Annotated in this window: 50 protein-coding genes, 2 tRNA genes and 1 other RNA gene (2 of these 53 cut by a window edge); 29 read left to right on the top strand and 24 right to left on the bottom strand. The window is 43.1% G+C overall.

The genetic code is table 11. The features are described 5' to 3' along the window. The 4 genes from HY064_14890 to HY064_14875 form a co-directional block, all read right to left on the bottom strand. Nucleotides 1-912, bottom strand: partial view of a PD40 domain-containing protein gene (locus tag HY064_14890; GenBank protein ID MBI3511943.1) — the 5' portion only. It extends 1,116 nt beyond the left edge of the window; the window shows 912 of its 2,028 coding nt (coding positions 1-912); it begins with the start codon at nt 910-912; its stop codon lies beyond the left edge, outside the window. 184 nt (nt 913-1,096) lie between these two features. Then, the gene (locus HY064_14885) at nt 1,097-3,283 is read right to left on the bottom strand and encodes an OmpA family protein (GenBank protein ID MBI3511942.1); all 2,187 of its coding nucleotides are present in this window, start codon (nt 3,281-3,283) and stop codon (nt 1,097-1,099) included. 72 nt (nt 3,284-3,355) lie between these two features. Then, nucleotides 3,356-5,398 (bottom strand): OmpA family protein, encoded by a 2,043-nt coding sequence (locus tag HY064_14880; GenBank protein MBI3511941.1) that lies wholly within the window; start codon nt 5,396-5,398, stop codon nt 3,356-3,358. Between the two features lie 33 nt (nt 5,399-5,431). After that, the gene (locus HY064_14875; protein MBI3511940.1) at nt 5,432-6,787 is read right to left on the bottom strand and encodes a 2-oxo acid dehydrogenase subunit E2; all 1,356 of its coding nucleotides are present in this window, start codon (nt 6,785-6,787) and stop codon (nt 5,432-5,434) included. 68 nt (nt 6,788-6,855) lie between these two features. Here HY064_14875 and HY064_14870 point away from each other — a divergent pair, with 68 nt between their 5' ends. Further along, nucleotides 6,856-7,854, top strand: a complete 999-nt coding sequence (locus tag HY064_14870; protein ID MBI3511939.1) for a phytanoyl-CoA dioxygenase family protein — start codon at nt 6,856-6,858, stop codon at nt 7,852-7,854. Between the two features lie 44 nt (nt 7,855-7,898). Here HY064_14870 and HY064_14865 read toward each other — a convergent pair whose 3' ends face one another. From HY064_14865 to HY064_14835, 7 genes are all read right to left on the bottom strand, one after another. Beyond that, nucleotides 7,899-8,963 carry an endonuclease/exonuclease/phosphatase family protein gene (locus tag HY064_14865; GenBank protein ID MBI3511938.1) on the bottom strand — a complete coding sequence of 355 codons (1,065 nt, stop codon included), beginning with the start codon at nt 8,961-8,963 and terminating at the stop codon, nt 7,899-7,901. Between the two features lie 89 nt (nt 8,964-9,052). Beyond that, nucleotides 9,053-9,922, bottom strand: a complete 870-nt coding sequence (locus HY064_14860) for a rhomboid family intramembrane serine protease (GenBank protein ID MBI3511937.1) — start codon at nt 9,920-9,922, stop codon at nt 9,053-9,055. A 2-nt stretch (nt 9,923-9,924) separates the two neighbouring features. Further along, complete coding sequence (locus tag HY064_14855; GenBank protein ID MBI3511936.1) at nt 9,925-10,617, bottom strand: rhomboid family intramembrane serine protease; 693 nt, start codon at nt 10,615-10,617, stop codon at nt 9,925-9,927. A 3-nt stretch (nt 10,618-10,620) separates the two neighbouring features. Continuing rightward, nucleotides 10,621-11,040 (bottom strand): PIN domain-containing protein, encoded by a 420-nt coding sequence (locus HY064_14850; protein MBI3511935.1) that lies wholly within the window; start codon nt 11,038-11,040, stop codon nt 10,621-10,623. Further along, the gene (locus tag HY064_14845; GenBank protein ID MBI3511934.1) at nt 11,040-11,300 is read right to left on the bottom strand and encodes a hypothetical protein; all 261 of its coding nucleotides are present in this window, start codon (nt 11,298-11,300) and stop codon (nt 11,040-11,042) included. Before HY064_14845 ends, HY064_14850 begins: the two co-directional genes overlap by 1 nt. A 233-nt stretch (nt 11,301-11,533) precedes the next feature. After that, nucleotides 11,534-13,372, bottom strand: coding sequence for a DNA mismatch repair endonuclease MutL (gene mutL, locus HY064_14840; protein MBI3511933.1), 1,839 nt, complete (start codon nt 13,370-13,372; stop codon nt 11,534-11,536). 109 nt (nt 13,373-13,481) lie between these two features. Further along, nucleotides 13,482-14,882, bottom strand: a complete 1,401-nt coding sequence (locus tag HY064_14835; protein ID MBI3511932.1) for a tetratricopeptide repeat protein — start codon at nt 14,880-14,882, stop codon at nt 13,482-13,484. Between the two features lie 199 nt (nt 14,883-15,081). On the opposite strand from HY064_14835, the gene HY064_14830 reads away from it, so the two are divergent. Together HY064_14830 and HY064_14825 are read left to right on the top strand one after the other, a co-directional pair. Next, complete coding sequence (locus HY064_14830; GenBank protein MBI3511931.1) at nt 15,082-18,081, top strand: serine hydrolase; 3,000 nt, start codon at nt 15,082-15,084, stop codon at nt 18,079-18,081. Then, nucleotides 18,078-19,019 (top strand): hypothetical protein, encoded by a 942-nt coding sequence (locus HY064_14825; protein ID MBI3511930.1) that lies wholly within the window; start codon nt 18,078-18,080, stop codon nt 19,017-19,019. Before HY064_14830 ends, HY064_14825 begins: the two co-directional genes overlap by 4 nt. A gap of 241 nt (nt 19,020-19,260) precedes the next feature. Here HY064_14825 and HY064_14820 read toward each other — a convergent pair whose 3' ends face one another. Beyond that, entirely contained in the window at nt 19,261-19,644 is a 384-nt protein-coding gene (locus HY064_14820; GenBank protein MBI3511929.1) for a VOC family protein, read from the bottom strand. A 234-nt stretch (nt 19,645-19,878) separates the two neighbouring features. On the opposite strand from HY064_14820, the gene HY064_14815 reads away from it, so the two are divergent. From HY064_14815 to rnpB, 6 genes are all read left to right on the top strand, one after another. Then, complete coding sequence (locus tag HY064_14815) at nt 19,879-20,892, top strand: lipid A deacylase LpxR family protein (GenBank protein MBI3511928.1); 1,014 nt, start codon at nt 19,879-19,881, stop codon at nt 20,890-20,892. 132 nt (nt 20,893-21,024) lie between these two features. Beyond that, a complete protein-coding gene (gene bshA / locus HY064_14810; GenBank protein MBI3511927.1) occupies nt 21,025-22,161 on the top strand; it encodes an N-acetyl-alpha-D-glucosaminyl L-malate synthase BshA in 1,137 nt (378 codons plus the stop codon). Nucleotides 22,162-22,170: 9 nt separating this feature from the next. After that, nucleotides 22,171-22,731, top strand: coding sequence for a GNAT family N-acetyltransferase (locus HY064_14805; protein ID MBI3511926.1), 561 nt, complete (start codon nt 22,171-22,173; stop codon nt 22,729-22,731). Between the two features lie 146 nt (nt 22,732-22,877). Continuing rightward, the gene (locus tag HY064_14800; protein MBI3511925.1) at nt 22,878-23,345 is read left to right on the top strand and encodes a DUF1801 domain-containing protein; all 468 of its coding nucleotides are present in this window, start codon (nt 22,878-22,880) and stop codon (nt 23,343-23,345) included. 119 nt (nt 23,346-23,464) lie between these two features. Then, a complete protein-coding gene (locus HY064_14795; protein ID MBI3511924.1) occupies nt 23,465-24,508 on the top strand; it encodes a DUF2027 domain-containing protein in 1,044 nt (347 codons plus the stop codon). A 113-nt stretch (nt 24,509-24,621) separates the two neighbouring features. Beyond that, nucleotides 24,622-25,028: RNase P RNA component class A (gene rnpB, locus HY064_14790), an RNA gene on the top strand. 109 nt (nt 25,029-25,137) lie between these two features. Here rnpB and HY064_14785 read toward each other — a convergent pair. The 3 genes from HY064_14785 to HY064_14775 form a co-directional block, all read right to left on the bottom strand. Continuing rightward, nucleotides 25,138-25,491, bottom strand: a complete 354-nt coding sequence (locus HY064_14785; protein MBI3511923.1) for a hypothetical protein — start codon at nt 25,489-25,491, stop codon at nt 25,138-25,140. A gap of 31 nt (nt 25,492-25,522) precedes the next feature. After that, complete coding sequence (locus HY064_14780; protein ID MBI3511922.1) at nt 25,523-26,179, bottom strand: ABC transporter ATP-binding protein; 657 nt, start codon at nt 26,177-26,179, stop codon at nt 25,523-25,525. A 100-nt stretch (nt 26,180-26,279) separates the two neighbouring features. Next, nucleotides 26,280-26,480 carry a hypothetical protein gene (locus tag HY064_14775; GenBank protein ID MBI3511921.1) on the bottom strand — a complete coding sequence of 67 codons (201 nt, stop codon included), beginning with the start codon at nt 26,478-26,480 and terminating at the stop codon, nt 26,280-26,282. Nucleotides 26,481-26,564: 84 nt separating this feature from the next. Between HY064_14775 and HY064_14770 the strand changes: the two genes are divergently transcribed. The 3 genes from HY064_14770 to HY064_14760 all read left to right on the top strand — a co-directional run bounded on the left by HY064_14770 (nt 26,565) and on the right by HY064_14760 (nt 30,105). After that, the gene (locus HY064_14770) at nt 26,565-27,635 is read left to right on the top strand and encodes a branched-chain amino acid aminotransferase (protein ID MBI3511920.1); all 1,071 of its coding nucleotides are present in this window, start codon (nt 26,565-26,567) and stop codon (nt 27,633-27,635) included. 30 nt (nt 27,636-27,665) lie between these two features. Next, nucleotides 27,666-29,387, top strand: a complete 1,722-nt coding sequence (locus tag HY064_14765) for a PDZ domain-containing protein (protein ID MBI3511919.1) — start codon at nt 27,666-27,668, stop codon at nt 29,385-29,387. Between the two features lie 325 nt (nt 29,388-29,712). Next, nucleotides 29,713-30,105, top strand: coding sequence for a hypothetical protein (locus HY064_14760; protein MBI3511918.1), 393 nt, complete (start codon nt 29,713-29,715; stop codon nt 30,103-30,105). A gap of 119 nt (nt 30,106-30,224) precedes the next feature. Here HY064_14760 and HY064_14755 read toward each other — a convergent pair whose 3' ends face one another. The 4 genes from HY064_14755 to HY064_14740 form a co-directional block, all read right to left on the bottom strand. After that, on the bottom strand, nt 30,225-31,124 hold the full coding sequence (locus HY064_14755) for a 3-hydroxybutyryl-CoA dehydrogenase (protein MBI3511917.1): 900 nt from the start codon (nt 31,122-31,124) through the stop codon (nt 30,225-30,227). A gap of 112 nt (nt 31,125-31,236) precedes the next feature. Then, nucleotides 31,237-32,661, bottom strand: a complete 1,425-nt coding sequence (locus tag HY064_14750; protein MBI3511916.1) for a sugar transferase — start codon at nt 32,659-32,661, stop codon at nt 31,237-31,239. Between the two features lie 2 nt (nt 32,662-32,663). Then, complete coding sequence (locus HY064_14745) at nt 32,664-33,515, bottom strand: hypothetical protein (protein ID MBI3511915.1); 852 nt, start codon at nt 33,513-33,515, stop codon at nt 32,664-32,666. A 26-nt stretch (nt 33,516-33,541) separates the two neighbouring features. Next, nucleotides 33,542-34,528 (bottom strand): gfo/Idh/MocA family oxidoreductase, encoded by a 987-nt coding sequence (locus HY064_14740; GenBank protein ID MBI3511914.1) that lies wholly within the window; start codon nt 34,526-34,528, stop codon nt 33,542-33,544. 97 nt (nt 34,529-34,625) lie between these two features. Here HY064_14740 and HY064_14735 point away from each other — a divergent pair, with 97 nt between their 5' ends. Together HY064_14735 and HY064_14730 are read left to right on the top strand one after the other, a co-directional pair. Beyond that, the gene (locus HY064_14735) at nt 34,626-35,288 is read left to right on the top strand and encodes a protein-L-isoaspartate(D-aspartate) O-methyltransferase (protein MBI3511913.1); all 663 of its coding nucleotides are present in this window, start codon (nt 34,626-34,628) and stop codon (nt 35,286-35,288) included. 118 nt (nt 35,289-35,406) lie between these two features. Then, entirely contained in the window at nt 35,407-36,306 is a 900-nt protein-coding gene (locus HY064_14730) for a hypothetical protein (GenBank protein MBI3511912.1), read from the top strand. Between the two features lie 49 nt (nt 36,307-36,355). On the opposite strand, the gene smpB is transcribed toward HY064_14730, so the two are convergent. The 3 genes from smpB to HY064_14715 all read right to left on the bottom strand — a co-directional run bounded on the left by smpB (nt 36,356) and on the right by HY064_14715 (nt 37,147). Beyond that, on the bottom strand, nt 36,356-36,805 hold the full coding sequence (gene smpB, locus HY064_14725; GenBank protein ID MBI3511911.1) for an SsrA-binding protein SmpB: 450 nt from the start codon (nt 36,803-36,805) through the stop codon (nt 36,356-36,358). 103 nt (nt 36,806-36,908) lie between these two features. Then, nucleotides 36,909-36,992: transfer RNA gene (locus tag HY064_14720), tRNA-Leu, on the bottom strand. 75 nt (nt 36,993-37,067) lie between these two features. Next, nucleotides 37,068-37,147: transfer RNA gene (locus HY064_14715), tRNA-Leu, on the bottom strand. Nucleotides 37,148-37,344: 197 nt separating this feature from the next. On the opposite strand from HY064_14715, the gene HY064_14710 reads away from it, so the two are divergent. Genes HY064_14710 through HY064_14700 form a run of 3 tightly spaced genes read left to right on the top strand, consistent with a single transcriptional unit; the run spans nt 37,345 to nt 41,014 of the window. Next, nucleotides 37,345-38,238, top strand: coding sequence for an endo alpha-1,4 polygalactosaminidase (locus HY064_14710; protein ID MBI3511910.1), 894 nt, complete (start codon nt 37,345-37,347; stop codon nt 38,236-38,238). Further along, complete coding sequence (locus tag HY064_14705; GenBank protein MBI3511909.1) at nt 38,235-38,714, top strand: C40 family peptidase; 480 nt, start codon at nt 38,235-38,237, stop codon at nt 38,712-38,714. The genes HY064_14710 and HY064_14705 overlap by 4 nt, the downstream gene beginning before the upstream one ends. Nucleotides 38,715-38,752: 38 nt before the next feature. Then, entirely contained in the window at nt 38,753-41,014 is a 2,262-nt protein-coding gene (locus tag HY064_14700) for a WG repeat-containing protein (protein MBI3511908.1), read from the top strand. Nucleotides 41,015-41,016: 2 nt separating this feature from the next. On the opposite strand, the gene HY064_14695 is transcribed toward HY064_14700, so the two are convergent. Further along, a complete protein-coding gene (locus HY064_14695; protein MBI3511907.1) occupies nt 41,017-41,913 on the bottom strand; it encodes a diacylglycerol kinase family lipid kinase in 897 nt (298 codons plus the stop codon). Between the two features lie 145 nt (nt 41,914-42,058). Between HY064_14695 and surE the strand changes: the two genes are divergently transcribed. The 8 genes from surE (at nt 42,059) to HY064_14655 (ending at nt 47,902) form a co-directional block, all read left to right on the top strand. Then, nucleotides 42,059-42,829 (top strand): 5'/3'-nucleotidase SurE, encoded by a 771-nt coding sequence (gene surE / locus HY064_14690; protein ID MBI3511906.1) that lies wholly within the window; start codon nt 42,059-42,061, stop codon nt 42,827-42,829. A gap of 1 nt (nt 42,830) precedes the next feature. Beyond that, nucleotides 42,831-43,127, top strand: a complete 297-nt coding sequence (locus HY064_14685) for a hypothetical protein (protein ID MBI3511905.1) — start codon at nt 42,831-42,833, stop codon at nt 43,125-43,127. Nucleotide 43,128: 1 nt separating this feature from the next. Beyond that, entirely contained in the window at nt 43,129-44,235 is a 1,107-nt protein-coding gene (lpxB, locus tag HY064_14680; GenBank protein ID MBI3511904.1) for a lipid-A-disaccharide synthase, read from the top strand. Beyond that, on the top strand, nt 44,232-45,386 hold the full coding sequence (locus HY064_14675; protein MBI3511903.1) for a SpoIID/LytB domain-containing protein: 1,155 nt from the start codon (nt 44,232-44,234) through the stop codon (nt 45,384-45,386). Before lpxB ends, HY064_14675 begins: the two co-directional genes overlap by 4 nt. A 52-nt stretch (nt 45,387-45,438) precedes the next feature. Then, nucleotides 45,439-46,320, top strand: coding sequence for a hypothetical protein (locus HY064_14670; GenBank protein ID MBI3511902.1), 882 nt, complete (start codon nt 45,439-45,441; stop codon nt 46,318-46,320). Nucleotides 46,321-46,620: 300 nt separating this feature from the next. Beyond that, nucleotides 46,621-47,151 carry a hypothetical protein gene (locus tag HY064_14665; GenBank protein MBI3511901.1) on the top strand — a complete coding sequence of 177 codons (531 nt, stop codon included), beginning with the start codon at nt 46,621-46,623 and terminating at the stop codon, nt 47,149-47,151. Beyond that, nucleotides 47,141-47,554 carry a hypothetical protein gene (locus tag HY064_14660; protein MBI3511900.1) on the top strand — a complete coding sequence of 138 codons (414 nt, stop codon included), beginning with the start codon at nt 47,141-47,143 and terminating at the stop codon, nt 47,552-47,554. The genes HY064_14665 and HY064_14660 overlap by 11 nt, the downstream gene beginning before the upstream one ends. Nucleotides 47,555-47,623: 69 nt before the next feature. Continuing rightward, nucleotides 47,624-47,902, top strand: a complete 279-nt coding sequence (locus HY064_14655) for a hypothetical protein (protein MBI3511899.1) — start codon at nt 47,624-47,626, stop codon at nt 47,900-47,902. Nucleotides 47,903-48,120: 218 nt separating this feature from the next. On the opposite strand, the gene HY064_14650 is transcribed toward HY064_14655, so the two are convergent. Beyond that, the gene (locus HY064_14650; GenBank protein ID MBI3511898.1) at nt 48,121-51,267 is read right to left on the bottom strand and encodes a UvrD-helicase domain-containing protein; all 3,147 of its coding nucleotides are present in this window, start codon (nt 51,265-51,267) and stop codon (nt 48,121-48,123) included. Nucleotides 51,268-51,403: 136 nt separating this feature from the next. Between HY064_14650 and HY064_14645 the strand changes: the two genes are divergently transcribed. The 4 genes from HY064_14645 to HY064_14630 form a co-directional block, all read left to right on the top strand. Continuing rightward, nucleotides 51,404-53,113, top strand: a complete 1,710-nt coding sequence (locus HY064_14645) for a S8 family peptidase (GenBank protein ID MBI3511897.1) — start codon at nt 51,404-51,406, stop codon at nt 53,111-53,113. A gap of 22 nt (nt 53,114-53,135) precedes the next feature. Continuing rightward, a complete protein-coding gene (locus HY064_14640; protein MBI3511896.1) occupies nt 53,136-53,663 on the top strand; it encodes a hypothetical protein in 528 nt (175 codons plus the stop codon). Nucleotides 53,664-53,707: 44 nt separating this feature from the next. Further along, nucleotides 53,708-54,172: a hypothetical protein gene (locus tag HY064_14635; protein ID MBI3511895.1), complete on the top strand. Its 465-nt coding sequence runs from the start codon at nt 53,708-53,710 to the stop codon at nt 54,170-54,172. A gap of 111 nt (nt 54,173-54,283) precedes the next feature. Next, nucleotides 54,284-57,671, top strand: partial view of a T9SS type A sorting domain-containing protein gene (locus HY064_14630; protein ID MBI3511894.1) — the 5' portion only. 5 nt of this gene lie beyond the right edge of the window; only the first 3,388 of its 3,393 coding nucleotides appear in the window; it begins with the start codon at nt 54,284-54,286; its stop codon lies off the right edge, out of view.

Below are 57,671 nucleotides of genomic sequence, written 5' to 3'. Positions count from 1 at the left end.
GCCAAATCCACCCGGGCGATCGCTCACAAAATAAAGTGTGTTTCCATCTGCCGAAAGACAAGCGTGCGTTTCCCAGTACTTCGTATTTATGTTATTGTCGAGTGGAATAGGAGCCATCCAGTCGCCATTCATAAATGTGGTTTGATAAATATCTCCGCCATTATCATCACGATAAATGAAAAGCGTATTTCCATCCGAAGAAAGAGAAACAGAAGCATCGTTGGTTGGTGTGTTAATGTATTGCGAGATTGGACGAGCTTCGGTCCAAGTACCATCCGGTTTTTTTTCCGAAATAAAAATATCTTCATAGAATTCCCCGTCAATTCCCCTTTCGCCATAACGCCGTGAGGTGAAAATGAGTGTGTTTTCGTCAATGGAAACTACCGGGCTGTAATCGGCGTTCGGGCCATTGATGCTGTCTCCCATATTTGTAATCGTAACGGGGTTGGGATTGGCCATGAATTCTTTTGCATTCTGCGCCCAACTGATACGTTGATTAATATCTTTCAATGCTTCGGGATCGCGATCACCCAGAATTGCTTTCCACGATTCGAAATACATGATAGCAGAATCGAACTGGTAATTGTAGTGATAGGCGATAGCAAGATAATACATCGCATTCTCCGGCGCTTTTTTCACTTTTGGTTCATACGGATCGTAATTCCGGGAAACATCTTTAACCGCTTCACGCAGGTAGGGAAGTGCTTTCTTTTTTTCAGAATAAGAATAGAGATAACAAACACCCATTTTGTATTTGATGTTTGCGTTTGTTGAATCCACTTTGTAGGCTTCCGAGAAAAACTGGAGCGCCACCGGGTAATTTTTTTCTTCGATGAGTTGATTTCCCTGGAGAAAATTGTCGCGGTAATTCCCGGGGATCGGATTTATCTGAGCAGCAATTTTTTCACCCATTATCAGAAAGCACAAGAGCAGGCATAACCCTCGAAAGGCGCCTGTTATTCTCTTCTGGTTTATGGGGGAAAAGGAATTTTTGGCCTGCTTCACAAGCATAAAATTGAATTGGTCCGGGTAAGCGATAGGTTAGTCCGGCAAAATTAATCGTTTATACCGATTTTCCTTCCAAAAATTGTAATTATTAACGTGTTTTCCGAATGTCAACACGCCTGTTCAACGCTCTTCCGGATGGATTATCGTTTCCGTCTTTATTTTCATTAGGGGCAACCGGATCTTTTTCTCCATTTGCAACAACCGTTACTCGTTTTCTGTCGATCCCTTTCGATACAAGAAAATCCCTTACTGCGGAAGCGCGCTCGCGTGAAAGATCTATGTTGTAATTATCCGCTCCTTTGTCATCGGTATTTCCGGCAAGCAGGATGGAACTCTCCGGATTTTTTTTCATCCAGTCGAAAATGGCTTCCGCGCGCGAATGCATATCCAAGCGCAGATCTGCATGATCGAAATCGAAATAAACGGAAGCGAGTACGGAAGTGTCAGCTTGCTGTTTCGTGTAAGAATGAACATCGCTGAGAATAGAAGTGGTATAGGATTGTAATTCCTGTGCAGACTTAACAGAAGAAATGAATTTTTCCCGCGAGGCGGGAAGTGCAGAATATTCCATCGCCGAATCTGTCATGGCATTTTTGTCAATATCAGTATAATTCGTCGCGAGCACCAGCAATTCTTTTGTTCCCGTATCGGAAATATATTTGGTGAGCGTCAGTTCCTGGAAAATGAAATTGTAAGGCGAATCACTTTCCAGTTTCAACGTATCAGTGAACTTGCCAAAACCATTTGCACTAACGGTAATGAGGTAAATGGAATTATTAACGAATGGGAATATTGCATCGGCATTATTGCTGAAAGTAAGCGATGTGTCTTTTTGCCCATTAATTCCCCTAAGCGAAATGCTCACATCTTCCATAGCTGTAGTTGTTTCTTTCAGATGTATTTTGGCCAGCGGTGCAAATTCCGGTAAATAATCGATCTCATAAATATCAAGACTGCCTTCTCCATTGCGGTTGAGCGTTGCATACCACGCGCGATTCCCGTTCTGGTCGGGATAATAAAAAATATCATCATCGCCATTATTCACCGGCGCGCCAAGATTTTCCGGCGTCGACCATTTTCCATTGGCATCTTTCACACTTTTGAAAACGTCATAGCCACCCATGCCCGAATGTCCCTGCGAAGAAAAATAAAGTGTATTGCCGTCATCCGTCACAAAAGGAGAATCTTCATCTACATCGCTGTTTATTTCTGCACCGAGATTCACCGGTTCGCCCCAATCTCCATTTGAATTTTTTGTGCATTGCCAGATATCTTTTCCACCCACTCCGCCTTTACGGTCACTGATGAAATAAAGCATGTTGCCGTCGTGCGTAATAAAAACGCTCGGCTCGTATGACCGAGATGCATCTATGGAACGACTGATGCGCACCGGCGATTGCCACTGATCATCTTTAAGATCGGCTTTCCAGATATCATCGGAACGGAAAATGTAAAGTGAAGTTTCATCCGGAGAAAGTGCAATGGAAGCATCATGCCGCGAAGTGTTGATCTGTGAAATATTTTCCGCTTTTCCGAAAAAAAGTTTCATGTCGTAGAATTTCGGCTGGTGAAATGAAGTGTCGATGCGTTGCGCTCCATTCCAGTTAGCACCCGAGCGCGCCATATACACATCTTCATAATAAAAACCATCGTCATCTTTTTTTCCGCCGGTAGTTCCTTCCCGTTTGGAAGTGAAAAGAAGTTTAGAATGATCGCGCGTGAGCACCGGCGCATAATCGGGATAAATGGAATTCACATTCGGGCCGAGAGAATTGATCTGCACATTTCCCGGAGCAGCCCAGTATTTTTTTCCCGTTTCACATTGTGCAATGAATTCATCGAGATAAGATCGAGTGAGATCATTTCCTGTTTCATGTCTGAAAATGATGTAGAATTTTTCAGCATCAGTAAAATCATTCACACACTGGTAAGCTCTGGCCATGTGAAAGACCAGATCGAGCGAAGTGTCTTTTACAGAAAGCCCGATTGCTTTTTCGAGATACTTCACACTCATCGGTCGGGAAGTGGTGGAATAGAAATAAGAGATCCCTGCTTCGTAATTCAACTCCAGATCATCGCTATGCGAACTGAGCAGTACCATATAGAGAGGGATCGCATCATCATATTCAGAATACAGAAAATGCGTTTCTGCTTTGCGGAAGATCTTTTTTTCTTTCAATGAAAACGAATTGCTGCTCTTGCCATTTACGGGAAGCGCGAACAAAATGCAAAAGGAGAAAAGAAAAAAGAGCGGCAGAAACCGTTTCTTTTTCATGACTAGGGGGAATGGGTCTATTCAAAAATAACAAAATACGGTGAGGAAACCGCTTTTACACGGAACGATTCATCACTGGCCTTTGTTCTTCAGTTTATCAGGCACATTTATTGGCTCCACTACATCCTGGTATTTTCCATCAACACTGAGAATCGTGAATTCGAATCTGCGGTTGAGCGCCATTCCGTTTTTATTTGCAGAACCGTCTTTGTTGTAATTGATCGCAATCGGTTTTGATTCGCCATAACCTTTTGTACGCAATCTTGACTTGTCAACTCCTTTTGCAGCGAGGTAATCGGCCACAGACTGAGCGCGCTGTTCAGAAAGTTTCTGATTCAACTCATCACTTCCGCTTGCGTCCGTGTGACCGGAAATTTCCACAATGATCATCGGATGTTTAAGCATAAGATCAACAAGTTTATCCAATTCAGATTTCGAATCAGCTTTTAATTGCGATTTCCCGGAGTCGAAGAAAATATTCCGCACAACAAGTTTTTGTCCCACTTTCAATGGCTCGAGTTCTACCGGGCGATCGATAACTTCAAATGAAGAACTGTCGCCGATGTTCATGTTGTCTGACTGGTAGAGATAATCTGTTGCTTCGTAAGTGATGCTGTAATTTTTGCCTGAAGGAAGAATGATCACGTAGCGTCCCGTCAGTGAATTCGGCGTGTAAATTCCCATGATGTCGCCGGTCTCTACATCGGTAACCGTGATCTGTGTATTTTCAGGAACACCTCCATAAATACTCGTGATCATTCCCTGCAACACGGTGAGTTTTGATTCCTGTTTTTCCGGGAAGGTGAGAAAATAAATATCTTTTTCTCCCATTCCATTCGCATTGTTTGCTGAAGAATAGAAAGCATGTTTATCATCAGGTGTCGGGAAAAAAAACAAATCGTCGTCAGTGGTATTCACGGGATAACCGATGTTCACCGGTTTTCTCCAACCGCTATCCTGCACCATCACGGATGAGAAAATATCGAATCCTCCCATAGAAGCAGGGCCATTAGAAGCGAAATAAAGTGTTTGTCCGTCAGCAAGAATTTCCGGCGCATCTTCATCGTACCTTGAATTGATAGTGGGTCCGCAATTGATGGGCTTGCCCCATTCTCCATTGGGAAGCCGCAGCGATTTCCAGATGTCCCTTCCACCGAATCCGCCTGCGCGATCAGAAGTGAAGTACAATACAGTTCCATCAGGCGTAACACTTGCACTTGGTTCCCACGATTTGCTGTTCACATTATCATTCAGTTTCTGCGGCTGCATCCAGTTTGAACCGACGAGATTACTCGTGTAAATATTTCCATCACCAGCATCATCTTTGTAAATGAAGATCTGTTGTCCGTCAGCGCTTATTCCTACCGATGCATCGTGTCCCGGAGTATTGATATTATTACCAACAGGAATTGCTTTTCCCCAGGTACCGTCATCATTTTTTGTGCTGATGTAAATATCTTCGAAATACATTCCATCGCGATCGTCTTTCAATCCTCCTGTATTTTCGGGCCTGCGCGTGGTGAAAATAAGTGTGCGCTCATCAGCGGAGATCACAGGCGAATAATCGGGGTAAGGAGAATTAATATTTGCACCGAGATTTTCCACTTTGAAATTCACAGGAGAAGCTTCGAGTGTTTTTCCGTTACGGCACCATGCTTCACGCAGATCAAGATCCCGTACTGCATTTGAATCGGCGGTATTCATGTATCCCCGGCATTTTTCAAAATTGGCTAATGCATCGTCGAACTTCCCGTTGAGGTGCAGCGCTTCTGCAAAATAATAATACGTGGTAACCGGCGCTCTTCTTTCCTTGATGCTTCCTTCTTTGTATTGTTCAGAAACATTCGATGCCGCAGCGAAAAGATAATTCTCGGCTTTTGATTTTTCAGAAGGAATATTCAGGCAGCACACGCCGATCTTGAAAGAGAGATTGGAGTTGGTTGGATCTATCTTGTATGCTTCGAGGTAAAGCGGAAGTGCTTTATCATAATCATCATTCACAAAATATTCATCGCCGCGAACGATCTTCTCGCGGGCAGCTTTTGGAATTCCTGCAGAAATAAAAATGAGCAGTAAAGAAAAAACTAACAGTGTGTAGAGGGAAATTTTTTTCATAGGTAATTATTTCGGGTCATTTTTTTTTTGGATTCAGATCTCCCTGTTCACATCCCAGTTTTCGAGATAATCGGCAACTCGCCTTACAAACATTCCGCCCAGCGCACCATCCACCACGCGATGATCATAAGAATGGGAAAGGAACATCATGTGGCGGATACCGATCGTATCGCCGGAAGGAGTTTCTATAACAGCAGGTTTTTTCACAATGGAACCAAGAGCGAGAATGGCCACCTGCGGTTGATTGATGATGGGAGTTCCCATTAAATTGCCGAATGTTCCCACATTGGAGATTGTGTACGTTCCTCCGGCAATGTCATCGGGATTCAGTTTTCCTGCGCGTGCACGCGATGCAAGATCATTCACCGAAGCACAGAGGCCGAAAAGATTCATGCGGTCGGCATTTTTTATCACGGGCACAATGAGATTTCCCGATGGCAAAGCAGCCGCCATTCCGATATTGATATTTTTTCTCACGATGATCTTTGTTCCGTCGAGTGAAACGTTGATCATCGGAAAATCTTTTATCGCTTTTACAACCGCTTCCACGAAGATCGGCGTGTAGGTGAGTTTTTCTTTCTCCCGTTTTTCAAAATCATTTTTCACACGATCACGCCACCGCACGAGATTCGTTACATCTGCCTCCACGAAAGAAGTGACATGCGGCGAAACATGTTTACTCATCACCATGTGTTCGGCAATGAGTTTTCGCATCCGGTCCATTTCCACGATCTCGTCGCCGTTCATCATCGTTACATTCGGTGGAGTGATCTTCTGCGTGATCGTTTCGAATTTCGAATGATGGCCGTTTCCATTGGAAAGAACAGGCGTTTCAGTTTTTGTATTGTCAGCGACCGAATATGTTTTTCCTTTATTGGGAACGTAATTGAGAATGTCGTTCTTGGTCACTCGCCCGTGTGCGCCGGTGCCTGCAATGGATTCAAGTTCGGCGATAGAAATTCCTTCGTGCTTCGCAATATTTTTTACCAGCGGAGAATAGAAACGGGAAGATGCTCCTGTTTTGACAGCAACAACTTCTGAAATTTCAGTGACTGGTGTTTCTTTTGTGAGGGTTGTAACAGGAATTTCTTCTTTCTTCAGAGCAGTAACTTCTTTACTGATCACCACATTGCTTTTTTCTGCGGCAACATCAGAAGAGATCATCGCTACCGGTTTTCCGACCTGCACCACATCACCTTCTTTGCACATTTTTTTCGAAAGCACACCTTCGAATGGTGAAGGAATTTCCGAATCGACTTTGTCAGTTGCAATTTCCAGGATCGGTTCATCCAGCGCAACTTTATCGCCTTCATTCTTGAGCCATTTGATGATGGTGGCTTCGGCAACACTTTCGCCCATTTTCGGCATGACGACTTCAAGCTGTGACATAGGAATGGTGGTAAAATCTTTAAGACCTCAAAAATAGGGCTTTTTCACGGGAAAATTATTCAATCTTTGTGCGAAAGAAATTCATTTTTTCATTGATGTCCATTCTGAAAAAATACTGGAGTTCATTGCGTCGTATGCGTTTTCTGCATGTGTTGTACAATCTCACCAAATATCGCCGGCTTAAAAATAACAAAGAACTCTACGAGAAGTTTGGTATTGATAAAAGCGTCGTGAGTTCTATTGCACATAAAGACATTTCCAATCCCGGAAAAGAAATTCCTTGGCTGGATCGTGAAAATGCGCTGGAGGAATTGAAAAAAAAGCCGGAACTAAAATTTTTTCCGCTGCAATGGCAGGAACAATTATTGGCCTGGCCCGGGCGGGGTGTAATGATCCTCGAACATTTTGCAACTGAGAAAACGTGTGATACTATCAACGCCGGCCTGGAAAAGATCATTGTAAATAAAGAACTCGATTTCGATTATACCAATTCACGCGTAATGAATGCATGGAAAAAGTCGGATGCAATTAAGTCGCTGGCGAAAGATAAACTGCTCCACGATTTTCTTTCGTTCACGTTGGGAAAAGAAGTGGTTCCGTTTCAGACGATCTCATTTTTAAAAGGAAGCCGGCAAAAAACGCATTCCGATTTCATTCACATGACAACGGAACCGGTTGGTTATCTCATCGCAACGTGGGTGGCATTGGAAAATATTTCTGCCGATTCGGGCCCGCTGCATTATTATCCCGGAAGCCACAAATTGCCTTATATACTGGGCGAAGATTTCGATCACGACTCCAATTCGATTTCTGTTGGCGACGATCTTTACGGAAATTACGAGAAGGAAATTGCAAACCTTATTGCGGAGAAAAAACTGCAGAAAGAAATTTTTCTTCCGAAGAAAGGCGACCTTCTCGTCTGGCATGCCAATCTTCTTCATGGCGGCGAACCGGTGACGAATGAAAATTCAACGAGAAAAAGTTTAGTCACACATTATTTCTGCAAGGGGGAAGTGGTGTGTTATCATGAGATCACGCAGCGGCCGGCGGTGATGGAAGAAATGTGATTACAGCCCACCAATTAATCGGTGGACGATGATCCTGAATCAAATCATTTCTTCACTGCCAGCTTACAGATCACCGGGTAATGATCCGATAACTTTTCTGTTCGCAGCACGCGGAAATCATAAGCGAGAAATGCATCGTCATGAAAAATATAATCGATGCGCGGAACGGGAAATGGATTCTCAAAAGTTTTTCCGAAACCACTTCCGCATTCGGAGAAAGCATCGGTGAAGCCATAAGAGATCGCGTGATAAGTATAGGATACCGGCGTGTCGTTGAGATCCCCGCAAAGAATAATCCTGTAATGACAACCTGCAATATGCGCTGCCACCGATTCGGCCTGATTGGCGCGATTGGTGTAAGCGCGTTTCATTCTCCGCAGAATATTCTTCGAACTTTCTATTTCATCCTGCGCTTCCTGGAATCCCGAAACTTCATTGAGGAATTTATAATCGGAGCGGGCGAGCGCTATCGACTGCAGGTGCATGTTGTAAATGCGTACCGTATCTTTTTGGATGAGCAGATCGGAGTAAATGCAGATGTTGTTGTGCCGGTTGTTGAATTCAATTTTTCCTTTATTCAGAATGGGAAATTTCGAAAAGGTGACAACGCCATAATGATCGGTTCCTTTGGAATTGAAAGTGTATTCGACATGAACAAAAGGATAATGCATCATTTTCTGAATGGAATCAAGATTATCGAGTGAAGAAGAATCGCGTGTGAAAAATTCCTGGAGGCAAAGCACATCGGGACGCTGGCCATTAATGAGTGCGAACATTTTTTCGCGTGCATTTTTCTGCCCGCTCCATTTGTAGAGATCGAATATTTTCACGTTGTAGCTCATGAGCGAGAAAGAATTCCCGGGAACGGCAGGGGAGAAGAAATGAAAATTAAGCTGGCGGAAAATAAGGGGCAATGAAAAAAGGAGGATTCCCAGCGAAAAAAACAATTCTCTTTTTTTCAGGAAGCTCCATGCGATGAGAAAAATAAAATTAAGGAGTACAAAAAAAGGATGGAGCAAACCGAAAAAAGCCATGGGCCAGAAAATAACGGGGCTCACGTAGGGAGCGAAAATGGAAAGCAGCAGGCAGAAAATAAAAAAGCGGCTCATCCATTTGAAAGAATGATAAAGCCATCGCCTTTTTTTCTCCGGCGAAGTAAGATCGTTGTCAGAAATTTTTTCCTCCAATGGGAAAGGGGTCAGAACTTATCGTGATTCTTACTGAGAAATTCTTTTTCTTCTTTCGTGAGACTATCGTAACCGGAACGGGAAATTTTGTCGAGTATTTCATCCACACGTTTTCTCAGCGAAGCTTTTGACGTGTTGTACAATTCGTCATTCGCACGCGCAGAACGGCTGTGCTCGACACGCAGGTTGCTGCGTCCTTTGAAACGGAATAAAGAAGTGAATCCTTCGAGGAATTTTTTTCCGAGACGCATCTGCGTTCCGTAAATGAATCCGAAGAGTGCGCCTCCGAGGTGCGCGAATTTCCCGCCGGCATTATCCGCAAGATCGAGCAGCGTAGTCAGCACAAACGCGATCAACGCCACCCACTTTAGTTTTACGGGAGTACGGAAAAAGAAAACAATATAATCTGGTGAATAAGATCCCACGGCAACGACTACCGCCATTACACCGGCCGAAGCGCCTTCGAGTCCCGCATTGCCTTTGAAAAATAAATTATAGAGCGCAACAAATGTGATTCCGCCAATGAGCCCGCCGAGAATGTAAACAGCCGTGAGGCGCGCACCACCAAGCAGGTCACTGAAAATTCTTCCGAGAAAATAAAAAATGATCATGTTAGAGATGATATGCATGAGCCCGTAATGCACGAACATGTAGGTGAAGAACGTCCAGATTCTCGGGAGAAAAAGATGAATGTCGGAAGGAAGATCGGTCCATCGCGAAATTACATCATGAAAATCCTGCCAGTCGCCGCCCGAGCGGAGAATGAGAATATTGATCACGATATTCAGCGTGAGAAAAACCGCGACGTTGATGATGATCAGTCGCGCGAGTGCGCCGTATGTGCCGCGCAAAGCCATGCGCAGATCTCCCGTTATGCTCATAGTCAGTAAAAATTCGACCGGCTGAGTGAAAATATTTTTATCATGAGGAATCCGAAGATCATTCCACCGATGTGTGCAAAGTGAGCGATATTGTCAGTTGGATCGGCTTGCCACGCGCGCAATAATTCACCGCCGCCGTAAATGAGCGCCACCCATTTCAGTTTGATCGGGAAACCCATGAACCCGATCATGTACATTTCTGTATTGGGAAAAAGAAGTGCAGATCCCATCATCACTCCGTACACCGCGCCGGATGCGCCAAGCAAAGATCCCATTGGAGGATGCGCTTTCAGTAAGGCCCACCCGTCGCCGTATTCATTGAGCATTTTCACCTGGTCGAAGGTCTGCCACACCTGGTAGATCATGGAAGCGCCGACACCGCACACGAGATAAAAAATAATAAAACGTTTTACGCCCATTGAATTTTCGAGCATGGCTCCGAACATCCAAAGCCCGAGCATATTGAAAAGAATGTGCGAAGCATCGGCATGCATGAACATGCTGGTGATGTACTGGTACCAATGAAAATCGTTTGTGTAAGGATGATGCAGATCGAGATAAACATCAATGTCCATACTTCTTCCTGCAGCGAGAATCTTCGCAAAGAACATGATCGCGTTGATGATAATGAGATTGAGAACAGCAGGAGGGAACAAACGCTGTCTCGCAGGGCGGTATTGATTGTAATAACTCATTTATTAATTTATGTTCAATTGTTTCAGGAATTGTTCAGGATGTAGAACTGTGATCTTGGAAGTTTTAAAATCTCTGATATTTCTGGTGATGATCACATGGATATTGTTTTCTATAGCGGTGTAATACTGAATGCCATCTTCAAAGTCTTTGAAGTCAGAAGAAAGCGCAAGGCCGAAGATAGGATCGTTCAACGCAAGTGTGGTCACCAGAATTTGCATACCGAGAATCTTTCGCCTCACAATGTTATCTTTCATAAACCTGGAAAGAATATAGTGGCTATTGGCGAAAGACAAAACCGAAACGTGGATCTTTATCCTTTTCAAGTGTGCGGCAGACAAAAGCCTGAGCGCGACGGAATGATGTGGCTCGCGACCGGAAAGAAAATCCACGACAACATCAGTATCGAGAAAAATATTTTCCATTATTTGTATTTCTTTTCAAGGTATGCGGTGTATTCCTTTCGGAAATTGAAATTCTTGGGAAGTTTTACTTTGCCGCCGATACCGCCAATACTTCTGACAAGCGGTGTGATGCCATCTTCATCTTCCTTGTTTTCTGTCGAAATGAGATGTTCGAGATATTTTTCTATCATCTTTGAAAGACTCATATTCTTCGATCGCGCATATTTTTTGGCTTTCGAAATAACCTTATCGTTTAACTTGAGTGTGAGTTTGGTATCCATGGCATTTTGAATTGTACGTACAAATATAATAAAGTTATACGTATCATTTATCCGCTTGTTTTTGGTCTTTGCAATCTTTCTAAAAAACTTTTCTTCGTGCTCCTTTGTTTTTGTATCGTTGAGGCCTCGATAGTGGAGAAATGAATACTACCAGGGCAGGAAGGCACTTGGGATCCTCTAAGTTTCATAAAAAAAATTTAATCAGAAAGCAATTTTTCAATGAATAACAGGAATTAACGTTTGAACCTTTTATCAATTTCCTCAATGGGAAAATTAATGAAGGCGGGTTTTCCATCGGGCGCATACGCGGGCGTTTCACACGCAAAGAGTTCATCGGCGAGTGCACGCATTTCTTCCGGCGAAAGAATCCTTCCCTGTTTTACAGCGGCCTGCTTTGCAAGCGAACGGGCGATACTTTCCTGCGGATGCAAACGAAGTTCCTGTTCATTCTCGCGGAATTCGCCGATCATTTTTTCGAGGACAAGCGCTGCACTTTTTTCTTCGAGCCCTGCCGGAATTCCATTCACCACAAAAGTATTCGCGCCGAAATGTTGCACATCGAATCCGCAGGAATTTATCTCGCCCAGCAAACCGGAAATAAGTACCGCATCAGCAGCAGGAATTTCCATCGTCTCGGGAAAAAGTAATCGCTGCGAAGAAGAGTTTGCATTTTTCATCGCGCGCAGGAAGCGCTCGTACAGCACACGCTCGTGCGCACGCTGCTGGTCGATCACGAGTATGCCCGAGCGGATAGGCGTGAGTATGTAGCGCTCGTGCAATTGCCAGATCTGTGACGAAGAAGGATGTTCAACCGGCGCATCCATTTCGCTGTGAAGGATCTTTTGCCCGGGTTCATTTTTAGCTATTCGCTGGTCGAACATCTGCTGCCAGTCGCCGGAAAATTTTCCGGGAACAGGTAATGGGTTTTCTCCGGAAAATTTTTTCTGTTCTGCGAATGGATTGTAACCGGGATTCACTTTGATGGTCGGTGCAACGAGAGCAGCATTATTTTTTGCCGGAACCTGCATGCTCATTTCCTGTTCGAAATCGAGTGTTGGAGAAATATTATATTGTCCCAGCGCGCGCTTCACAGCAGAACGAAGGATCGCGTACACGGAACGTTCATCTTCGAATTTCACTTCTGTTTTCGTAGGATGAATATTCACATCAATGGATTTAGGATCCACTTCGAGAAAAAGAAAATAACAGGCAAAAGCATCTTTCGGCAGCAATTGTTCGAATGCAGATTGTACGGCGTGATGCAGATAACTATTGCGGATAAAGCGTTTGTTGAGGAAAAAAAACTGTTCGCCTCTCGATCGTTTTGCAAATTCAGGTTTGCCGATGAATCCCGAAACGCTGAGAATAGGAGTTGATTCTTCCACCGGAACAAGCCGTTGGTTGTAAGGATTTCCATAGAGCGCAACAATCCGTTGGCGCAATTGTGCGCGGAAATCGCCGTGACCGGGAAGCAGGTTGAATAATTCCGAATTGTTGTGATGCAGGGAAAACGCGGTGCCGGGATGTGCGAAGGCGATGCGTTCGAATTCTTCTACGATGTGACGGAATTCCACCGCTTCCGATTTCAGAAAATTCCTGCGTGCCGGAACATTGTAAAAAAGATTTTTCACCGAGAACGATGTGCCGGCGGGAACAGCGCAATCTTCCTGCGAAATGAATTTGCTTCCTTCCATTCTTATTTCTGTTCCGGAACTATCTTCTTCGCGGCGTGTTTTCATTTCCACTTGTGCTACGGCAGCAATGGAGGCGAGCGCTTCGCCGCGGAATCCCATCGTGTGAAGATCAAAAAGATCACCGGCATTACGGATCTTGGAAGTAGCGTGGCGCTCAAATGAAATTCTTGCATCGGTTTCCGACATTCCTTTTCCGTTATCCACAATTTGCAGCAATGTGCGCCCGGCATCTTTTACAATGAGTTGAATTTTTGTAGCGCCGGCGTCGATGGAATTTTCCATCAATTCTTTCACAGCAGAAGCGGGACGCTGGATAACTTCACCTGCGGCTATCTGGTTGGCAACGGAATCGGGGAGAAGGCGGATGATATCGGGCATATTGTGATAAAAATAAAAATGCAATTAGTAAGAAAAAAATTTCTTTGTCAAAGGTAAGGTGGAGTAACCAGTTGTCGGTTGTAAGCAGTCGGTTTTTTTTCAAATTGGTTCAGCGACTCAGGTTCTTCCCAATGTATTTTTCAGTCGGTAATAAACTCTGCTGAATTCTTTTCGCGTAGTGAATACTGTCGAGAATGTCCTTGTTCTTTTCTTCGATAAGAATTTTCTGCTTTTCCGTCTCCGCACTTTTTATTTCAATGATTTTTTTCTGTTTACGTGTTACACGCAGCGAGCGGAAAATAAATCCGGCAAAAAGAATTACCAGTCCTAATCCCCCAATGACAAATAACAGAATTACTTTCTGCTTACGCGCGTCTGCCTGTGCGAGCGCGTCTTTTTTTTCCTGTGCAGCTTTCTGTTCATTTTGTTTTTTCTCGAATTGGTAATTCAATTCCTTGCGGGTAATTTCTTTATTTTTTTCCTGGGAGAACAAGGTATCTTTTAATGCCATTGCGTTTTTGTAATATTTCAATGCCAATTCGGGTTTTCCCATTTTTTCATAAGCGTCGCTTAATTGCTCTTCAGTATTCTGCGTATGATTAAGAAACCCAATGGTGGTATCAATGGCAAGGGCGTCGAGCAGGTATTTCTCTGCCTGTTTATATTTTTTCAGTGTAATGGATAACGTTCCGATATTTCCAAGCCAGGCTGCGCTGTTATTCTGGTTTCCTAATTCTTCATCAAGTTTCAATGCCTGCAAATAATAATTCATTGCCTTATTCAGAAGATCTTCATTTACATTTTTGTTTTTCGATGACGATTCGGCTTGATGATCATAAACAATCCCGATATTTCCCAGCGCCGATGCAATTAAATTTTTAGCGCCAAGCTCTTCAGTCAGTTTTAATGTTTTGAAATCATAATCCAGTGCGTTGGCGTAATCACTCTCTTCATCATAAACAACTCCCATATTGCTGAGTTGGATCGCGATCCTTTTTTTGTCGCCACGTTGTTCAGCTATTTTTAATGCTTTCCCATAGTACTCTAATGCCTTCGGGTAATCGGATTGCTCATCATAAACAATCCCGATGTTTCCGAATATTCTCGCCAGGCCGCTGCTGTCTTTTAAAGTCTCGTCTATTTTCAGCGCGTTGAAATAATTTTCCAGCGCTTTCAGGTAATCGGCCTTCGCCCAATATCCGACACCGGAGCTACTGTATGAATTCGCCTCTCCTTTTTTAAAATTTATTTTTTTCGCAATCGCTACCGCCTGCGTCCCAAGAAGAATGGTCGAGTCGGGATTGGTTGAATAAAGTGCGGAAGCCAGGTAATCCAAATGATTCACTTTATTCGTATCCTCTTTGTCTCTTTTCAGCTGGGCCAAAAGAGAATCGATCTTTCCATTCTGAGCAGGAAGAAATGTGCAGAGGTGCAAATCTGCCTGTGTGCAAATAATGACCAGAAAGTATTTCGACAAATTCTTTATTCTTAATTGCAGATTGTGTTTCATAATTTCTCCATTGGCAAATTACAGTTTTTCTTCTTTGGCCACACTTCAGCCATTTCACAACAGATATTCCTGCGATCGGGGCACTTCTTCATTTCAAAAACTTTCCCTCTTCATTAACTCTATCTTGTTGAAAATTCAGGGGAAGATCCAAATGAGGCATAGAGATTGCCTCTACCTTTAATACCTGCGCATTTTACCAATGAAAATCCCTTCGCTGAAATCATTCGTCCTTATTTTTCCAGTACTGCTTTCTTTCCAGGCGCTGCATTGCCCGAAAGTTTTTGCTTTTCCGGCAAAAGGATTTTTTTCAACCGCGAATGATACCCTCGATCCCCCGTTCTACAATGAAAAAAATATTGCGTGGGTTGATTCTGTAATGAAAAAATTAACTCCCGACGAACGCATCGGGCAGTTGTTCATGGTCGCGGCGTGGTCGAATAAAGACGCGAAACATATTGCGGATATTACTGCGCAGGTAAAAAATAATAAAATAGGCGGGCTCATTTTCATGCAGGGCGGACCCGTGCGACAAGCGCAACTGGAAAATAAATACCAGAAAATTTCTAAAGTTCCCTTACTCATCGCCATGGATGCAGAATATGGTTTGTCCATGCGCCTCGATAGTACCATTCAATTTCCGAGAGAAATGACGATGGGTGCTATGCAGAATGATTCGATGATCTATCAAATGGGATTGGAAATGGCGCGCGAATGTAAGCGGCTCGGCGTTCAGGTAAGTTTTTCTCCTGTGGCCGATGTGAATAATAATCCGGCGAATCCGGTGATCGGTACACGCTCATTCGGAGAAAATAAATTTCTCGTCGCGCAGAAAGCACTCGCGTACATGCACGGGCTGCAGGATGGTGGCGTGCTTGCGTGCGGAAAACATTTTCCCGGTCATGGTGATACCGACAGCGATTCGCACAAAACTCTTCCGGTGATAAGCAAAGACAGTCTCGCGCTCGATACGATGGAGTTGTATCCGTTCCGTCAACTTATTCGAGGCGGACTCGGCAGCATGATGGTCGCGCATCTTTTTATTCCTGCTTACGACACCACGTTGAACCAGGCGACCACGCTTTCTAAAAATGTGGTGACCGGCTTGCTGAAAAATAAATTGCAGTTCAAAGGATTGGTTTTTACTGACGCACTCAATATGCAGGGCGTAAGTAATTTTTACGGGCCGGGAGAAGTGGATGTGAAAGCACTGCTCGCAGGAAATGATATGTTGTTGTTTTCCGGCAATGTTCCGAAGGCAATTTTGCTGATAAAAAAAGCGATTGAAGACAGTTCGATCACACAGGAAGAAATTGATGCACGCTGCAGGAAAATATTATTGGTAAAAAAATGGTGCGGACTCGATCATAAAAAAACTGTGAAAACAAAAGGCCTCTGGAACGATCTCAATACAACCGGTGCAGAATTGATACGTCGTCATATTGCGGAGCAGTCGGTGACTGTTCTGCAGAATGAAAAAAAGTTACTGCCTTTCACTCATCTCGATACGTTGAAACTTGCTGCGGTTGCCATCGGGAGAACAGATTCACTCATGTTTCAGCAGCGGATCTCCTTGTACACGCCCACCACCGGTTATGCGCTCTCACGTGCGTGTACCACTGCGCAGCGCGATACTTTACTTTCGAAACTGAAAGATTTCAATTGCATTATTTTAAGCCTTCACCGCATCTCGCAAAAACCAACCGATAATTTTGGTATTGCAGCTATTGATGTGAAAATGATCGACACCTTACAGAAAATGGGGAAGCGCGTTGTGCTCGATGTGTTTGGCCCGCCGTACGCACTGAATTTTCTTCCCGGCGCTGAAAAGTGTGATGCGGTCATTCTCTCCTATGAAAACCAGGAGTACATCGAAGATATTTCTGCACAAATACTTTTCGGCGGTATTACTGCAAGCGGAAAAATTCCGGTGACCACCAATTCGTGGAAAGCCGGAACCGGATTTAACTTGAATTCAAAAATCCGTTTTAAATATACATTACCTGAAGAGATCGGTTTTAGCGAGGTTGCAATTAACAGAATGGATTCCATCATTGCCGATGGAATTAAGCAACAGGCATTTCCCGGTTGCCAGTTGCTGGTAGCGAAAGACGGGAAGATTTTCATTATGAAATCGTATGGAAAATTTACTTACGACGGTGACCGTGCCGTAAGAAATGACGATCTCTACGATATTGCATCGGTTACCAAGATCATGGCAACTGTTCCAACTTTGATGGAGATGGTTGATCATAAAGACATAAATATTGACGGAAAACTTTCGGATTATCTTCCTGAACTTACAGGAACCAACAAACAGGATATTGTTCTCCGTGAAATGCTCGCGCACCAGGCCGGCCTGCAGGCGTGGATCCCGTTTTACCTTCACACCATTGACAAAGACGGGAATCTCAAGAAAAGTATTTTCAGGAAAACATTTTCAGATTCCTTTCCGATCTATGTTGCTCCCGGAATTTTTGAATTAAAAAGTTACCGCGATTCCATGTACAAAGCAATTAATGATAGTAAGGTGAATACCGATCACAAATTCCTATACAGCGATCTTGGTTATTATTATCTGAAAAAAATAATAGAAAAAAAATATAATAAACTGGAAAGCGAACAAGTGCAGCAGAATTTGTATGCTCCTTTGGGATTAACTACGATGTGTTATCAGCCGCGACTTAAATTCCCGAGTGCAAAGTGCGCGCCAACGGAAAATGATCTGAAATGGAGGCATCAGCAGGTGCAGGGCGATGTGCACGATCCGGGTGCGGCAATGCTCGGGGGTATAGGCGGACACGCAGGAGTTTTTTCTGATGCCAATGATGTGGGCGTAATGATGCAGTTATATTTAAATTTTGGAACGTACGGCGGACAACGTTATTTTGATTCGGCAACTGTTGCCGAATTCACGCGCGCACAATATGCGAACAACCGCAGAGGAATTGGTTTTGATAAACCCGAACCCGATCCTAAAAAACCGAATCCTGCCTGTGATAGTATTTCTCTCGCAAGTTATGGCCACCAGGGATTCACAGGCACGCAGGCGTGGGCCGATCCAACTACGGGAATGGTTTTTGTTTTTCTCTCGAACAGAGTTTATCCCGATGCAGAAGTAAATAAACTGGCGAAGCTGGGAATACGTGGAGAACTGATGTATATTATTGATGAGGAGTTGAAAAAGAATTGCATGAAATGAAATATTCCTCCCGAAATATTTTCCCCGCAATTTTAGCGATCGCTTTATTTTCATGCAATTCTTCTCCTGTTAAGAATAAACCAACTGATAACGAAAAAAAAAATCACGAAAAAGCCGGGGAAGTAAAATCGGAAAAAGTGGCCCGGCTTCCTGATGTTATTTCAGAATCTTCCGGCCTCGTTTCGCTTGACGGAAAAACATTCTGGACGCATAACGACAGCAGGGGAGAAGCGATAATTTTCAACATCGACAGCAATGGAAATATGCTGAGAAAAATTTCCCTGCAGAATGAACCGAATCTCGACTGGGAAGAGATCACGAAAGATGAAAGAGGAAATGTGTATCTCGGCGATTTCGGGAATAATGATTGCAAGCGCAGGGAATTATTCGTTTATAAATTTCACGATCCTACGAATCTAAAAGGTGATACGCTCGATGCGCAGGATATCCGGTTCACTTTGCCCGACCAGCATTTATTTCCTCCGCCTTCTGCAAATTTGAATTTCGATTTTGAAGCGATGGTGCATCTCGATCATTCTCTTTTTCTTTTTTCGAAGAACCGAAGCGATCCGTCATCGGGGTATTGCAAAATGTACAGCATTCCCGATTCTGCAGGAGAATATGTGGCGGCACTCATCGATAGTTTTTATACGGGCAGCGGAGAGTTGAAAGACTTTGCAATTACCGGCGCCGCACTGAATTCAAAACACGATGAGTTAATTCTGATCAGCCACGAAAAATTATGGCTCTTCACCCATTTCAAAGGGCGCAATTTTTTCAAAGGTGATGTTGCAGAATTTTCATTTACAAAAAAAGGATTGTCGATGGAAGGAGTTTGTTTTTTAAATGACCAGGAAATTTATCTCACCGAAGAGCGTTCAGCGCCGGGATCAGGAGTTTTGTTCCGCATTGAAGTGAGTGATCTTGAAAAGGAGTAGTTTATCTTTAAGGTATTCGGGTATTGAGGTATTAAGTTGTTGGTTATTTAATTAAGGGGATCTCTAATAACTAATTTTTTTGCCACTAAGGCACCAAGGCACAAAGATTAATAAAGTTTTTCTCTTAGTGTTTCTTAGTGCCCTTGTGCCTTTGTGGCGATATGTTTTTTTTAATAATTAGGTTTTTAGAGATACCCTTAATAAATCTTATGGGAAAATAACTCCCCATTACCTCAATACCTCAACCCATCGAATGCAACGCCACACGATTTCCTTCCGTGTCCATGAACATCGCCATATATCCATAATCGGGAGAGATCTGAGTTTTCGGACGAAGAATTTTTCCGCCGGCCGTTTCAATTTTATCGAGGGAAGCCTGCAGGTCAGGATTGCAGTTGAAATAAATGAGTGCTCCGTCTTTCGAAGGTTTGTACCATTCACCATGGCAAATTGCGCCATTCAGTTTTCCGCTGCCGGGTTCAGCAGGAAATAATCCCATTTTGAATCCACCGAAATCCATGACGTGAAAAGTAATTCCGAAAATAGTTTCATAGAATTTTTTTGCGCGATCGAAATCAGCTACAGGGAGTTCAAACCAGTTGAGTGTGTTTCCTTTGGTGTCCATTTAGGGAGGATTAGAGATTTTTACAGATATACGAATTACAGATTAAGCGAATATACGAATGGAGTTAAAATATTCTGCCAGGCGTCCGGATAAATAATGGGCATCTCTAAAAACACAGAAATGCAAGGCGGGAATTTACTATTCGTAAATGAGGATTTTGAGGACGTAGCCCAACGCAGCAGTTCGAATTTATTAGAGATGCCCTGATTTGTTCTTTCGGATCTGCATAGTGTGATGAGTTATTTTGTAAGTTTCGCCGTGAAAAAAATAAAATTCATTCTTCTTTTATCCACGCTTGCGTGCGTGCACGTGCCTGTACGCTCGCAGAATTCCGATAGTTCTGCACCTGCACTGTTGCGCTCTCTCAACATCCGCTACGACAATGATGTTTTTGTGCAAACCGATTATTACTACACGCAGGGATCTTTCATTGAAATGAATTTTCCGTTTCTGAAAAAAAATCCGTTGTCAAAAATTTTATTGAAATGCAGCAATGGAAATGATGAGTCGTTCGGAATCTTGTATGGCCAGCAGGGATTTACGCCTACAAGTATTCACTCGGATACTATTCTTCGCGGTGATCGTCCATTTGCGGGAACACTTTACCTCGGGCTGGACAGGAATTCGGCGAACACAGAAAAAGAAATACGGATGAAAAGTGAAATTGATATTGGTGTATTGGGCCCGGCAGCATACGGATATGAATCGCAGAAATTCATTCATCAATGCACGAACAACCCGGAACCTCATGGATGGCAATACCAGGTGAAAAATGCTTTGATGCTCAATTATTCGCTCATAGTTCAGAAGGAACTCATTCGCCGCTCGCAACCGTATGATGTTTTCAAAGAGCGGCGCGGACGTGAGGAACTCATCGGTTATGGATCTTTGCACGCAGGCACAGTGAATGATTATGCAGGAATAGGAATTCTCGACCGCATTGGTTTCATGAATGATTATTTTGATTCGCCGGGAAGATCGCAACGTGTGCAATGCTGGATTTTTACAAATGCAGAAGCAAGAGTTGTTGCGTACGATGGAACATTGCGCGGCGGATTTCTGAATCCCGGAAATGCATACGTGATCAGTGCAGATGATCTCACACGCGGAGTTTTTCAGCTGGGAGGAGGAATTGGTTTTGCAGTGAAAAAAATTCACCTCGAATTTTCCGACCAGTTTATTTCACCGGAATTCCGAACGGGCCGATCGCATGGATGGGGACATGTCGATCTTGCTTTTGTTTTTTAAAATAATTTTGTAATGAAAACGACCACACCAAAAAGAAAAATACGATTCAATCCTGTGTATCTTTGCAAAGCAACACTTGAAATTCCGCAACTTTCGTAATCTGTATTTCTGTACTATCTGTAATCTTCACCTATGAAAATTGGCATAGTCTGTTATCCTACTTTCGGCGGATCAGGTGTTGTAGCAACTGAACTCGGAAAAGCGCTCGCAAAAAAAGGGCACCAGGTTCATTTCATTACTTACAGTCAGCCGGTGCGTCTCGATTCGTTCACTGAAAATATTTTCTATCACGAAGTTTCCGTTTCCGATTATCCGCTGTTCGATTACCAGCCCTACGAACTTGTTCTGAGCAGTCGTATGGTGGACGTGGTGAAGAATGAAAAACTCGATCTGCTTCACGTGCATTACGCGATTCCGCACGCGAGTGCTGCGTACGTTGCGCAACAGATTTTGAAAGACAAAGGAATTTCATTGCCATTCATTACCACGCTGCACGGAACAGACATTACACTTGTTGGCCGGGATTCGTCCTTCGAGCCCGTGATTACATTCGCCATCAATCATTCGAATGCAGTGACCGCCGTTTCTGAAAGTTTGAAAAGGGATACGTACAAATATTTTAAAGTGGATCGTGAAATTGAAGTGATCCCGAATTTTATTTGTCTCGAAGATTACGGAGTGGAAACAGATCAGTGTAAAAAAAATATTTTCGCGCCGAACGGTGAAAAACTCATTGTGCACGTTTCCAATTTTCGGAAAGTGAAACGCGTGGAAGATGTGTTGCGTGTTTTTGCAAAAGTGCGAAAGGAAGTAAAAGTGAAACTAATCCTCGTGGGCGATGGTCCCGAGCGCGCGAACATTGAAAAACTCTGCCGCGAACTGAAAACATGCGATGACATTATTTCATTGGGAAAAGTGCAGTATCCGAATGAAGTGCTTGCTATTGCCGATCTTTTTATTCTTCCATCGGAAACAGAAAGTTTCGGTTTGGCCGCGCTTGAAGCGATGGCTTCCAATGTTCCGGTGATCTCCACAAATACCGGAGGATTGCCGGAAGTGAATGTGAATGGATTTTCGGGTTACACGAGTAATGTGGGTGATGTGGAGGATATGGCGAAGAATGCAGTGAAAATTCTCTCGGATGAAAAAAATCTTCAGCTCTTCAAAAAACAGGCGCACGACCAGGCAAAAAAATTCGACATCCGGAATATTTTACCGATGTATGAAGAACTTTATGAAAGTGTTCTGAAAGTTCATCAGCCGAAATAATATTTTCAGATGTTGCAGTTCGATTTTTCTGAATTTCCTGTGTTGCATACTGAAAGAATGGTGTTGTGCAGGATCGTGAAAGAAGATGCCGAAGAGATGTTCAGGATGCGTTGTGAAACGAAAGGAAGAAAATATCTTGAACGAGATGCGCCCGCTTCGGTGGAAGAGATCCACGAACTCATTGGTAAAATAGATCATGGAATTTCAAACAACGAAGTCATCTCCTGGGCAATGAAGGAGAAGGACAGTAAAAAACTGATCGGCAATATTAGTTTTCATAAAACCAATCCGCAACATCATCGTGCAGAGATCGGTTACCAGCTTTTTTCGGAATACTGGAATAAAGGTTTCGCTTCGGAAGCCATACAGCGGGTTATTGCTTTTGGTTTTGAAGTGATGAAGTTGCACAGCATTGAGGCGAATGTGAATCCGCTGAATGAAGTTTCCATTCACCTGCTTCAAAAATTCAATTTCGTAAAAGAAGCGCATTTCAAAGAGAATTATTTTTACAATGGAAAATTCTTCGATACCGGGATTTATTCATTGCTGAATAATAAAAGAATGGGGTAATTTTATTAAGGGCATCTCTAAAAACACAGAAATGCAAGGCGGGCAAGCCCGAAAAACCGGAATTTACTATTCGTAAATGAGGATTTTGAGGACATAGCCCAACGCAGCAGTTCGAAGTTATTAGAGATGCCCTTAAAAACAATTCTATGAGATCGAACGCATCAACGCCCGAAGAATATATTGAATCACTTCCTGCTGACCGGAAAAAAGTATTTGCCGAATTACGTAATGCGTTCAGAAAAAATCTGCCTGAGGGTTATAAAGAAAGTATGGCTTACGGAATGATCACGTATTGTATTCCGCTTTCCACTTATCCTAAAGGTTATCATGTTTCACCCGGAACTCCATTGGGACTTGTGAGCATAGCTTCGCAGAAAAATTTTCTCGCAGTTTACCACATGGGCTTGTACATGGATTCGAAATTGCTGAAATGGTTCCGGGATGAATACAAGAAACAATCGAAAGGAAAACTTGACATGGGCAAGAGTTGTGTCCGTTTGAAAAAATTGGACGACATTCCGTTCAAACTGTTCGCCGATCTCGCGAAGAAGATAACGGTTGAAACTTATATCGAAAAGTATGAACGTGTTTTGAAGAAGATTGGAAAGTTATAAGCGATGAGTTATGAGTTAAGAGTGAAAATAAGTTATGCAGAGAATGAGTAGTTTTCGCTCTGTAAATCCGTTTAGATCTGTAATCTGTATTCTCGTAGTAAATCTGTAATCCTCCTCCAATGAATTTACACACCGGCGATAAAGTCCGTTTCCTCAATGAGAAAGGAGGGGGCGTGATCAAAAAGATCATCAGCTCTTCCATGGCTGTTGTGGAGATCGAAGATGGTTTTCAGTATGAATATCCGTTGAATCAACTTGTGCCGGATTCACCCATAGAAAAAACAGGTGAAAGCCCGGATGTTGAAGGTTTAAAGTTCCAGGTTCAACATGAAAATGAAACGCGAGCATTGAACCTTGAACAAGGAACGTTGAACTATCCTGAAGGGATCTATTTAGCATTCATACCGGAAAACCAGCATTTCCCTTCGGCGGGAAAAATTGCAGTGGCGTTGTGTAATAATACAACCTACGATATTTTCTTCACGCTCTCGCTCAGGCACGGGCGCGGGTGGGTGTGCATGGAGTCAGGCGCAATGCGCCCGCACACAGAATTTGAGATGGAAAAATATACTCCGCAGCAAATAGGCGATTGGGGGCAATTGAAAACCGATATTTTATTTTTCAGTGGAGATCAGTACGAACATCACGACCCGGTTTCTGATGTGCTGAAACTTTCCGGCGTTAAATTCTTCAGGGATTCTACATTCACCGAAAACGAACTGACGGAGAATCGTGCATGGATTTCAGAAGTGGAAGTGATGGAAGAAGAAAATAAAATGGAAAATGTGGTCGTCACCCAGAAAGACATTGACCGGATGCTGAAAGAAAAAGAACAACGGATCTCTGCCGGGAAAATTTCTATTCCTCATCAGAAAAATCAATTCAGTGAAAAAGAAATTGATCTTCACATCGAGGAATTGATCGATAATTACAGTGGAATGAACAATGCACAGCTTATCGACATTCAACTTAAAAAAGTGCAGCAGGAACTCGACGAAGCCATCGCGCAGAAATTACAACGTATCATTTTCATTCACGGAGTGGGCAACGGCCGGCTCAAAAGCGAGGTGAGAAAATTATTATCCCACCACAAGGGAATTCGTTTTCACGACGCATCATTTCAGCGATACGGATTCGGTGCAACGGAAGTAGAATTGTTTTGAGCGTCTGTTTAACATTCAATGTTGTTCTTTATGAACGCAACAAAAATGCATTGAACCCAATTTACCGCGAGCAAAATAATTCATCATTTATCATTTATCATTCTTAATTTTGCAACGCAGACTATTCCGTCGCTGTTCAGCAATGAGCAGAGGAAAGTCCGGGCAACACAGAACGATCCGCTTCCTAACGGGAAGAGATGAAACAGAAATGTTTCATTATGGAAAGTGCCACAGAAAAGTAAACCGCTTGCTGAAGTTCGGCTTCGGGAAGTAAGGGTGAAAAAGTGCGGTAAGAGCGCACTGCGCATCTGGCGACAGATGTTCTGGTAAACCCCGGGTGTTGAAAAACCAAATAAGTCACGATAGCGCAGTTGTTCGCTGCCCCCTGAGCTTGTCGAAGGGACGTGATGGGTAGGTTGCTACATCCCGACAGTAATGTCGGGAGCAGAGAAATGACGGAAGCTTTCAGAGACTTGTTCTCAGGAAGAAACAGAACCCGGCTTATCGGTCTGCAATTTTTTTACGACAGGGACTGCTCCGAAAGGTGTGGTCCCTGGTCATTTAATGATTTGAAGATTTGAAATTCGACATTGTTGCAATCAAAAAACAGTAATCTCAAATTTTCGAATTCATTGCCCCTGGCACCAGAGATCGGCGTGAGTGGTATCGGAACACGTATGCGGAGTTCCATTATCGAAAGTCAAAGTGATTGAAATGTGCGAAGAAAGATTATTGCTGTTCGTAACGTGGCATTGCCAGTTGGAAGCGTGCACATTATTTTCTCCGGAAAGGGTAATGCTTTTATCGAATGTGGAAGCGGAAGAACTTTCCACATCACTTTTGAATTGACTCGTCATGTTGATCACGTACGATCCGCCGGTGTTGTTGCTGATGTGAAAGGTCATCGTCGTATCCGGATTTTTTTTGCACGAGGAAAGAGTTGTCAGAAAAAAAAGAAAAATGAATGGAAATAGTTTTTTCATGATAGAACTCCATTGACTCATTTGCAAATTATCACATGATGATTCCATCCCTGATGGTTAATTTGCGATCGGCCATACGCGCCAGTTCTTCATTGTGTGTGACGATCACAAAAGTTTGTCCCAGTTCTTTTCTCAAATGAAAAAATAATTCATGCAGGCCTTTTGAAGTTGCAGAATCAAGATTCCCGGAAGGTTCGTCAGCGAAAATTACAGCAGGATCATTGATGAGCGCCCTCGCTACAGCCACACGCTGCTGTTCACCGCCGGAAAGCTCAGATGGTTTGTGTGTTTCTCTTTCAGAAAGTCCGAGCATGGCCAGGAGTTCTTTTCCTTTTTTTTCTGCCTCAGGTTTTGAAGTTCCGGCAATGTACGCAGGCATGCACACATTCTCGAGCGCAGAAAATTCAGGAAGCAGGTGATGGAACTGGAAAACAAAACCGATCTTCCTGTTGCGGAACGATGAAATATTTTTTCCATTCAGCTTATTCAGTTCTTCCCCGTCAATGATCAGTTTTCCTTCATCAGCGCGGTCGAGTGTGCCGAGAATAGTAAGTAAAGTAGTTTTTCCTGCGCCACTTGCTCCTACAATAGAAACGATCTCTCCTTTAGAAATTTCCATATCGATGCCGCGAAGAACATGCAGATCGCCATAAGATTTTTTTATTCCGGATGCTTTGATGAGTGACATGATGTAAAGGTAATGGGTTAGGAGTTATGCGTATTGAGTTAGGAGTAATGGGTTGGGACAAATAGAATTCTCTAATGTAAAAACAATCATCACTCACGACTCAAAACTGGTCACTGCAATGGCACGGTGCATATTTTTTATCGGCTCCCGGAGACTTTGTAGAATGATGACAACCTCCGCATCCGCAGGCGAACATTACGACAAGGATCATCGTATAAAGCAGGGTTGAATTCCTTTTCATCATTATCAGCACTAAAATTAATCGTTTGTCAGCAATATCCATGCCTCTGTCGAATTTCACTCATGAAACGTCAATTTCAACGAAAATTAATTGGCATATTTGTCAAGAACACATCTCCCACGAAATAATTCAATTCGGAAATTTATGAGCACCGCAACCCTTAAGCTCGATATCCAGAAAACTGCTCATTCCCGTCTTCCCGGACTCGATATTAATAATCTCCCATTCGGAAAAGTTTTTTCCGATCACATGTTCCTTGCAGAATATCACGAGGGCAGGTGGGTGCGCCCGCGCATACGCCCGTACGGAGAACTTATGCTGAGCCCGGCAAGTTCCATGATGCATTACGGACAATCTATTTTCGAAGGAATGAAAGCGTATCGCTCTGATTCCGGAAGAGTGCTTTTGTTTCGCCCAATAGAAAATCAGAAACGCTTGAATGTTTCCGCCAGGAGAATGGCGATGCCTGATGTGCCGGAAGAAATTTTCATGGAAGGACTTGTTGAATTATTGCGTCTTGATCAGAACTGGGTTCCTGCTGGTGACGGACGTTCACTTTATGTAAGGCCATTTCTCATTGCTACCGACGATTACATTGGTGTAAAGCCATCCGACAGTTATATGTTTCTCATTATTGCTTCACCGGTCGGCGCCTATTACGATCATCCGCTCAAAGTGAAAGTGGAGAAAACTTTTTTCCGCGCTGTAGAAGGTGGAGTAGGTTTTGTGAAAGCTTCCGGAAATTATGGACGTTCACTTTATCCTTCTGCGCTTGCAAGAAAAGACGGTTATGATCAGTTGATATGGACTGACGGTAGAGAACATAAATACGTAGAAGAATCGGGAACAATGAATCTCATGTTTGTCATTGATGGAAAACTGATCACACCGAATTTAAGCGATACCATTCTCGCGGGCATTACTCGCGATAGTGTACTCACGCTCGCGCGCGACTGGAATCTGCCGGTGGAAGAACGCCGTGTTTCCATTGACGAAGTTCAGGAAGGATTGAAAAGCGGAAAACTCACGGAAGCATTCGGTACCGGAACTGCAGCAACCATTGCGCATATTTCTCACATCGGTTATGAAGGAGCAGATTTTAAATTACCTGCGTTGACGGATCTGTCGTTCTCGAAAAAAGTCGGAAAGACACTCGATAGTATTCGTCGCGGCAGAATTACTGATCCCCACGATTGGGTGTACCGTGTTTGCTGATCATCCTGAATTATTTTCAAAATATTTTCTGTGAATTACAAACTTTCATTCCAGTATCCGTCCACACGTTATATCAATTTTGAGATCACTGCAGAAAACATAAGCGGTGAGGCCACTTACATTCAGCTTCCGTCGTGGAGGCCGGGGCGTTATGAGCTCGGAAATTTTGCAAAGAATGTGAGAAATTTTCAGGCATGGAATGAAGAGGGGAAAGAAATTTCTGCAATGAAGATCACAAAAGACAAATGGGAATTGAAGACGAAAGGTGTGAAGCGGCTGAAGATCACTTATGAATATTTTGCATCGGAACTGAATGCAGGTTCCACTTTTCTCGACGATTCGCAGTTGTATGTCAATCCGGTGAACTGCTGCGTTTATATTCCTGATCGTATCAATGAAGAATGTTCTGTTGAATTGAAAATTCCGGACGGATGGAAAACGGCTTGTGCGTTAAAAAAGGACGGAGAAAAAAAACTTTTTGCAAAGAATTTCGATGAGCTTGCCGATAGTCCGTTCATTTCTTCACCGACCATCAAGCATAATTATTTTATTCTCGACGGAGTTGAATTCCACCTCTGGTTCCAGGGTGTGAGCAAACCGGAATGGTCATCTGTTATTTCCGATTTTTTTATTTTCATCAATGAGCAGATGTGCATTTACAAAACTTTTCCATCGGAACATTATCATTTTCTTTTCCAGGTGATGCCCCAGCGCATTCATCATGGTGTGGAGCATACCGCATCAACAGTAATCGCACTCGGCCCGGCTCACAAACTGATGGGCGAAGTTTACAATGAATTTCTCGGTGTGAGTTGCCATGAATTATTCCATGCGTGGAATATAAAATCCATTCGCCCTGCGGAAATGCTTCCTTATGATTACACGAAAGAAAATTATTCGCGCCTCGGGTATGTGTGCGAAGGTGTGACTACTTATTATGGCGATTATCTTCTGTTGCGATCCGGTGTTTGGACGGAAGAGGAATTCTGGCCTGCTTTTCATGAGCGCATGCAGAAACATTTTGAAAGTCACGCTCGCTATTTTCTTTCCGTAGCGGAATCTTCATTCGACACCTGGCTCGACGGATATGTTCCGGGCGCTCCACACAGAAAGACTTCTATTTATCATGAAGGATGTTTGCTTGCTTTTGTCACCGATATTTTCATCCGGAAAAATACTTCAGCAAAAAAATCGCTCGATGATGTGATGAGAAAACTCTGGACTGATTTTGCATTGAAAGGACGGGGATACACGGAGGCAGATTACAAAAAACTCGTTGAAGAAACGTCAGGTGCAGATTTTTCCTATTACTGGAATAATTTTTTCTACAAAGCAAATGATTATGAACCTGTCCTGCGGGAAGCGTTCGCTGTGATCGGTTGTGAACTGGAGTTTGCACATTCGCGCAGGCCGCACGAAGATCTTTTCGGATTCAAGATCACGGAGCCGAATGGCGCCACGAGAGTTTCCGAAATTTATTACCATTCTCCTGCAGAGAAAGCCGGGCTTTCTGTTGGCGATGAAATTATTTCTGTGAATGGAATACAATTGAAGGCCGATATGGCGGAATGGCTGAGGTTGCTTGGTAAAACAGAAATTGAATTCGTGGTCACATCGGGAAACAGAACGCAGGCGATCAAAATGAAATCAGACGGAACTCATTATTATTCCGATCCGCGAGTGAAAAGAACTGCAACGGCTGATGAAACAATGAAGATGCACTGGAAGAGTTGGAGCGGCAGGCCTTTCTGAAAATATTTTTCGAAAAATATTTTTTTTACCGGTCCTCTTTTTTGTGAGAATTCACGCATAGCTGCATCTCCGCACTCCCCGCCAAAAAAGAGGCGGGCAAGCTCCCTCCATTCTCCATTCTCAATAGCCACAGCCCCGTTCTTTACATTCATTTCCACCGGTTATTACACAAATTGCAATTAATCTGCTGACAATCAAACTTGAAAATGTGTTAATAAAATGAGGGTGGGGGTATTTGAAAACTGGGATAAATCGCCTTCTTTTGCTTTCAAACAAAACATTCCCTCTACACTGAAGGGATAAACCTAAAACAAAACCTATCACTATGGACCAATCAAACTCTCCAAACCCAGGTAAAGGACTTGGTATGACCGGATTTATTCTCGCACTTCTCACCCTCGTTGGTGGATTTGTTGTTGGCGGAATCGCAGTAGTTTCTGCAGCTGCAACAGGTGGCGGAATGATTCTCGGAATTGTATGGGCGGTACTCGCTCTCATTGCAACCATTCTCAGTTTCATGGGAATGTCAAAATCAAAAGCAGCCGGACACAAAGCAGGTATTGCTATGGCTGGTTTGATCATCGGCATTGCGGCTGTCCTTTATGCAGCTTACATCTGTTATGCTGTTCATTTGGCGCAAGGGTTACACGGTGCATTCGGCAGTGTAATTGATGCAGCCGACAGCGCAATACATCATGCTGGTGATTCAATGAAATAAGGAGTAGTTGTATCACATAAAAAAATCCTGCTGAAATTTCCGGCAGGATTTTTTTTGTCATGATGCGTTCGTGCATTCACGTGCACGTTTTTTATAAGCAAACTAAAAACTGAAGACGATTAAACCAGTTCTTTTTTTCTGAATCGCTCAGCAACAACAGGATTCTTTGCGTCCGCATAATCATAGAATCCTTTTCCCGATTTATTTCCAAGATGTCCGGCTGTCACCATATTCACAAGCAGCGGACAAGGCGCATATTTAGGATTTCCGAATCCGTCGTGCAGCACACGCATGATCGCGAGGCAAACATCGAGGCCAATGAAATCTGCAAGACGAAGCGGCCCCATTGGATGGCCCATTCCGAGTTTCATCACATTGTCAATTTCTTCTACACCGGCAACTCCTTCGTAAAGTGTGATGATCGCTTCGTTGATCATCGGCATCAGAATTTTATTCGCAACAAATCCGGGATAATCATTCACCTCCACGGGAACTTTATCGAGTTTGCGCGACAAATTCATGATCATGTTCGTCACTTCATCACTTGTAGAATAGCCACGGATCACTTCCACGAGTTTCATTACAGGAACAGGATTCATGAAATGCATTCCAATGATTTGTGCCGGACGTTTTGTTGCCGCTGCAATTTTTGTAATGGAAATAGAAGAAGTATTGGAAGCGAGTATTGCATTCGCCGGAGTATTTGCATCCATCTCACGGAAAATTTTCAATTTGAGATCTGAATTTTCTGTAGCTGCTTCCACCACGAGTTCTGCATTTTTTACACCGGCAGCAAGATCAGTTGTCGGAGAAATTCTTGCCAGCGTTGCAGTTTTATCAGCTTCACTCAAACTTCCTTTCGCTACCTGGCGATCGAGATTTTTAGTGATCGTATTCATTCCCTTGTCGAGCGCTTCTTTGGAAACATCCACGAGCGTAACTGCATAACCATATTGAGCAAAAACGTGCGCAATGCCGTTTCCCATGGTTCCTGATCCGATGACAGTGATATTCTTCATAATGAATTTATTTGCGACAAAGTTACTGCTGATGTACGATTTACAATGTGTGATTTACAATTTTATTTCAGGCCAGTCACAAATTGTAAGTTGTAAATCCGAAAATTGTAAATTATTTTCCCCGTCCCTGGAACACAATGAGTATCGTATAGATCATGATCTTGAAATCAACATAGGGCGACATGTTCTCGATGTAAAGAAGATCGTATTTCAATCGCTCGATCATCTGATCCACATTTTCCGCATAACCGTATTTCACTTGTCCCCACGAAGTGATGCCCGGTTTTACTTTGTGAAGATGGCGATAGTGCGGCGCTTTTTTGAGTATCTGGTCAATGAAAAACTGTCGTTCAGGCCGCGGACCAACCATTGACATTTCACCGATGAGCACATTGTAAAATTGCGGAAGTTCGTCGAGCCGCGATTTGCGCATGAATTTTCCGAATGGAGTAATGCGCGGATCGTTTTTACTGGACAATGCCGGCCCGCTTTTTTCTGCATCCATATACATCGAACGGAATTTGTGGATCATGAATGGTTTTCCGTGCAAACCAATTCGCTCGTGATTATAAAATATCGGGCCTCGTGAAGAAAATTTCACACAGAGCGCGACGATTATATAAATGGGTGATAAAACAGTGAGTGCGAAAAGAGAAACGCTTACATCCAGGAATCGTTTCAGCGATTGTTGCCACGCGGGCATGATCTCGCGATTCACTTCAATGAGCGGTGCGCCGTAAATGGAACTCATCTTCACCTGTCCGGAAAGAATATCATACATGTCGGGAACAATTTTAATAAGCACGTTGAGGTTGGTCACCATATTGATGATGTTGTTCAACCGATCATGTTCCGACGATTCAATGGCAATGATCACCTCTTCCGCGCGCTCGCGCACAATGATCTCGTTCAGGTGATCGACTTCACCCAGATGCTGTACCCGCGATTTTAATTCTTCGGAATATCCATTCCTTTCATCCACGTGTACGAATCCGACAAATTTATTTCCCCACGAACTTTTCTGTCCTTCAAGTTCTGTAAAAAGCCGCAGCGCATTTGCATTACTTCCAATGAGAATAGTGTTGAATCCATATTTGCGGTTGCGTATGCGCGTATTGGTGACCGATGAAAGCAGGAGTCGTCCTGTAACTGTAAGAATAAAATGGGTGCCGAGTAAAGTGAATGTGGTGAGGTAATAAGTTTTGTAACTCATGACTGCAACATCATCCAGCAGCAGAACAAAAAAGATAATAAGAACCCCGATCACCGAATGCAGAAGAGTTTGTCCGAATTCTCTCAATCTTGATTTGCGGAAAATATTCCGGTAAGTTCCTGTTAATGCATAAAAGGAGATCCAGAAAAGTGTAACGCCGATGAGACCTTCCCAGAATTTGTGATTAAGAATGACGGGAACGTGTTCACCGAATTTTACAGATTCTAAACTGATCTTCCTGTAAGAATAAAAAAGGAACCAGGCGGCTGCGGCAGACACGGTATCACTCAGTAAATATTTCGCAACCTGTAATCGTTTGTTCATAATCAATATTTGAGCAACTTAATATTATCGACATAGAGATAAGGTTCGGCGACATCAGGAAATTTAAACATGCCGATGTAAACCTGGTAAGATCCGTTAACCACTACTGCATCATTCAACCGGATATAAATTTTATTCCACGTTTCACTTTCTCCAACTGTCGCCCACGGGTAGTAACTGAATCCGTTAACAAGTCCCACGGTAAACGGAATATTACACCGGTAATCCATTTCGAGATAAGCATCACTTGCGCCCTGAAAAGAATAGGAAATAGGAGAGCGGCCAATGAATTGAATGGTGTCGGCGCTCAGGCGTATGTAAGCGGAATGCAATCCTTCGAATACATATGGGGAATCGCAAAGCGTGATTTGCGAATGATAAATTGTATCTGCAGTAAAGCCGTATGCAACTTCAAAATTATCCATCCAGGTGGAACTGAAATCGAGCCCTGGAAAATAAGAGATAACCGGATTAATGGTAGTCACTGTTGCTTTTGTAAGCGCCACATCACCTTCCCATCCTTTGTAGAAAGGATAAATTGCGCGGGTAGAAGAGAGGCCGTTCTGTTTTATTCCAGCGCGGATCAGGATGTGATGAGTTCCATCAGCAAGAACAGGAACCGTACAGGGTAATTCAAATCCTCCAATGAGTTTTGAATCCACAAAAATCCATGCGTCCGTAATTTTTGAGGAGTTGCTTCCCTGGTTTCCCGAAGTAGAAAGCGTAATGCTGTCAATGTGAATGTAAGAGGGAATATCTTCAGCAGGATTAATAATCCTGCATCCGGAAAAAATTCCGAAAAGAAAGAGAACAGGAAAAAATTTCCTTAACGTCGCAGCGGAAAAATGTTTCATGCAGGGCCTGCAAATAAACGCAGAGATCAGGCGGTTATTGTATGGCCCGCAAAATTAGTGTTCAGTTTGAGCTGATCGTTGATCCGGTTCACTACTTCAAGGGTATTTGCAGAATCGTCAAGGGTAACAAGAGGCACCGACGAATTAATGATGCTTTCCGCGAAGCTGTTGAGTGAATTAAGAATTCGATTTGATAAAGGAATTTCTATATTGCTTAAAACATTGGAATTCAAATAAGAATATTTATTATAATCAAGTTTTGAATTAATATCATTTTTCTGATTTTGTTCGTTGTTGACCACGCTGAATAAATTGTTGATGTAGTCCACCGTTGCGAAAGAATCTTTTCTGAAAAATCTTGCTTTGCAGATAAGTTTTTCCGAGATCCGGCTTGCAGTAAGATTAGCAACAGCACCATTATCAAATTCTATTCTCGCATTCGCAATATCAGTGGAGTCGGTGAGTACCGCCACTCCTGATGAGCTGATTTTTTTTACCGGGGAACGCACCAGTTGAAGTGTCATATCTATATCGTGTATCATCAGGTCATGAACAACAGAAAAACGTGAATGTTCAGGATCAAATTCAGTAAGGCGGTGCGTTTCTATCAGCATAGGATCCTTTGCGTGTGCGTTAATAAAAGACCACGACTGATCGTAACGCGGATTATTTCCTACCTGCACGCGAACATCCGCCTCTTCTTCGAGCGTCACCAGTTTACGGAGATCACGAACAGTTAATGAGGAAATATCCTGAAGTAAAAGGTGCCGGCTTGCACGAATAGTTTTCTCGGCTATCTTTTTCAATTGCGGGTGTACATCAGTAACCATTATCACATCATTCGACGCAATGAATCGATCTTCTTCCTCAGAAGAACCACTTTCTTCGCTGAAAATTTTTCCGGAACTAATTCTTACGGTTGATGACCTCAATAACGAATGTGCAGAATTCCTGATCGCCTTTTCATAAGCAGAACAATGAAGTTCATTACCGATCAATCCTATTTTCAACACTGACTTCCTGATTTTTTACAAAATTATATTGAGAGGACTTGTTCGGTTTGCCGTAATTTTGCAATTATCAACAACAAAATGTTATCGGTCGGTTAAGATGGAAGACAATTACAGGCATAAAGGATTGAGAAAACTTCTTGTAGAAGTGGTGCGCAAAAAAGGAATAAAAGATGAGCGCATACTTACGGCGATCGGTAAAATTCCACGCCACTTTTTTATTACCGATAATGCTTTTGTGAAATATGCTTACGAGGATAATGCTTTTCCTATTGGTTCCGGCCAAACCATTTCGCAACCGTACACCGTCGCATTTCAAACGGAATTATTAGAATTAAAAAAAGGAGAGAAGATCCTGGAGATTGGAACGGGTTCGGGTTATCAAAGTGCAGTACTTCTTGAATTAGGAGCCAGAGTTTATACCATAGAGAGACAAAAAGTTCTCTATGAAAAAACAAAAACCTTCCTTCCATCTATCGGTTATTCCCCGAATTTTTTTTTCGGCGACGGTTATAAAGGACTTCCAGCTTATGCACCTTACGATAAAATATTGGTCACGTGCGGGGCTCCTTCAATTCCAGGTGACCTTGTTTCTCAATTGAAGCCAGGTGGAAGAATGGTCATCCCAATTGGCCCCGGCGATATACAAGAAATGACTTTAATTGAAAAAAAAGAAGATAGTTCGCTCATTATTAGTAAAATGGGTCAGTTCAGATTCGTGCCTATGTTGGGTGAAAAGGAATGGAAGGGCGAAGGTTATTAACATAAAGTCGTGAAAAAGTGTTGTAGTGTTAACAAAGGAATGTAACCCCATAATCAGATACCTTTGGAATCGGTGCAAAAGCACCTTAACCTAAACAAGTAAACCAAAACCACATCTTATGAAAAAATCAGCATTACTCGTTGCAGCCCTCGCTTTTGGTGCTACAACAGCATTTGCGCAACTTGAGAACAAAAAGGGAGAGACATATCTTCCTGAATCAGGTGATTGGTCAATCGGAATCGACGCTACCCCGGTATTGAATTACATGGGTAATCTCATTGGAGGAAATGGCCTCAACGTCGCTCCAACCTGGAATTTCCTCAATGCAAATCAGACGATCATCGGAAAGATGTACACTTCTGATCAAAGCGCATATCGCGGAATCGTCCGCATCGGAATGGATAACAGTCATAGCACTGCTATGATCGGAGATGCAACACAAACTACACCTCCGACTTATCCAACTGTTCCAACTATGAAGACAGATGAAATGAAAGCAAGCTCTCATTTCGTTGGACTCGGAGCTGGTATGGAAATGCGTAAAGGCAAAACACGTTTGCAGGGATTCTATGGTGCAGACTTCATGTTCTGGATGAGTGGATCGAAAGACACTTACACCTATGGCAATGCACTCGCAGGCGGAGCTACTCCTATTATGCCAAGCGCTGCAACAACTACCAACTTCGGTTCTAATATGACAACCGATACTTATGGTAATGCTGCACGTATCACTTCCTGGAAATCCGGTTCTACAATTGGATTCGGACTTCGTGGTTTCATTGGCGCTGAGTATTTCATCATTCCTAAAGTTTCCATCGGTGCAGAATTCGGATGGGGAATTGGATTTTCAATGACCGGAGCAAGCACAACCGATCTCGAAAGTGTTGGCGGTGCAGGCCCTGCTGTTGGTACACAAACATGGACCGGCGGAAAATCAGGTTCCTTCATGCTCGACACAGATCGTAATGCATTCGCATCAGGAACAGGCGCTCTTCGCCTCAACTTCCACTTTCAATAAGCATTGATCCATTGAAAATAAAAAGGGCTGTCTTTATGGGCAGCCTTTTTTATTTGAATCTTCTCTGCGTTTCCCGTTCGAGATCTTTTTTCTTGATGTCCGCTCTTTTGTCGAATTGTTTTTTTCCTTTTGCCAAAGCGATCTCCAGTTTTGCCCATCCTTTTTCATTGATGAAAAGTTTAAGAGGAATTATGGCGAGACCTTTGTCTTTCATTTTCTCCTCCAGTTTTTTCAACTCGCTTTTCTTCAACAATAATTTCCTGTCGCTTTTCGGCGCATGAGAAAAGTGAGAAGCTTTTTCGTATTCATTGATCTGGAGATTTCTCGCGATCAATTCCCCATTGGCAAAAACACAGAAACCATCGGTGATCGTTGCTTTTCCCTGACGGATCGCTTTGATCTCAGATCCGCGCAACACCATTCCTGCAATGAATTTTTCAAGGAAAGCGTATTCGAATGAAGCCCGCTTGTTTTTTATTTCAACAGAAGAACTGTCCACAGGGAAATTTACAATTTACGATGTGCAATTTACAAATAGAGAAATGAGAAACACGGATGTACCACAATCGAAAATTGTAAATCGTAAATTGTACATCTGAAAGTGCCCACGGGGAGACTCGAACTCCCAAGGATATAACTCCAACGGCTTCTGAGACCGCAACGTTTACCAATTTCGCCACGTGGGCAGGAAATTCTGAATTCTGAAATTTGAATTCTGAATTATATTCAAAACTCAGCATTGAAAATTCAGAATTCAAAAGTGCCCAGGAGGAGATTCGAACTCCTACGATTGCTCGCCACCCCCTCAAGATGGTGCGTCTACCAATTTCGCCACCTGGGCATGTCCATTTTCACCAATGTAAAAATGTACGGGGAATAATTATAACATCGATCAAAGAACAAAAAACACTCTTTTTCAGAAGGGAGACAAAAGTAATACTTTTCCGTAATTTTGAAAGAATGCGTCACCAAAGAACAATCTATTGCTTATTCATCTTCCTTTCCGGCAGTATTTCCTGCAGCAAAAAATTACCTGCCGTGGATTACAGGAATGAGATGAGAAAATTCGTGGAGAAAATAAGTTCCATTGCAAAAACTTCCTCTCCTTCATTCGCCGTTATTCCACAGAACGGACTTGATTTGATGAGCAGCGACGGAACAAAAGACGGTTTACCGGAAACAAATTATTTGAATGCCATTGATGGTACCGGCCAGGAAGAATTATGGTACGGCTACGATAACAATGATGATCAACCCACACCCCCGGCCGACCACGAGCAATTGCTTTCCATGTGTAAGTTTGCACGCGATCACAATAAAAAAGTTCTTATTACAGATTACTGTTATTCTTCCGATAAGATTTCAGATTCCTATGTGAAGAATTATTCCGAGAATTTTATTTCATTTGCTGCCAATCACCGTGATCTCGATGATGTTCCTTCTGCTTCTATTACCAATGAAAATTCGAATAATATCGATTCCATTTCCCAGGCAGGGAATTTTCTTTACATCATCTCACCGTCTTTATTTTCAAACAAAGATGATTTTGTGAATGCAGTTTCCTCCACCAATTACGATCTCGTGATCATGGATCTTTTTTTTGATGAGAATACTGCACTCACGGCCGCAGACATTGCGCGCATGCATGTAAAGGCGAATGGAGGAAGAAGAAAACTTATTTGCTATATGAGCATTGGCGAAGCAGAAACCTACCGCTGGTACTGGAAAAATTCCTGGTATGCCGAGCAGCCTTCTTTTATAGTGGATGCCGATCCTGACTGGACAGATAACTATTATGTGAAATACTGGGATCCGCAATGGCAGAATATTATATGTGGTTATAGCAATTCCTATTTAGAAAAGATCATGAATGCCGGATTTGACGGAGTTTACCTTGATCTCGTAAGTGCATACGAATTTTTCGAATCGTGAAAAAAGTAATTCTTATTTGTATTTTAATTATTCCCGCTCTGTGCTTTTCACAGGATACAACTTCTGCCGTTGTAAAAACAAAAGGAGACAGTATAGCAGAGTATGCGCAAACATTTCTCGGAACGCCGTACAAATACGGAAGCTGTTCACCTTCCGGATTCGATTGTTCGGGATTAACCTATTTTGTTTTTGCGCATTTTCATGTTTTCGTTCCCCGTTCAGCAAAAGATTACATGAATTTCGGTAAAGAAATTCCGATTGATTCCTGCCGTAAAGGCGATATCATCGTTTTCCGTGGTACACATAAAGGAGATAAACGTGCCGGGCATGTGGGCATTATCATTTCAGATCCCGGTCAGCCGGTGCAGTTCATTCACGCTTCTTCCAGTACAAAACACAGCGGCGTTGTGATCACAGATTACTATCACAGCTATTATCCCACTCGCTTCATTAAAGTAATACGTGTTGTGAATTAGTTTTTGGCACGGCGATTTTACTAAATTTGAGAATGACAATGACCCCTTTTTTTAAGCGCAATTTTTTTTTCATTCTACTGTTTTCCAATTCTCATTTTTTTTACGCGCAACCCGCAGCGAAAAGTGAGGTTTGGCTGGCACCAGTATGCAAACCCAAATTATTCGGACTCAATGATACGGCCGGCAACAGGATATTGGAACCGAAATATGATTATCTCGCCGAACAGGAATCAAATGCATGGATCGCACTTTCGGCAGGGAAATATGGTGTGATCAACAGTAAAGGAGAATGGATAATTAAACCGGAATTTCTTTCCATTTACCAGTATTCAAATGGAAGAGCTGTTGCCGGAAAAAAAATTCCCAATGGAACACCGAAAGCTTCCAGTTATTCCAGCATGTATAATTATAATGACAGCATTGTTGCTTATGGCGTAATTGACGGCAGCGGAACGTGGACAGTTGATGCCGCTTATGATTTTATTCAGATCTGTGATGATGGTGAATTACTCTACGCAGATGAGTATGGAAAATATGGTTTTCTTGCCCGGGATGGAAGTGTATTAATCAAAGCCCGGTATGATTGGGCAACTCCAATGGAAAACGGCGCGTTTGTGATGGGTGAGAAAAAAAATGATCAGCAGAATTATTTAGATTATTCTTCGGGACGAAATTCCTCTTTTGCCAGCGGAAATTATTTTGTAATGGATAAAACGGGAAACAAACTGAATACTGATCCTTATGATATGATCAGGGAATTTTCCTGCGGCCGTGCGGCATTCAATAAAAACGGGATTTGGAAAGGAGAGAGGTATTCCAATGACCAGAAACTGGTAGGGGGGGAATGGGGATTTCTCGACGCGAACGGAAAAGAGATCATCAAACCGATCTATGATTTTGTTTATGATTTTGAAAAAACTTCTTCCGGCTCAAAAGCAAAAGTGAGAATGGGCAGCAGGAATTTCTGGATCGATGAGAACGGGAATGAAACTGTTCCACCACTCGATGAAAGAACTTCCACTTATGAAGTTTTCTGCGAACCGGGTAGTTACGGCTATATAGATGTCGGCGGAAAATGGATCATTCAACCTCAATTTTATTCAGCGTGCGAATTCAGCGAGGGGCTTGCCGCAGCAATGGCACTGCGCGCTTCCGATCTCGATTGCGAACAGCCGGAGCAGGATGTTATTGATTATGGAGATGCTAAAGCAACAAACGCACTCAGCATTTTTGATATAGGTTTGCACCGTAGATATTCCGACCCTTCAATTTTAACTATAGATACTTCGATTTCCAATCGCCCGAAGAGAAGATTATTTGGTTATATAGATATTAGCGGTAACATGGTGATCGAAGCTAAATACCAGGTGGCGCTTCCTTTTAAAAATAACAGGGCGTATGTACTTTTCCGGAATAAATGGGGTGTCATCGACCGGAAAGGAAACTGGGTCATTGCGCCTGTGCTTGATTGGCCCAGTGAAATGAGGTATGGCCAGACATTAAATTCGACGGAAGAAAATCTATACAACGATTATCTATCTGACGCCCAAGATCAGGATCCGGCCGCAAACAATTATCTCTATGCCATGTATTATTCTTTTTCCGAAGGAATGGGAACAATTTATAAGTATGGTAAATATGGTTTCATTGATACGACAGGAAAAATAATTATATCACCAGTTTATGATGAAGTAATGACTTTCTCCAACGGATTTGCTGCTGTTCGGAACGGAACTAAATGGGGTTTTGTGGATCATACCGGGAAAGAAATTATCCCTCTTCATTATACTTCTGTGGGTTCTTTTTCCAAAGAAGGCCTTGCGCGTGCTGCTGTTTTTCCGAATGAAGCAGATATGGGCCCGCCAAAAAACGGCATGAGTTACGAGGAATACGAACCCTATGCCGGCTATATTGATAAAACCGGGAAATGGGTGATCAAACCACAGTTCACCAGCGCCGGTGATTTTTCCGAAGGACTTGCACCGGCCTCGGTCGATTACCAGTTGGCGGGATTCATTGACAGGAACGGAAAATTCGTTATCGAACCGAAATACGATTATTGCGGGGAATTCAGCGATGGTATCGCTTATGTGAAAATCAGAACCTACAATGGAATTTACATTGATAAAACAGGGAAAACCAGCAAGATCTATACAGTTGATAATCCGCCCCCGGATAAATCGGTTCCGCTGCATCTGGATGTGGATGCCAATGATCGTTATGGTTTTATTGACGATAAAGGGAAGGTTGTAATAGAACACAACTACCGGAAAGCAGGAAATTTCTCGAGGGTAAAATAATTTCAGCCGGCAAATGCGGCTGGAACCACCATGTTCAACACCTTTTCATCAATCGTCACAAGAATTTCTTTTCCGGCGGAATCCGGTTCTCCATCATAATGCGATGCACCTTCCCGCTCACGCACAATCTTTATTTTTTTTCCTGAATACGTTTCTGCGAACGAAGAAGTATCCAGTTTTTTTCCGAATAATTTTTTTGCGATCAAAGCAGCGTTCCACCAGCGGAAGGGCTTCAGCAATGTCACTTCAAGTATCCCGTCGTTGATTTTTGCTTTCGGCGTTATCCACGCATCATTGCCGTATTGCCCGCCATTACCGATCGCGACGAGAAATGCTTTCGATTCAATTTTTTTTCCGTCAATGTCAATGGAATAATTTTCCTCGTGGTAATTCTTCAGTTCACGCAGGGTCATTCGCGCGTATGTCCAGAATCCGCGTGTTTTACTTTCTGCAAATAATTTTCCGATGTGAGCATCGAACCCGACGCCTGCAGTGCAGAAAAAAGAACGTGCGTTGAATCTTCCGCGGTCAATCTTCTCAACATGGCCGGCGACGATCAGTTTCATCGCTGCTGCCGGATCAAGAGGAATTCCCAGGTGACGCGCGAGTCCGTTTCCAGAACCGAAAGGAATGATGCCGAGTGCGGTTGTATTCCTGCACAACGCTTCTGCAAGCTGAGAAACCGTTCCGTCGCCGCCCACGGCAACAGCAATATCAAATTCTCCCGAACTGGCGCGTAAAAAAATATTCTCCCTGTCCGTAATCCTTTCCCATAGCAGAATCTCACCTTCAAATTCATCCTGCTGAGCAACAAGTTCACGGATCAGTTTCACACGATCTGTTTTCTTGTCGCTCCCGGATTTCGGATTGATGATGAATACAACTTTTCTTTTCCGCATGCAGCAAAGTAAAGTAAAAAATGGCCATTGACATTTGCATCCGGAGTTTGGAATTTCACCAAAGAATACACTTGTTAACATTCCACTCTTAATTACTCGTCATCCTCAAGGGAATGACCGTTCTCGTGGAGATTATTTTTGTAAGATGTCGCATAGACCACTTTTGCTGCTCACCAACGATGATGGAATTTTTGCGCCGGGCATCACTTCGTTGGTGGAAGTTGCAAAGAAGATCGGTGAAGTGATCATTGTTGCTCCCGATAAACCGCAATCAGGAATGGCGCATGCGATCACCATAAATTCTACTTTGCGCGTACACAAGGTGAAAGCGCATGAAGGCGCACAGGCGTGGAGTTGCAGTGGTACACCGGTCGACTGCGTAAAAATGGCCGTCAATAAAATTCTTCATCGCAAACCCGACATCTGCATTTCCGGCATCAATCATGGTGCAAATCATTCCATTAATATCCTTTATTCCGGAACCATGTCGGCCGCGGTGGAAGGTGCGATCGAAGGAATTCCTTCCATCGGAATGTCGCTTCTCGATTATTCTGTGGAAGCAGATTTTTCTGCATCAAAAATTGTTGCGGAAAAAATTATCCGCTGGTCACTCGATCATAAATTAGAAGATGGCATTTGCCTCAACGTGAATATTCCGAATCTTCACATCGATGAAATAAAAGGTTTGAAAGTTTGCCGCCAGTCGCGCGGAACGTGGGTGGAAGAACTGGATGAACGTACCGATCCTTCCGGAAGAAAATATTACTGGCTCACCGGGCATCTCGAAAATTTTGAACCCAACGCGCACGACACAGACGCCTGGGCGCTCGCGAACGGATTTGTTTCCATTGTTCCTTCGCAGTTCGATCTTACTGCACATCATTACCTGAAAAAAATGCACTCACTCGAAAAATAAAATGCGCCGCTACGATAATATCATCCTCGGAATTATTCTCGGCCTCATTGCGCCGATCGTCGGAATGTTCGGTTATTATATTTTCACGTATCGTTCCCAGACTTCGTTCCGCGGGTTCATCGAATATTTCAATTCCATTCACATCATTGTCGCATCGCTGAGTCTCGCGTGTTATGCAATGAATCTTCCGTTGTTCTTCCTTTTTATCTGGAAAGAAAATTATAAAAGTTCGAGAGGCGTTCTGTTTGCAACCATTGCTTACACGCTCTGGGTTGTTTACGAAAAAACACTCGGCTGAAATGAAATATTATATCATAGCCGGTGAAGCTTCAGGCGATCTGCACGCATCGAATTTGCTGCGCGAAATAAAAATACTCGATTCTTCTGCGGAATTCCGCGCATGGGGCGGCGATCTCATGAAAGAACAGGGTGCGCATCTTGTAAAACATTATCGCGATCTCGCTTTTATGGGATTCGCCGAAGTGCTGATGAACCTGCGCACGATCATGAAAAATATTTCATTGTGCAAAGAAGATATTGCTGCCTGGAAACCCGATGCTGTAATCCTGGTCGATTATCCCGGCTTCAATCTGCGCATTGCTCCTTATGTTCACCAGCTCGGCATTCCTGTTTATTATTACATCTCGCCACAGATTTGGGCGTGGAAAAAGAACCGCGTTTTTAAAATAAAAGAAAATGTAAAACGCGTTTGCTGTATTCTTCCGTTCGAAAAAGATTTTTATGCAAAGTATGATTACGCAGCAGATTTTGTCGGGCATCCGTTGCTCGATTCCGTAGGGCGATTTCAGAAAACGAAAGCAGTGGAAGACAACGGAAGAAAAATAATTGCTGTGCTGCCCGGAAGCCGCACGCAGGAAATAAAAAAAATACTTCCTGCAATGATAAAAGTGTCGGAAAATTTTCCGGAGTATCGTTTCATAATTGCCGGCGCACCTTCGCAACCCGAATCATTTTATCGCGAAGTGATGAAGGGCGCGAAAATGGAAATACTTTTTGGCAGGACTTACCCGTTATTATCTCAGGCGTATGCAGGGCTCATCACGTCGGGGACCGCCACGCTCGAGGCAGCGCTCTTCAATGTTCCGCAGGTGGTTTGTTACACGGCCAATTATATTTCTTACCGCATTGCAAAATATGTGGCGAACGTAAAATATATTTCACTTCCGAATCTCATCATGGATAAAGAAATTGTGAAAGAGCTCATCCAGATTGATTTTACCATTGAGAAAATGACGGAAGAATTGCGGAAGATCACGGAAAATGAAAATGGAAGAAAACAAATGCTTGATAACTACGGAATGCTTTTCGGAAAACTCGGGGGCGCAGGCGCATCTGCACGAACAGCTTCTATCATTGTAAACGAATTGAAAAACAGGAAAAATTGAAAAAGAATTTTGCTCTTTTATTTTTCTTCACGTGCACACTCGCGCGCGCTCACACGGTGGACGTGCGCATTCTCTCCACGATGAATGTGACCACGGTGAATATCTCGGCGAAAGAAGGCGCTTACGAAATTTACCTCGACGGAAAAAAACAGGTGGATTCACTCTCCACAAAAGTTTTCATGATCACGGTCATCGGCGATTCGATGGAAATTAGAATTCCCAATGATACGCTCGGGCATTTTGCAAATTTCCGTTTGGTTTCACTCGACGATAGTTCCTGTTTTAAAATAAAACCGATCAAACCTTTCAGCGGCACTCGTATTTATGATCATACGCTCACCATCACTGTGCAAATGCAGAAATTACTTTGTGTGAATAAAGTGGAATTGAATCATTACGTTGCCGGCGTGGTGGAATCGGAAGGCGGAAAAAGAATGGATCTTGAATTTTACAAAGTGCAATCGATCCTCTGTCGCACTTATGCGCTCGCACACATGTACAGGCACGCGGACGAAGGGTTCGATCTTTGTGACGGTGTGCATTGTGAAGTTTATCGCGGGCGGCCAACAGATCCCAATGTGCAGAAAGCCGTGGACGCAACTGATGGACTTGTGATTGTTGACAGGAATCTCGATCTCATCACAGCAGCTTTTCATTCGAATTGCGGCGGGCAAACCGCGAATTCAGAAGATGTGTGGGCTGTGAAAGTTCCTTATCTCCGTTCGGTAAAAGATACTTTTTGCCACACAATGCCCGATGCTTACTGGACAAGGAAAATTGCGAAAGAAGATTGGCTGAATTATCTCGCCATGAAACACAAATATCCCGTTGACGACAGTGATGCGTGTTATGCAGCAATGAACATGACGCAATATTCGAGAGAAGCGTATTACACCTATGGCAATATGAAAATTCCTTACAAAACAATTCGCAACGACTGGCAATTGCGCTCCGCGTATTTTTCTATCGAAGAAGGGAAGGACAGTATTATTTTCAAGGGTAGAGGTTACGGACACGGAGTAGGATTGTGCCAGGAAGGAGCAATGCGAATGGTGAAATACGGTTACACTTACGAGCAGATCATTCCGTTTTATTATCAGGGTGTGGAACTGATCGATCTTTCGGAATTGGATTTTTTCAAGGAGGAATAAGGGATGTACGATGTACAATTTGCGATTTACAATTTGCGGTAACTTAGCAGCGATGAAGAATGGCCTCCTGGCAGACGCACAGAAAATTGTATACTGTAAATTGCACCTTGTAAATATAGCTGCCGGTATTTTTCTTTTTACTGTCCCGCTTTTTTCCCAATCAAAAAATCCTTCCGACACACTTTCTCCCTTGCGCGTGGTGCAGAAATATGTTTCGGGTGAAAGGTGGGACGATAAATTCAAATATTTCTGTTGCGAGATGCAGGGCGAGTGGAAAACAGATTCTACACTCGGCATGGTGCTTCCTTCGCGTGTAAAGCGCGATTGCAGTTTGCTTTTCGAAGATACAGGCCACGCGGTTGTGGATGCGTGGCTGCACGATTCGGCTACATCGCAGAATTATTATTTTTTTCTTTTTAAGGGACAGGTGTGGACGGTGTTCGCCATACGCACGCTGCAGGGCGTGGATGAAATTGAAAAACAGTGCAGGGACATGGACACGATGACCGTAGCGGAGCAGAAAAAATTTATTTCCCCCAATGGATTTTCCTGGCAATTCGAATATGATAATCTTTCGCTGTGGACCTCATCCGACTCGGTGCTTTCACGGAATTTCCACAGTTGTGAAAAAGATTTTATTGCTATTCAGAATTTGCTGGTGAAAAATAAACTGTACGGGAAAAATGACTCACTGGTGAATACGGCAATGATGAATAAAAAAATAAAAAAGAAAGCAAATGCTTTACTGATCCGCGACATTTCCGTTTCCAAAAAATATCCCGGCGCCGTTTTTTATATGATCGGCGGAGCAAAAGATAATTCTATCGGCTACATGTATCAACCCGATCCGAAAAAAATTCCGCACATGACCGAGAAACATTTTATACTGATGAAGAGTCTTGGTGACGGATGGTACCTGTTCAAGACGACCTGACGTAAGTTCACAATTAATTTTACCCGCCTATCCCTTTTAGTACAGAATAGATATAGCTATAGGTACAGGTTTGTTAACTCTGCGGACGGATTCGCTCCCAACAGATAAAATACTTAGCAAGGATTCTTCAACTTCGGAATTACCTTGGTGCCATAAACCAGATAAGCATGTGAAAGTACCTTAAATGTTGCTTGTAATTATCCGTTTACAAACGGCTAATTGATTGAATTTTCCTATTATTGTACCTGAATCATCCCAGTATAAACTGGATATTCCCATCTACCAACATACATTTTTCAAATGAGTGGCGCTACCACAGCTGGCTTTGGATTTCAAAGAAAATCCTGGCATAATTTACCTATGCCGAAAACGTACATGAGCAATATACTTGCCTCTAACGTTGTTGATATACATTTCAAACCTGCCGAGAAGAAGATTGAAAGGGAGAAACCAATAAAGGAGACTCCTCTTGTTGATCAGCCGCAAAAGATCGTCATCGAACCAGCTAAAATAGCTCAAGAGGCCATTGGTAATCTGAAAAAATCAATGGAAATCTGTGAAGGATTTTTCGTGCAACTCAACAAAAATTTTGACTGCAAAAAAATCTTCTTGAGGTTAGAAGCAAGAAACAGATATGATGCAATTTTTGTCATTAAGAAGAGCGATTTTTTCTCTGACAAATTTGTAAAAACTTATTCAGAAGCGATCAAGTTTATCGAAGAAAAGAAGTCAAGTAATTTCGATTTGAGTTTTACATTTATCCCGGGCACCAAAACAATCAATCGAAAGACCCTGAGTGGTGCCGGTTATTTTTTTTCATATGAAAAATAAACCACTCGATCATGCAAATCATAATGAGATGGTTTGCAATTTTCTCGATGCTGCACCTAAGGACAAAAACGATTGGGTAGTTACTACTGCCTTTTACTCTGCTCTTCATTTTGCAAGACATAAAATATTCCCGTATGAAATGGAAACTGCACCGGGACAAAAAAAAGAATTCGAATGTTTCGACGAGTATTATGAGTATCATCAGTCAATAAATAAACCCACTAACAAGCATGAGGTTATGAAGAGGTTGGTGAGGATGAAAGTTGCTGCTATTGCTGATCAGTATGACCATCTTCATGGATTAGCTCATAATGCGAGGTATAACGATTGGAATCTGGACAAGCATTATTCCAAAGCTGCTAAAAAGGCTCTGAAAGCAATAAAAGACGCTTGTAATGCCTAAGAGAAAGCTCGTCTTCTTAGAACGGGCTTCTGCTATTCTTCGGCAGGCTCCATTAGATACTTGAGAACAATGCAACTTTATAACGACCATTTAGAAGAATCAAAAAAACTTCTTGAAGAGAAAGCAAAGCAGATATTGCTTGATAAAGAAGATTTGACATTTGACAAATCTATGCTTGCGCCCGTAAAGCAGAAGTTGAATAATGTAATCTTGTCTACCTATTTAGTTGATTTTGCAAACGAACGACTATCAACCTTCAAAAATCTTGCTAATAACGAAACGCTTTCTGTTCGATATAAGCACGAATTGCTTTGCTTTCTTCAAGATTTGGTGCGAAGAAATTTATAATATTGTATTAATCCCCCTATACTTCTGTACTAAAAGGGATAGGCGGGTAATTTTATATAAATTTTCAAACAGGAAAAAATTTTGCGCCTTAGCGCCTTAGCGGTTAAATAAAAGAATAGTGTAGGAACCGCCCTTCAATTCTTCAGGGCAGGCTGCGGCGCGAAGTTTGAATTCAAAAGAACAAAAAGAGCCGCTACTAGAAATGCGGGCAGGGAATTTTACCAGCTAACAACTTTCATTTCCTCTGTGTAAAGAATTTTCTTCTCCACATTTTTGTAACCCATTTCTTTCAGCAATTCTGCATAACGGTCTATCTGCTGTTTGTGTTTTTCATCGTGCGCACCTGTTTTATAATCGAGTACAATTACTTTTTCTTCCAATAGCGTTACACGATCGGGACGGAATTTTTTTCCGGATGGAAGAAGTAATTCTCTTTCATTCTTGTTCCGGGAATTTTTTCCGAATAATATTTTCAACTCCGGATGAGCGGCTATTTTTCCGAGGAGATCGGTGAATTCCTGTTTTTCGTTTTCGGTGATGAATCCGTCAGCGATAGCCGATGAAATTGCGGAAGGAATATCTTCTGCCGTATTGATCGCCGCCAGCAGGTGGTGGATCATTTTTCCCCGGTCATTTTTTTCTTCCCGCTTTTTTGTTTCCCAGAATTCACCCGAAGGCGCGCGCATACGCAGGCGGTTTTTCCATTCGCCCGAAAAATTCTTTTTCGAACTGGTGTAATCCGTTTTTCCATGGCGAACCTGCGCCACCACATTTCCTTTTCCGTACGTGAGAATATTTTCTTTGAAATTTTCTTCCAGCGCGCTGGCACCTGCGCGGATAAGTTGTGTGACATTCGTTGGCGAAGAATTTGTTTTATTTTCTTTCGCAGAACAAAAAATATACAAACGATCCATGGGCCGGGTCATTGCCACATACAATTCATTCATCACATCCAACACCGATCTTCTTTTTTCTTCTTCGTACATCGTTGCAAGAATAGTGGATTCAAGAACTGCCGAAGAAGGGATCAGTGCAGTTTTCAATTCAGGAATAAGTTCATCGTTCAATTCCACCCAGAACTCTCCTTTCTGTCTTTCTATTTTCCAATCGGCGTAGGGGAGGATCACCACCGGAAATTCAAGCCCCTTTGCTTTATGAATGGTCATAATGGAAACTGCATTCATTCCCCGCGGAACCAGCACCGATGCATTTTTACTCCGTTCTTCCCAGTATTCGGCAAAATCCATTTTGTTTGCTTTTCGCGACTGGAGGTAATCCAGCATTTCATCAAGGAAAAAAAGCAGGAACATATCTTCACTTTCATTCAAGCTGAAGATGCGGAACAATAACTCTGCCTGCTCGAAAATATTTCCTGCCGACAAACAGGAAGACAAATCAAATCCCTTTGCATCGAGAAATTTCCGGATATTTTTTTCCATGGAAGAATATTCCGAAAGCAAATGATCCATGGTTCCGGAAAGTTTTCCAACGGAATGAAGAAAAGAGATCATCTGTACTCCCGGTAATTCATCTTCGGGATGATCGATGCAGGTGAGCGCTGCAACAAGAAAATTAACTGCAGGAGAATTCTTCAGTAACAAAGATTCTGTACTCAGCACCGGAATTCCATTGCGAAGAAGTTCTGCCGCAGTAGAATTTGCTTCTTTATTGCTTCTCGTCAGTATTGCGATCTGTTCAAGCCGCCATCCTTCTTCACGCAATTCTCCGATGAGAGCTAAAGTTTTCTCTATGCGCAGATCCGACTCACTCATTTCATCATACATCAGTTCAATGTGAACAAGCCCTCCTTCATTCAACGGATCAGATTTCTGTTCCAGCGATTCGTAGATCTTCCGGTGATCATCATGCAGGAAGGAAGCGATCTTCCGGAAAAAAATATTATTGAATTCAACGATCTCTTTCCTGCTCCTGAAATTAGAATCGAGATGCAGAGCGCGGAAATTCCGCTGCAAACTTTTTGCACGTTGCACCACCAGTTCATTATCGGTGAAGGAAGTGACAGTTGGCAGCGAGGAAAATTGTTCTACATCGCCGCCTCTCCAGCGATAGATGGCCTGTTTGCCATCGCCAACCAGCATCGTGAAATGGTCGCCGGCAAGCGCATTGTCAATAAGCGGAAGCAGGTTCTGCCATTGCACCACAGAAGTATCCTGGAATTCATCAATGAGATAATTCGAATATTTTTCGCCGAGGCGTTCGAAGATGAACGGGACCGGTTGTTCGAAAACCACATCGGAAATAATACGGTTGAACGCCGAGATGTGAATGATGTTGTCTTCGTTGCGGAATTCAAGAATGATCTTTTCAATTTCATTCAACACCGACATTGGAAAAATATTCCGGAGCAATTGTTTCCGCAGTATATAATTTCCGAATTCCCGTTCGCAAATGTCCTCAAGATCATTCCACAGTTCGATAAGATGATCGGTGATAGAATTTATTTTTTGCTTTTTAGCGGATAGAGTTTTATCAGCAAATAATTTTTTCGCAGCAATATTTTTTTCAATGTTGGTTTTAGCTCCGCCGAGTTTTTCCGTTTCACCATTGGCAAGAGCGAGTAATCTTCCACCTAGTCCGTTTTTGCCATTGGCAAGTTCAAAGGGTTCTATCCCTGAATCATTCAGAAGATCAATTGCTTTCTTTGCTAATGCGGCAACTTGTTTTTCAAATTCGCTCAGCCAGGAACGCAGTTTTTTTCCAATGGCAATGAAATTCTCAATCCGGAGTTCCTTCAACCGTTCCACATAACGGGAACTTTCTTCACTCAGAAGATTTTTCGAAATAGACATAATCCGCGTTTCCAGTTGCCAGCTTTTATCATCGTCCGTATTCGATTGCGCAAATTGCACGAGTACATTCGTCAGTTGTTCATCCTGCCCGATCCTGCTGATGAGCACATCCACCGCCTGGCGCAATAGAAGATCAGCATCTGTTTCCACTTCAAAGTTCAGAGGAAGATCGAGGTCGTGTGCAAATGAACGAACGATGCGGTGCGTAAAAGAATCGATCGTACCAATGGCGAAGTCGGAATAATTATGAAGTATAGCGCGCAATACAGCATCGGCTCTTGATTGCAAAGTGAGCCGGTCGATCTGCAGATCTTTCATCAGCATCGAAGCAAGAATTCCTGGCCGATCATCAATGAGAATGGAAAGTTCTTTCAGCGCGCGCACAATGCGTTCCTTCATTTCTGCAGCGGCCTTGTTCGTGAAAGTGATCGCAAGAATCTCGCGGTAACGCTGCGGCGGATCTGATGGGTCGCCCAGTGCAAGATTGAGATATTCGCGAACGAGTGTAAATGTTTTTCCCGATCCGGCCGACGATCTATAAACGGTGAAGTTCACGGAATAAAGTTATTGGTTATTGAGGTATCAGGGTGTTGAGATTTTGAGTTATAATTTTTATCGCCACAATACCCAATACCATTTTCTTCTTTCAAAAGCGCCTAAAAAATCGTAAACTTGTATAGAGGATTCCCAAATGAAAAAACTTCTGTTTTTCTTTTTTTCGTTTCCATCTGTTGCTTTATTCAGCCAGGTTCCGCTTTTCAATTCGGTAGTTGATATTTACGAGCCCCCGGTGCAGGCGATCGTTGATCCCGGCGAATATGTGAAGGGCCAGTTGTTGGTGATGTTGCAACCTGATGCCGTGAACGGAGAGTTGGAACAGAAATTCTCTGCTGCCGGATTTACAATAGTGGAAGAAAAATGTGTGGCGAAAAGTATGCGGATATGGCTTTTCACTTTTAAGGATGGAACAGCTATTGAAAATGCATTGGCAGAAGCGAAAAAATTTCCGGAAATAGAAATGGCGCAGTTCAATCATTATGTGGCGCATCGTGTGAATATTCCCAATGATGTTGATTTTCCGAATATGTGGGACATGAACAACACCGGCCAGAACGGCGGAACTCCTGATGCTGATATTGATGCACCGGAAGCATGGAATATTACAACCGGCGGAATGACGGTGCAGGGTGATACCATTGTAGTTGCTGTGATTGATGCCGGGTTCGATCTTGCACAGCAGGATCTTAATTTTCATAAGAACTATGCAGAAATTCCGAACAACGGAATTGATGATGATAATAACGGCTACATTGATGATTACGATGGATGGAATGCCTATTTCTCCAATGGAAATATATCTTCCGACATGCACGGTACGCACGTGAGCGGGACTGTGGGTGCGCGCGGAAATAATTCCGTGGGTGTGGCCGGAGTGAATTGGGGAGTGAAGATCATGCCGGTGATGGGAAGCGACGGAACAGAAGCGCAGGTGGTAGAAGCATACACGTATGTCCTTGATGCAAGAAGGTTGTATAATAACACAACCGGTGCGCAGGGTGCATTTGTTGTATCCACCAATTCTTCCTTCGGCGTCGACCAGGGACAACCCGCTGCGTACCCGCTCTGGTGCGCTATGTATGATTCGATGGGTGCAGTGGGAATTCTGAGCGCTGCTGCTACTGCGAATGCAAACTGGGATATTGATGTGGTGGGCGATATTCCAACGGCGTGTTCGAGTATTTATATGATCGCTGTAACAAATACTACCAACACCGACGCAAAATATTTTCAGGCCGGATATGGCGATACTACCATTGACATTGGTGCGCCGGGAACTTCTATCTGGTCAACGCTTCCTTCGAATACGTATGGTACGCTCACGGGCACATCTATGGCGAGCCCGCATGTGGCAGGCGCGGTGGCGCTCCTGTATGCAGGCGCGTGCAACCAGTACATCACCGATTACAAAGCGAATCCTTCTGCGATGGCGGTCACCACCAGGAATTATTTACTCAACAGTGCCGATCATGTTCCCTCGATGAATGGCATGTGTACGTCCAATGGCCGGCTCAATATTTACAATGCGCTCCTCGCTGTGCAATCCTATAATTGCAATACTGATGTTGCTGATGTGAATGCGGATGGAATTTCCATTGCAGAAATTTTTCCGAACCCTTCCAATGGAAATGCGAATATTATTTTCAATTCGCTTAGCGGCGGAACGACGTATGTGAATGTTTACGATGAGCTCGGCCAATTTGCAAGATCACTTGCCGTGGAATCCAATCCCGGTGTCAATAATATTTCATTTGACCTGAACGGACTTTCTGCAGGAACTTATTTTGTGCAGTTGAACAACGGTGATAATTTTTCGAACCGGATGAAAATTGTTGTCCAATAAGTTCTCGCCTATAAATTCTGCCATGAAAAAACTTTTACTTTCCCTGCTGATCATTTTCTGTTTCTTCTCAAAATTATTTTCGCAACCGGCTTCCATTGATCAGCGCGATTCTTCCGGGAAGAAAAACGGTAAATGGAAAGTTTACTGGGATGCAAGTTGGCATGAAGTGAAGGACAGCGCCAAAGCAGTTTATTATCGCTACACTTTTTACGATCATGGAGAAGATGTTTACCCGATGGGCCCGCGCGATAAAAAATGGAAACTGGTAGCATCAACAGAAACAAAATCAGGTGGTAAACTGATCCTGCTCGATGGTGAATACAAATGGTATGATGAGAAAGGAATTTTGCGTGATGATGATGTTTTTAAAAATGGAGAATATGTTTCCTACAAATGGTATTATTCAACAGGAGAACTGAACCAGTTTTTTGATTACGGAAATCACTGGCAGGATCAAACCATGAGCTGGCATATTTTTGAATATGATAAAACCGGTAAAGTGACTACGGATACTTATGTACATGCGAAGGGATACGGAGAAAAGAAATAGACCAGGGAATTTTAAATCGTGTACACAAAAAAAGAAATGTAAATATGAAAAAAATCAACACGCTCTTTGTCATAACGATCTACATGCTCTCCTGTAACGGAGGCCCCAATGTTCAATACTATAAAAACGGGAATAAAATGTGTGAATCGAATATGAAAAATGGAGTATTGGATGGTGTCACGATAGATTATGATACACTCGGCAAAGTTCACTGCAGGAGGTATTACACTATGGGGAATGAAGATAGTGTGGTTGGCTATTTGAAGGATAGGAGAGTTTCTATGAGTATGGTTAAGGAATTGCAGAATGACAGCAGCAAGTATATTGGCATTCGATTCTATGAAAATGGCATGATCAAAAGCAGGGAAGAAACTGTTCATACACAAAAAAATGGAATGGGTGATGTTGTGTACTCATTGATGACTTTATGGGATTCTACCGGCTCTATGACGGAGAAATCTGTTTGGAAGAAGGACAGCACCACGTATCTGTTCAAAAGAGATCAATAGTTGATTCTACTTTTCAACAAATCAATTCCCGCACACAACGGAACAAAATAGTACCAGCCCCATCTAAATCGAATTAGTACTTTTATTGGCGTTAATAAACCGCGTACTCCAATGAAAAAAATATTCCTTTTCGCAACTGCATTCCTTCTGCTCGGCAATCTTCATTCGCAAAACAATCCCGGCGACACGATCGTCGTGCCGACTTTCACTTTTGGTTCTCCGCAGAATGCATGGTTCGTTTTTCCTTCCGACACGAATCGGTATGAGAAGGTGATCATGAAATATACGCTCAAGTGCAATCCTGCACAGAGCCCCGCTTGCGGCGAATGGGATTATCTCACTAACACGTACGTTTATAAACACACCGGCCTTCTCGATTCTTCCATTGTTGTTCAACCGAATTATGTGGTCAATTCTTCAAGCCCCGACAGCATGCAGTTTTCTTATTCGCCCACCTACACGAACGATTCTTCGTGGCAATATTTCATTGTGCATACGTCCATGAGTTCATTGACGACGGATACGATCGGATCGGGAACAACAATTTCAAATGCTCCGTTCGGAACATCGCAACCGGTATCACGTTCTCAATTTTTGTGGAAAGCATCTGAACTTTCCGCTGCGGGATTAACGGCTGGAAATATTTCCGGTTTGCAATTTTACCTGCAGAGTTTAGGCGGCTCTATGAGAGATCTTACTATCCGCATTCAGCACACCACTCTCGATTCGCTTACGCAGGCAACTTTTACCAATGCCGGCTTCACTACGGTTTATTCGCAGAACACTCAATTTTCTTCAACAGGTTGGAACAGTATTCAACTTACCACTCCTTTCAACTGGAACGGAACTTCCAATCTTCTCGTCGAGATCACTTATGACAATACACCGATGTTCGCCGATAATATTCTCCAGGCCGATACCACTGTCGCTTTCAAATCCGGCCTGGTGAATTCCGGGCACGATCGTGCGGTGACTGCAAATGCAGGAGGATATGTGAATGTTCCGCTCAACTCCGGCGTGGCGGCTCTTGATTCCTTCATCACCGTTTCTTATTGGGCTTATGGTAGTGTTGCAGCACAACCGCAGGACGGCACCTGTTTCGAAGCCATTGATTCTGCCAATGAACGCGTCATCAATGCACATTGTCCGTGGAGCGATGCAAATGTGTACTGGGATGCCGGGAATACCGGTGGAAATTATGACCGCATCAGTCATGCTGCTGTGGCCAGTGAATATGCCGGGCAATGGAATTACTGGACATTCACAAAAAATGTGGGAACGGGTTCAATGAAAATTTATCTCAACGGAAATCTGTGGTTCTCCGGAACAGGAAAAGTGAGAAGAATGCGCTGGATAAAATATTTCCGTATAGAAAAAGGAAACTGGAATGGATCGAATTCCTACGCCGGGCGAATGGATGAATTCACCGTGCTTAATAAAGAACTTTCGCAGGCAGAGATCCAGTCGTACATGAATAATGCGATCACTCCTTCCGATCCGAATTTTTCCAATGTTGTGTTGCAATACAACTTCGATGACGGCAATAATCTTACGGCGGCTGATTCCGCTTCGGGAAATCATGCTGCTGCAACGTTATTCAATGTAAATGATCCGCTGAAAAATTCTTCGGAGCTGACGAATCATTTTACCGAAACAAAGATCCGCCCCCGGATTACATTCGAACAGGGAGTTTATACTTCACACCTGGATTCTGTTCTCGTCATTGATTCCACGCTGAACACTTCATTTCAGATAGTGGTTTACAATGATTCGGTGAATAACCCGGGAGTTGCAACCGATACTATCGTTGGATGGCCTGTAACGGGAAATGCAACAGTTGACAGCACCATTTATCTTTCAAATTATTCTTATTACAATAAATTTCCGCAAGTGATCCGCTATGAACTCGGCCGTTATATTACTCCGTATGGAAATGGATTGAGTCTTGGAACAGGATGGACATGGACATTCGACGTAAGTGATTATGTGACGTTGTTGCATGATTCTGTAAATCTCGAAGCGGGAAACTGGCAGGAATTACTCGATGTGAAATTCCTGATGATACTCGGAACTCCTCCGCGCGATGTGGTGGATATAAAAAATCTCTGGAACGGAAATTTCAATTACGGCCAACCTGCTGACCCGATCGAAAGTCATTTGCCTCCGCTGCAGATCCCGATTCCTGCAAATGCAATTACTTCAAGATGGAAATCACGCGTTACCGGCCACGGAATGGATACTCCACAAAATTGCGCAGAGTTCTGCCCGAAAAATCATTATTATTATGTTGGAAGTAATCTCGAATACACGAAACTCGTGTGGAGAGATAATTGCGCTCGTAATCCGTTGTATCCGCAGGGAGGAACATGGGTGTACGAGCGTTCTAACTGGTGCCCGGGTGCAGAAGTGTGGACGTACGATATGGAACTTACTCCATTTGTAACGCCGGGAGATACTGCGGTGCTCAATCACGATGCAGAACCTTATTCGAATACGGGCGGTTGGGATTATTATCAGGTGGAAGATCAGATCGTGTATTATGGTGCGCCGAATTTTACACTCGACGCGCGACTCGAAGATATTCTTTCACCAAGCAAAGACCAGATGTGGTTGCGCTACAATCCAGTTTGCACGAGCCCGGTGGTGCGCATCCGCAATACAGGAAGTACGCCGCTCACTTCGCTTACCATCACTTACGGTTTGAATAATGGGCCGATGTCAACTTACACATGGACCGGAAATCTTGCGTTCATGGAATCGGCTGATGTTACACTTGGAACTTTCGGTTGGGCGCAGGGAGCAAGCAGTTTTGTTTGCACGATCAGCAATCCGAATGGAGGAGCTGATCAGTATTCCTATAACAATTCGCGCACGAGCGCATTCACGTATCCTCCGGTGATGCCATCTCCGTTTGTGATACAGTATCGTTCGAATAATTCTTACACCGAAGATTCTTACACGGTGAAAGACGACCAGGGTAATATTATTTTCACACGTACAGCATCTGCGCCGAATACAACTTACAACGACACGATGGTGCTGGCGAATGGATGTTATGTTTTTGAAATGATTGATGCCGGAGAGGATGGATTGAGCTGGTGGGCGAATACAGCGCAGGGATCCGGCTATCTGCGTTTCAAGAGCGCGAGCAGCAATGCGATCTATAAAAATTTCGGTGCAGATTTCGGCGGACAGGTTTACCAGCAATTTACGGTTGGATTAACGAGCAGCATTGATGAAAATATGTTCACGACACAGGATATTCTGAATGTTTATCCCAATCCTACAGACGGACATTTATTCATTGATGTAGATCTCGCGCAACGATCGGATGGAAAAATTGAAGTTCATGACATGCTGGGAAAGGTTGTGTTTGAGTACAACTTCACATCATCGCTTGCAGAAAGTAAGGAGGTCGATCTTTCACAGTATGGAAGCGGAATGTATTTTGTTTCGCTGGTTTCCGGAAATGAAGTGCTGACGAAGAAGGTGGTGGTGC

Source organism: Bacteroidota bacterium, assembly GCA_016194975.1.
Lineage (GTDB): Bacteria > Bacteroidota > Bacteroidia > Palsa-965 > Palsa-965.
Note: the sequence above shows the minus strand (reverse complement) of the source record. Positions and strands in the feature narration are given on the sequence as shown.

Coding starts and splice junctions, on each gene's coding strand:
- HY064_14885 (MBI3511942.1), bottom strand. CDS start 3,283: ATGAAAAAGAAACGGTTTCTGCCGCTCTTTTTTCTTTTCTCCTTTTGC.
- HY064_14880 (MBI3511941.1), bottom strand. CDS start 5,398: ATGAAAAAAATTTCCCTCTACACACTGTTAGTTTTTTCTTTACTGCTC.
- HY064_14875 (MBI3511940.1), bottom strand. CDS start 6,787: ATGTCACAGCTTGAAGTCGTCATGCCGAAAATGGGCGAAAGTGTTGCC.
- HY064_14865 (MBI3511938.1), bottom strand. CDS start 8,963: ATGAGCCGCTTTTTTATTTTCTGCCTGCTGCTTTCCATTTTCGCTCCC.
- HY064_14860 (MBI3511937.1), bottom strand. CDS start 9,922: ATGAGCATAACGGGAGATCTGCGCATGGCTTTGCGCGGCACATACGGC.
- HY064_14855 (MBI3511936.1), bottom strand. CDS start 10,617: ATGAGTTATTACAATCAATACCGCCCTGCGAGACAGCGTTTGTTCCCT.
- HY064_14850 (MBI3511935.1), bottom strand. CDS start 11,040: ATGGAAAATATTTTTCTCGATACTGATGTTGTCGTGGATTTTCTTTCC.
- HY064_14845 (MBI3511934.1), bottom strand. CDS start 11,300: ATGGATACCAAACTCACACTCAAGTTAAACGATAAGGTTATTTCGAAA.
- mutL (MBI3511933.1), bottom strand. CDS start 13,372: ATGCCCGATATCATCCGCCTTCTCCCCGATTCCGTTGCCAACCAGATA.
- HY064_14835 (MBI3511932.1), bottom strand. CDS start 14,882: ATGAAACACAATCTGCAATTAAGAATAAAGAATTTGTCGAAATACTTT.
- HY064_14830 (MBI3511931.1), top strand. CDS start 15,082: ATGAAAATCCCTTCGCTGAAATCATTCGTCCTTATTTTTCCAGTACTG.
- HY064_14825 (MBI3511930.1), top strand. CDS start 18,078: ATGAAATATTCCTCCCGAAATATTTTCCCCGCAATTTTAGCGATCGCT.
- HY064_14820 (MBI3511929.1), bottom strand. CDS start 19,644: ATGGACACCAAAGGAAACACACTCAACTGGTTTGAACTCCCTGTAGCT.
- HY064_14815 (MBI3511928.1), top strand. CDS start 19,879: ATGAGTTATTTTGTAAGTTTCGCCGTGAAAAAAATAAAATTCATTCTT.
- bshA (MBI3511927.1), top strand. CDS start 21,025: ATGAAAATTGGCATAGTCTGTTATCCTACTTTCGGCGGATCAGGTGTT.
- HY064_14805 (MBI3511926.1), top strand. CDS start 22,171: ATGTTGCAGTTCGATTTTTCTGAATTTCCTGTGTTGCATACTGAAAGA.
- HY064_14800 (MBI3511925.1), top strand. CDS start 22,878: ATGAGATCGAACGCATCAACGCCCGAAGAATATATTGAATCACTTCCT.
- HY064_14795 (MBI3511924.1), top strand. CDS start 23,465: ATGAATTTACACACCGGCGATAAAGTCCGTTTCCTCAATGAGAAAGGA.
- HY064_14785 (MBI3511923.1), bottom strand. CDS start 25,491: ATGAAAAAACTATTTCCATTCATTTTTCTTTTTTTTCTGACAACTCTT.
- HY064_14780 (MBI3511922.1), bottom strand. CDS start 26,179: ATGTCACTCATCAAAGCATCCGGAATAAAAAAATCTTATGGCGATCTG.
- HY064_14770 (MBI3511920.1), top strand. CDS start 26,565: ATGAGCACCGCAACCCTTAAGCTCGATATCCAGAAAACTGCTCATTCC.
- HY064_14760 (MBI3511918.1), top strand. CDS start 29,713: ATGGACCAATCAAACTCTCCAAACCCAGGTAAAGGACTTGGTATGACC.
- HY064_14755 (MBI3511917.1), bottom strand. CDS start 31,124: ATGAAGAATATCACTGTCATCGGATCAGGAACCATGGGAAACGGCATT.
- HY064_14750 (MBI3511916.1), bottom strand. CDS start 32,661: ATGAACAAACGATTACAGGTTGCGAAATATTTACTGAGTGATACCGTG.
- HY064_14745 (MBI3511915.1), bottom strand. CDS start 33,515: ATGAAACATTTTTCCGCTGCGACGTTAAGGAAATTTTTTCCTGTTCTC.
- HY064_14735 (MBI3511913.1), top strand. CDS start 34,626: ATGGAAGACAATTACAGGCATAAAGGATTGAGAAAACTTCTTGTAGAA.
- HY064_14730 (MBI3511912.1), top strand. CDS start 35,407: ATGAAAAAATCAGCATTACTCGTTGCAGCCCTCGCTTTTGGTGCTACA.
- HY064_14700 (MBI3511908.1), top strand. CDS start 38,753: ATGACCCCTTTTTTTAAGCGCAATTTTTTTTTCATTCTACTGTTTTCC.
- HY064_14695 (MBI3511907.1), bottom strand. CDS start 41,913: ATGCGGAAAAGAAAAGTTGTATTCATCATCAATCCGAAATCCGGGAGC.
- surE (MBI3511906.1), top strand. CDS start 42,059: ATGTCGCATAGACCACTTTTGCTGCTCACCAACGATGATGGAATTTTT.
- HY064_14685 (MBI3511905.1), top strand. CDS start 42,831: ATGCGCCGCTACGATAATATCATCCTCGGAATTATTCTCGGCCTCATT.
- lpxB (MBI3511904.1), top strand. CDS start 43,129: ATGAAATATTATATCATAGCCGGTGAAGCTTCAGGCGATCTGCACGCA.
- HY064_14670 (MBI3511902.1), top strand. CDS start 45,439: ATGAAGAATGGCCTCCTGGCAGACGCACAGAAAATTGTATACTGTAAA.
- HY064_14665 (MBI3511901.1), top strand. CDS start 46,621: ATGAGTGGCGCTACCACAGCTGGCTTTGGATTTCAAAGAAAATCCTGG.
- HY064_14660 (MBI3511900.1), top strand. CDS start 47,141: ATGAAAAATAAACCACTCGATCATGCAAATCATAATGAGATGGTTTGC.
- HY064_14655 (MBI3511899.1), top strand. CDS start 47,624: ATGCAACTTTATAACGACCATTTAGAAGAATCAAAAAAACTTCTTGAA.
- HY064_14645 (MBI3511897.1), top strand. CDS start 51,404: ATGAAAAAACTTCTGTTTTTCTTTTTTTCGTTTCCATCTGTTGCTTTA.
- HY064_14640 (MBI3511896.1), top strand. CDS start 53,136: ATGAAAAAACTTTTACTTTCCCTGCTGATCATTTTCTGTTTCTTCTCA.
- HY064_14635 (MBI3511895.1), top strand. CDS start 53,708: ATGAAAAAAATCAACACGCTCTTTGTCATAACGATCTACATGCTCTCC.